Source organism: Oceanospirillum sp. (assembly GCF_048265165.1).
Taxonomy (GTDB): Bacteria; Pseudomonadota; Gammaproteobacteria; order Pseudomonadales; family Halomonadaceae; genus Oceanospirillum.
In genome coordinates, this window is record NZ_JBLXCD010000002.1 from 1 (window position 1) to 57,671 (window position 57,671).

Sequence of the window (57,671 nt, forward strand, 5' to 3'; positions counted from 1 at the left end):
TAACCGTTGCCTGAAGACTTGCTCCGTGACAACGAGGGCGAATTATACGCACAAAACGGAGCAGCACAACCCCTAAAATGAGAAAAAGACAAAATAAGTGAAAATAGTGTGAACTATAAGCAAAGATGACCCGCCATACAGTATTCGGACCGAGACTCTGAAAACAAAAGAAAAGCCCGGCACCTTACGAATGACGGGCTTTCAGACATACATGCACTCAAATCAGTCAAGATCCCGGTCGCTGTAACCGATCAGATAAAGGATCGCATCCAGACCAAGATTAGATAATGAGTGCTTAGCGCTTTCTTTTACAATGGGCTTCGCACGGAATGCGATACCCAGCCCGGCTGTTCCCAGCATAGGCAGGTCATTGGCACCATCCCCCACCGCAATTGTTTGCTCCAGACGCACACCTTCATCCGCGGCGATCTGTTTTAACAGCTCTTTCTTACGCTCTCCATCCACGACGACACCGGTGACATTGCCCGTCACCTTTCCATCCCTGATCTCCAGGGCATTGGCATGAACGTAATCAATACCCAGCTTCTTCTGCAGATATTCACCAAAGTAGGTGAAGCCGCCGGACAAAATTGCAGTGGTGTAACCCAGTGCATTGAGGGTAGAGATCAGTTTCTCTGCCCCTTCAGTAATTTTAAGGTTTTCGGCGATCCCCTGAAGAACACTCTCATCAAGACCTTTCAGTAGTGCAACCCGACGCTTAAAGCTCTCAGTAAAATCGATTTCACCCCGCATTGCACTTTCGGTAATTGCAGAAACCTGCTCACCAACGCCTGCAGCTTTGGCCAGTTCATCAATGACCTCTGCCTCAATCAGCGTTGAGTCCATATCAAAAACCACCAGACGGCGGTTGCGACGGAAAACGTTATCTTCCTGGAAAGAGATATCCACAGCCAGTTCATTAGCCAGGCTCAGAAACTGTTCGCGGATCTTTGCCGGATCGTCAGGATCACCCCGAACAGAGAACTCAACACAGGCACGACTTTGCTCTGAAAGCTGTCGCAGCGGAATACGCCCGGACAAGCGATTAATCCGATCAATATTCAGTTCATTATCAGCCACCACACCGGTAACCCGGGCAATATGCTCCGCCGTTATCTGTCGCGCCAGCAGGGTGACAATAAAGCGGTTTTTACCCTGCCCATCAACCCAGTGGCCATAACTATCTTCCGCCACAGGTGTAAAACGGATATTCACCCCTAACTCATGGGCTTTAAATAAAACATCCCGCAGGACAGGTGAGGATTCAGCTTCCTCAGGTATATGCACCAGCACACCCAGCGATAAGGTGTCATGGATAACAGCCTGACCGATATCCAGAATATTGACACCATAGCCTGCTAGGATATTGGTAATAGAAGAGGTTAACCCCGGCTTATCGACGCCAGAGATATTGATAAGAATGATTTCTTTCATGAAGCTGCCCGTGGGAGTCCTGAAGCTTAAAATGTAGAGCTAAGTATATCAGAGGCTTGTTAAGCGAGATATTTAACCGACAAAAAAGGGCGGCCGAAGCCACCCTTTTAATTTAAATACTGACAATCTATTCAGAGTGCTTATAAAGATGCACATCTCGCTGAGGAAAAGGAATAGAAATTCCCTTCTCATCAAAAGTCAGCTTAATTTTCTCTGTCAGATCAAATTTTGTCGGCCAGTAATCTGCAGAATCAACCCAGACCCGCACCGTAAAGTTTACTGAACTATCAGCCAATTCACTGACCGCAACCATAGGTTCAGGGTCTTTCATACCACGGGGTTCTACCGCAATAATCTCATTCAGTGTTTCTTTTACCAGACGAATATCATCATCATAGCCAACACCCACCAGCAGATCGAGACGACGGGTCGGCTGGGCTGAGTAGTTCGTCAGATTGCCATTAACCAGGGAGGCATTAGGCACCACGATCAGCTTATTATCCGGCGTTATCAACCGGGTATTGAGCATCGCAATACGATCAACGCTACCGGATACACCGGCACCCTCAACGAAATCGCCTTTCTTAAACGGGCGTTGGGATACCAGCAGAATACCTGCGGCCAAATTCTCCATAGAACCTTTAAGAGCAAGACCAACCGCCAAACCGGCAGCACCCAGAGCAGCAATCAACGACGTTGTATCGACACCCAGTTCACTGAGTACCGAAATAAACAGAATAATCAGCAATACGGCATGAGCAATCTGGCCGATAAAACTGGCCGCTGCCTCGTCCATATTCTTTCTTTTCAGCAGAGAAACCAACAGATTCCTGACTCTTTTAGTGACCCACAGGCCGATAACCAGCAGAAGTAAAGCAGGCCAGATCATACCAGCCCACTGTAGCGCAATGTCGGTCCAATCGTTTAGCTGAGCATTTGTTAAATCCATCAGATGATCCTTCTGTTATTTAAGACTAGATTGATGAGCAGCTTCAATAATGCCCGTGGTGGAATACCCGTCCTCAAAGTTAAGCACTTTAACCTCACCGCCTGAAGCAAGGACAGTATCGGCACCCACGATCTCTTCCAGTTGATAATCCCCACCCTTAACCAACACATCAGGGTGAAGCGCATTAATAATGCGCGCCGGAGTATCTTCTCCGAAAGCGACCACCCAATCCACAGAAGCCAGACCGCCCAGTACATGCATGCGGTGCTCAAGGCCATTGATGGGACGGGAAGGCCCTTTCAGGCGGGATACTGATGCATCCGAATTAACAGCTACTATCAGCTTATCACCCAGTTTGCGGGCAGCATTAAGGTAACTGACGTGTCCCGGGTGCAAAATATCAAAACAGCCATTGGTAAAGACAACCTTCTCGCCCCTGTGGCGCGCGGTTGTCAGGGCTTGTATCAGCGTCGTTTCATCAAGTACTTTCTGCTGATCCAGACCAGAATGATTCATCAGCTCAGTATTCAACTCCGCCAAAGACACGGTATCCGTACCTAATTTAGAAACCGCAATACCAGCGGCAATATTCGCTATCTCAACCGACTGTTCCAGACTGAGACCTCCGGCTATACCGGCAGCCAGAGTTGCAATAACCGTATCCCCGGCCCCGGTCACATCAAAAACCGCTTTTGCATTAGCCGCGAAATACACCGGATCTTTATTTACCTGAAAGAGTGTCATCCCTCTTTCACTACGGGTCAGCAGCAAAGCCTCCAGCTCAAGATCACGTAACATCGCTACCGCTTTTTGAACAACCGCTTCTTCACTAACGCAGCGACCCACAACAGCCTCAAACTCCGACATATTGGGTGTCAATAGTGTTGCACCACGATAGCGACTAAAATCTACGCCTTTAGGATCGACTAAAACAGGAATATTTTTTTGACTAAATGACGCAATTAAAGAGCGGACATCAGACAAAGACCCCTTCGCATAATCCGACAGCACCACAACCGAAGCGCCAGCCGCCTTCGCCATAACCTGTCCACTAAGGGCCTCCGCATCAGAAACGCTGAAAAGCTCCTCTTGATCCAGGCGCAGCAGTTGTTGATGGCGGCTCATAATACGCAGTTTTGTAATCGTTGGCTTATCAGAAGACCGGACAAAACTGGCATCAACGCCCCTCTCTCCAAGCAGAGCCGACAGCTCATCACTCTCCGGGTCGCGGCCCACGATACCGGCAACTTCCGCAGGAACTCTCAGCGCCGAAAGGTTCAGCCCCACATTAGCCGCACCGCCAGCCCGACTATCATTGGACTGTACCTTCACAATGGGAACCGGTGCCTCAGGAGAGATACGTTCCGTCGAGCCATACCAGTACTTATCAAGCATTACATCGCCCACAACAAGCACTTTATTCTGATGAGGTTCAAAAAGGTTCATAACAGGATCGACTCGTATCGCAACGTTAAAACAGGTTCGGTAACAGCATGAATCACAAGCTTAATAACCCCGGATTTCATGATAAATATTGGTCAGGATATTCAGGAAAAGGTTTTTAATCTTGAATAGTAGTTTGGTCAGTTTAGACCATGCAGGCGCCTTCCCGGTATGTCGATTACCGATCTCAGAGTTTTCATCTGTCGGATCAACAGGAGCAACAGGGCGGGGAGACAAACCAAACAGAGGCACCCGATGCAGGTTCTGGTGCCGGAGAAAGACATCAACCGGATAAACAAACTCATCACTGCTCTTTAAAAATGCCTTCGCGGCCCGGGGTGAAACAGCATAACAGGTAGTGCGTTGCGGAATTTTCAGAAACTTCACCAGCTCAAAGCCGTCTCGCTCAAAAACCGTCTTCTGCAACCTGGGCCCATTATCTTCCAGGCGGATAAAAGGGTAGCGCGGCATCAGAGACTCAACCTGAGCCAGAACATCGTGTATGCAGTCGCGAAGTATAAAGTCATCCTCAAGCACGATGATAGGCTCATCCAGCTCAACACACTTCTCCCAGGCAAGGTAATGACTGGCGTAACAGCCCCCCTCTCCCGGCTTTGAAGGGCGACCATGGCGTACCAGAAACTTATTGGGTTTGAATTTCTTCAGCAGCGGATGACTACCTTCCTTGCCGTCCACACCATCAATAAACTCAAAAGCAAGATCATGCTCAGCCATCAGCTTGCTAACAGCATCCCTACGATCTGTGGAACGCAACATACTTAATACAAAAATTTTCACCGTACTAGTTCCATTCCAAGAATTGCTTGATATGACCACCCACCATGGCCGGTTCGGTTTCTGCCAGGGTTTTACCTTCCAGAATATGACGGTACAACGTAAGGTAACGCTCCGTCATGACCTCCGCATTAAAATGATCTCTTGCATAAACATGGCAGGCCTCCCGGGAAAAGCGTTCCGTATTCTGCAGTAAAGCGGCCATATCATCAGAGTTGGTAACCAAAGCTCCAAACTCCGGCTTGATTAACTCAGGTAAAGAACCATGGGGACTGCCAAATACAGGACAGCCAAAATACAGGCTTTCAATAATGGCCAGACCAAAGGGCTCATCCCAGCGCACGGGAAAAACCAAACCTTTTGAACGATTCAGCACCACCGCTTTTTCACGATCATTTACCATGCCATGGAAATGAATACACGGACTCAGAGTAAACCGGAACCCCATACGGAAGTTCAGCCGTCGCCCCCCCAGCACCTCAAGTGTCTCCGATCTGGTCTTCAGTACCGAGCGGATTGCGCCTTTAACATTCTTGATACGCCAGGCAGCATTGCCAAGAAAGTGAAAAGTATCTCTTGGGTGATCCAGCTCCGGGGCCGGATACTCAGACCAGTCCAGACCATTATGGACAAAGCTCTCAGAGCCATGTCTTTCGGCATGGCGGCGGGAGACAAATACCGTATTCTTTGGCAACGGGTAACGATTAAAATTGCCATGCTGCGTATATAAAAAAGGTTTGCTGGGCTTAACCTCCAGCTCACCGTTCAGGTGCACAATATCCACATCATCCGGCACCTGATCGTCAATCGGCAAAGATCGATCCAGTGGGATCACATGTGCAAAATCGCAGTGCGAACCTTCCGGAGCCAGAAACACAACTTCATTTCCTTTTTTAACCAGTGTCTTGCCCAACCCCCAGACGACACGATTGATACCACCGTACTCCTTTGGAGGCAGTTCACTGGTCACATGTATTAAGATTTTCATCACGATGCCTGAGTCTGTTGAGAAAGTTTGAAATATTTTTGCAACACCATCAGAAAGATCAGTCGCTCCATTTCCTGCTCCCGGAAACGTTTAACATAGGCGTTAGCATTCGCCACAATCGCCTTAGCTTTCTCCGGGTGCGCAAGAAAATACTTAAGCTTCTCCTCCAGGTCCGAATAGTCCGGCATAACACAGATATAGTGAAAATCCGGTATCAGACGCCCTTCCATAAACCAGGTTTCATAATGCGGCTCCGGCATCACCGCCACGGAATTGGTCGCCATCACCCATTTCAAGTTGGATGCAACATCATAACCTTCGAGACTGACAATAAATTTGTATCGCATCTGCTCCTGAGGGGAGAGAAAAGGCTTGTAGCTAGCACTTCCCTTGCTCTCTTCTTCAACAGAACCGACATCACACATCGGATGATCAGAGAATTTATCCAGGAATAATTTTCTGTGGGGCTGTGGTGCATTGCCTCGCCAGACCGCTAAATCCTGCTTTTCTTCATATGAGTAAGGGTCATCAAAAAAACGGAAATGCCGGTGACTGTTAATCTTCAGCAGTACCGAGTTTTGATTGTCATCACCGATCGGCCTGCTCTTAACAAAGCACGGCTTATCAGGCACATGGGTAATATCACCAAAAAGGTAGCTAAAGCCTAAATGCCGATCAAAATTAGCCAAATGCCGCTTCATATCGTAGTAGTAAGCACTACCCTTACCGCGCTTAAACGTGCCAATCTCAGCGTCAAAATCGGAATGAAAAGGAGCATCTATTTTTATATAGTAATTCACCCGGTCCATCACATACTGCTTCTCCTTTTCAGAGAGACGGGCAAACTCCTGTTCAAGGTTGACAGGGAATTTTGACCGGAACCAGGACTCCCAGATCGCGCTCAGGAAAAAAAACACCTTAGGTCTTTTCATATGACTCTCTATTAATCCTTACCGAAAATATCACGACTAAATACCCGCGAACTGACATCTTCAAGTTCATCAGAGATACGATTAGCCAAAATAACAGAAGACCTTTTTTTAAAGCGGTTCAGGTTATTATCAACGTCTACACCCATAAAATGACCATCGCTGATAGTAGGCTCATAAATCACCAACTCACAACCCGCATCAATAAGGTGTTTGATAACATCAATAATAGCGGACGCTCTGAAATTGTCTGAGCCAGACTTCATAACCAGGCGATAGATGCCAACAACACCGTCAGAGCGTTCAATCAGAAGATTACTGATAAATCTCTTCCGCGTTTCATTGGCATCAACAATTGCCTTAATAAGGTTACTGGGTACCGAATCATAGTTCGCCAGCAATTGTTTAGTATCTTTAGGCAGGCAGTAGCCGCCATACCCAAATGAAGGATTATTGTAATGAGCACCGATTCTGGGATCTAAACCAACACCCTGGATGATCTGCCGGGAGTCCAACTGGTTTACCGCTGCATAGGTGTCCAGCTCATTAAAATAGGCAACGCGCATGGCAAGATAAGTATTCGAAAATAACTTGATAGCTTCAGCTTCTGTGGAGCCTGTATATAAAGTTTCCACATCCGGTTTATCAGAACAAGTACGTAATATGTCGGCAAACTGGTGAGCCCGCTCCGTATCGGCACCAACAATAATCCGTGACGGATACAAATTATCATACAGAGCCCGACCCTCGCGCAGAAACTCAGGAGAAAAGTAGAGATGCGGGTACGCCAGATTGCTTCTGAGTTCCTCCGTAAAACCAACCGGGACTGTTGACTTGATAATAATCGTTGCCTGACCTGCCTCAGAGTTTCCCGACATCAGTGTCGCAATCTGGCGACAGACAGACTCCACAGTAGAGGTATCAAAGTAGTTTGTTTCAGGATCATAATCTGTTGGCGTGGCAACAATCACAAAATGTGCACCTTCAATCGCTGAAGACAGATCTGTCGTTGCAGAGAAACTCAGATGCTTATTGCGGAGAAAATCTGCAACCTCTGCATCATCAATCGGGGACACGCCTCTATTCAGCCCTGACACCTTGTCTTTATCTATGTCAACGGCAACAACATCGCAGCGCTGAGCCAAAAGCAATGCATTTGAAAGTCCGACATAGCCTGTTCCAACAACTGCTACTTTCATTAACAATCTCTTTTAAATAAAAAGGTAATAAAGGTAATAACGCGTTAAATATCTTTTTTGAAAAAAAGACGGTAAAAAACCATTACAGACCCGATAAAAATAATGGAATAACCGTACAACTCAATACTTTCCTGAATCGCTGATTTAAACAGGTACAAATACCGGTCCTGCATAATCGGCTCCCAGATTTTTGACGAACCGAAAATACGGCTGAAAAACAGCACTAACAGAACACCAAAAGCGGTGAACACCCCACCGGGAATTTCGAGAAAAGTGTAAAGACTCTGCCGGGTTTTCTGCCAGCCTTTTACCCCGATATAAATACCTGTCAGAGCAACAACAATCGCCGGATATTTCCAGAAACCATGCACGATGGCATCCAGAAACATATCCAGTTCACGGATAAATAACACACCATAAAAAGCGGTCACCAGAGCAAAGAAAGGCTCTTTACCGCGGGACTTGATGTACAACACCAGATAGCAGAGCAGACTGATGAATAAGAAGATTTCCTGCAAAATCTCAGTCACAGATGTTTCATCAACACTTTGATTGAGCACAACGGCATCAATATAGAGCACCCCAGGTGCCACCAACATAAAGAGGCCCAGAAATAGATAAAACCCTAACCGCCTTAGCAGAGCAGCTCCGGTTACCGTTGCGGGTGTATCTTTCAGCATGTCATTGTCTTCCTTTAATATGAAATCACGGCCAGCTCTCTAACCGGCACCTCTTTACCAAAGATCTGCACCCAACTCCATTCCTGTTTCCCACCACTGCAAAGATAACATCAGGTGCAGGGGAATATCAGGTGCAGGCCGATTTTACGCTTTCCCGGCTGAAATTCAGAGAGGTTGCCAGCAATAAAATAAAAGCCCCGGAGTGAAAATCACCCAAGGGCTTTTGCCGAACCGCTATTATCAGGGTTTCAGAAAGATTCTTCAAAGCTCAGTTGCAAGCCCAAGCGGCGAGGAATACTGTCACCGTCAACTTCAGCCGTATCCAAACCGTAGGTCAGGTCAAAATTAGCAACGCCCCGGAACAACCCCATACCAAAGTTAACGGCTGACAACTCTTCACCGCTAAGGTTTTTCTCATAACCCAAACGCACTGTCGGCACGACAGCACTGGAGGGAAAATAAACGCCGGAGACATGCAGCATCTGCACCTCATCACCCACCAGATCGTCAACCTTATTCAGGTCAGCGCTGGCAGCCAGCATCAATGAGCGCTCTTTCAGAAAAACAGCACCATCCACTGTACCTTGGGTTTCCAGGGTTACGCCACCATCCAGAGAGATCTCACTGCTGAACGCCTGAGCATCAGCACTGTCCTGCAGGGAACCATATTTCAGCTCCGGGCTATTGATGTTTTTCACCGCAAAGCCCAACTGATAGTTTTCAGCCAACCAAACAGCCCCCAGATCAACACCCAGGGCAGAGCTGTCCCTGGAGTTATCATCTAATCCATCGGAGATCAGGTCACCCACATCCTCATCGTCATCACGATCCACAGCTGCCACTTCCTGACTCAGAGATGCAGAATACAGATTTGCTTTTGCCCCAAGAATTAACTGTCCGGAAAGATCCCCGATAGCGTTCAGGTCGGACACAGGCTGGCTATAACCCAAACCAAGCTGGAACAAAGCACCACCCCGCACAAAAACAGCGGAGTCTGTCTTCAGATCATAGTCGCTCAGATCCCCGGTGCCCACCTTCTGCAAAGGTGCATCGAGAAAGCTCACCGCCGATATCGCAGACACAGACGCATCCACACTGATCACACCCGGCAGATCACCCACCTGAAAAACAGCAGGCAATCCGGGAACAGCGGCAGAAAAAGCCGTTTTAATACGACCGCTGTCACCAAAATTCTTCAGCACAGAGCTGAAGTCATCCAGAATCACATCCGCCGCCGCATCTGCCTCAGCAATAGACGTGTACCGCCCTGCCATCAGATCATCATCAAAATCATCAAGGGCATCCATAAAGCGGTCAACCTCATCCTGAAAGTTGTCCGCCTCACCAAACTCAAGACTACCACCGATCTGCGACAGATAACCCAGCCGTACCGACTCCTCTTCTGTATCCAGCACCAGATACCCAGCCGCCGGATTATAGAGAACACTATTCACCGTTGTCGGAGAAGCAACCTGCCCTAAAGTCGTTGATGCACCATAGTTTCCCACAACAACGGCGGAAAAAGCCGGGCCGGAAAGCGCCAGAGTTACCGCCGCCGTTAAGATATTTTTTTTCATGAAAGTGTCCTTGTGCTGGAGAAGCCAGTAAGCGTGAGCTACAGAGTGTTACCTTTAAAATAGTACAGATTAAGCATCTTGTGATAAACGGAACCAACGTATAAAAAACACCTTTCCGAGTAAAAGTCGACGCTCAGGCTACAACGCTATAAAAACCGCTCAAAGAACCTGTTCAAGCAGTTGATTCGCTTCCGCAATCAAGTTATTCAGGTGTTGTTCACCTTTAAAACTTTCAGCATAAACCTTACAAAGCGGCTCAGTACCACTTGGCCGGGCCGCAAACCAGCCATTCTCGGTAACCACTTTAATACCACCGATGGCCGCCTGATTACCGGGAGCATTCACCATCACACTCTGAATCGCCTCACCGGCAAGCTGAGTCGACCGAACACTTTGTGCATTAAGATGCTTGAAACCTGCCTTCTGCTCCGGAGTTAAAGGCGTATCAACCCGGCGGTAAACCGGATTGCCATGGCGCTCCGTCAGCCCCTGATAATACTCAGAGGGAGACTTTCCGGTCACCGCCATGATTTCTGCCGCCAGTAAGCACAAGGCGATACCATCTTTATCTGTTGACCAGGGTTCACCGCTTTGGGTTAACAGGGTTGCGCCAGCACTCTCTTCACCACCAAAGGCCAGCCAACCCTGCTGCAAACCGTCGACAAACCATTTAAGACCAACCGGGGTTTCATACAACACCCGGTTATGGCTTGCCACCACACGGTCAATCATTGAAGAGGAAACCAGTGTCTTGCCGATCTTCAGAGACAGGGACCACTGAGGGCGATGGGTCAGCAGATAATCGATACAGACCGCCAGAAAGTGATTCGGGCTCATCAGTCCCTGCTGATCAACAATACCGTGGCGATCCGCATCCGGGTCATTACCAAAGGCCAGGTCAAAGCGCTCTTTAATAGCCAGCAGATTTTCCATGGCAAACGGACTGGAGCAATCCATACGGATTTTGCCATCATGATCCGGTGGCATAAACGCAAAACTGCCATCAAGCGTATCGTTGACCACCTCTATGGGAATCCCGGTTTTTTCCGTCAACGCCTGCCAGATGGGTAAACCTGCGCCACCTAAAGGATCAACCCCCAGTTTAAGACCCGCCTCCCGGATCGCCGCCAGATCAACGACCTGTTCAAGGTCTGCCAGATATTGGCCGGTATAATCAAAAGACTCAGCCGACTCAAGCGCAGCCCCCAGAGAAACACGCTTCACACCCTCAAGACCCACAGCCAGATAGTGATTGGCCCGAGCCTGAATCCAGTCCGTGGCATCAGTACCTGCCGGGCCACCGTGGGCCGGGTTATACTTTATCCCCCCGTCTTCTGGCGGGTTATGGGATGGCGTAATCACCAAACCATCGCTCAATTGATCAGGGGCGTTCCGGTTATGCACAAGAATCGCATGACTAACAACCGGAGTCGCGGTTACACCTAACGCACCCGCATCAATACGCACATCCAACCCGTTCGCCACCAGTACACTTAATGCAGAGTTCCACGCCACTTCCGAAAGCGCATGGGTATCACGCCCCAGATGCAAAGGCCCCGTATACCCCTGCAACGTCCGGTAATCTGAAACCGCCTGAGCGATAGCCAGTACGTGATATTCATTAAATGAGGTTTTAAGCGATGATCCCCGGTGCCCGGAAGTACCAAAGCAAACCTGCTGCTGAGGGTTACCGGCGTCCGGTATCCGCTCAAAATAATCCTGTAACAATGCCGTCAACATATCGGAACCCTATAATGTAATGTATCTCGCAGCCCGCCACTTATTACAGCGCCAGCCCCCGACCAATCGCGGAATAAACCAGGCCCGCCTGAGCCGCTAACCGGGGAGAATAAATATTGCGGCCATCCAGCAGCAGAGGCGTATTCATCCTCGATGCAATTCTGGCAAGATCCTGATTCCAGAACAGCTTCCACTCCGTAATCAGCATAACGGCATCGGTTTCTTCAGCCGCCTGCTCCGGGCTGTCACAGTAGATCACCTGATCAGCTCTGCTGGCCTGCCCTGTCAAATCAGTCTGACGCTCAAGCCAGGCCTTCAGCGACCCCATCGCCATAGGATCATAAACCCTGACGGTTACCCCATGACTAAGCAAAGCCTGTAGCAACACTAAAGAAGGGCTCCCGGCAATACTGCTGGTGTTCGGTTTAAAAGCACAGCCCCAAAACGCCACCGACCGTCCCTTAATATCGGCATTGAAATAACGCCAGAACTTCTGAAACAGCAGGTCTTTCTGCTGCTCATTAATCTGCTGCACACTACTCAGCAAGCCCTGATCAATCCCCTGGCTATGCTCTGTCGCCTGTAGTTCCTGACCGAGAAAGTTCAGAGTATCGGTAAACGCCTCACCTCCGAAGCCACAGCCCGGATAAAGATACTGATGGCCAATACGGGGATCGGCCCCCAGCCCCAGGCGAACGGACTCAATATCAACTCCCTGGCGGGCCGCCAGATCCGCCAGTTCATTCATAAAGCTGATCCGGGTTGCCAACATGCCATTGATACCAATTTTAGTCAGCTCCGCTTCCTTAGCCGTCATCACCATCGCCGCATCTTTACTGCGGTTAAACGGCGACATCAGCTCACGAACCAAGCCAATACCCGCAGCTCCCTCACAGGCACCAATCAACAAGCGGCCAGAACGGGTAAAACTCTCCAGAGCGCGGCCTGCCTCAATAAAAGAGGGCCAGTACAAGCACTCCACCCGCTTATCGCCGACGGCCTCAACCAGCAAGTCCTGCAACGTATCCGTAGTGCCCACCGCCACAGGCTGCACCAACGCATAAACAGAGTGACTGCCCGCAGGCACCTGCCCGGCAAAATCCTGCAGCACAGGAAAGCGCTGCTCAGAGGTCAGGTTTGTTCGCGCATCAATCAGCAGATGATAAACCCGATCAAACACATTATCCGGCCCCGGAATCAGTAACAGCCGCTCCTGCCGATGCTGCTCCAGCAACATATGCAGCAGATCCAGCTCCGCAATTTCACCGGACTCATCCGGCAGCCTTTTCGCCGACATCACCACCTGACAACCCGTGGAAGATAGCGCACCAGCCATCGTCCAGGCCGCCAGACTATCCCCTAAAATTCGTATGTTCATTCACTACCCTGCAACTACTGTATTAAGCTTTAAACCGACGGGGAATGTTATATCAGAAGCGCACCTGAATCAGGTCGAGTGGTTTACCCTGTCTTTTTCATCCGGTAACTGCATATAGTCGCCGTACTTATGGCTCAAATATTCTTCTACCTTGTTAGGAACAGGAATATCCATCCCCTCAAAGCGGATCTGCCTTAACGGGAATAGCTGATCCTCCGTCAGAACATCATTGAGCATCGCATAGCCCCAGGTTCCCGTACCTCGGCCGGAAAGCGCTCTGGATGCGGCATCAAGCTCAGCAAACAGTGTATCCGACGATTTAAACCGATTCATAAGTTTATATAAGGAGAACTTTATAGTATCAAAATAGCTACCATGCTTTTTGAAGACAGATTTTTTAAAATTTCTTCTTATTTTATTCAGCTTTTTTTTCTTTAACTTCCAGTTTTCAAGTTCATCCCAAGGGAAAACATCAATAAAAATATAGCGGCCAATATCATATTTTAATAAATCAATATCAAAAAAAGGCACATCTTTATTTAACACTTTACTAAAATAGATCGGGTAATTTTTCTCACTAGCATGATTCATTATTGAAAAACTATCAGGAAGCCTATGTTCCAGCTGCAGAAACTTCTCATAATCCTCGCGCAGCATCGCAATATCGATATCATCATCCCAAGGAATAAAGCCCGAGTGCCTGACTGCACCCAAGGCCGTACCACCCACAGCAAAATAAGAGATACCTTCTTCCTTAAAAATTCTATCCAGCTCTTTCAGCATCGCTAATTGATACAGCTGTATCTCACGAATATTACTCAACATCTGTCATCATCCAATTCTGAAAAGATTGATACTTAAAAACAAAGCCTAAATAACCTGAAAGAATAACATTCCACAAGAGCAATGATTCGTCAAAATACAAAACAGACATAAACAAACCATTAACAACATAAAAAACCATAAATAATATATAAAAAATCAAAAAATCCAGAGGCATCTGCCTTGCCAGAAATAACCGGAAAACTTCTCGGGTCAGCCAAAAAATCAAAGCAACGAATAACAAAACACCAGGCAAGCCATAAGCCAGGAACAGCTCAAGCAGATCATTGTGCACCGTGACAAAGTGCCTATCGCCAAAGAAGTTTCCAGCTTTTTCATGCAGGTAATGATTGCCGCCTTCGCCCCATCCGACCCAGAAGCGATCCAGTCCCATATTCCAGGCATCCACCCAAAAATGAATTCTTAAACCGAAGCTGTTTTTTGGTATCGCGGCCAAATCCCCATTGATCAGAGACTGAATAACACCCGATTCATCCAGGATTTTCCGGGCGATGGAATCAAAGTAACCCAGCCTGAAAAGCACAACCGACAGCACAACCAAAAGAGAGACAGACAGAGTAAAAAGCCAAAAAATCCGGACAAAAGATCCACCGCGTTGGTAGGCAAAAAAAAGTAACGTGGAAAGACCCAGGACAACCAGAACAGCCAGCGCCAGATAGATCGCCCGGGTTTGAGAGGCCCAGACAGCAAACAAAAGCACCAGCATAAGAAAGCCCCAAAGCAAAAACCGCCAACTTAACAGCCTGGAGCCTATTATCCGCCGGGAAAAAACAAGTGCCCCGATCAGGGCGACCGCATAGATCATCCCCATCGTAATCGGATGACGGCCAAAGCCTGTGCGCTGCCCCATAAGGGCATCTTTAACATCGTCTAACCCGTTTCCCGCCAGCCAGGGCATCAGAAGCGCAGATAAGCCAAGCGCACCCCACAGTAAAAAGGTTTTGGGCACACTGCCTGCCAGAATCAGTGCGATGGGAATAAAAAGAAACTTATTTGCCAGACTCTCCACTCTGGGAGAGCTATCAGCGATCTCAGGTTGCTGAATCAGCATAAAGGCCCAACTGCTCATGGCAATCAGGATGGCAAACGCCAGAAAATAAAATGGAGGTTTTTTTATTGAGAAATGTCGGTCTTTTAAGACCAGAAATATCAGGAAAAGAACGGAAATTCCGAAAACCAACTCGGCAACAGCCTCAAAGGCAAGGGCAAAAAAAGCATAAAACACGGTAGCTAACAGCAGTAGATCTGTACGCTTAAACCTAAAATAAAAGTCCATGAATTATCCTGGGATTCAATGATTCTTCAGGTTAACTTTTATATCTGTGGTAGACACTTCAGGTGTTCGTTCCAGATAAACCACATCACATTGACTCTTAAGAAAATCAAATTTTCCTTTCCAGTCATCGCCTATCACAAAAGCATCTATTTTATAGAGTGAAATATCTGTATTTTTCTGCTCCCAGCTTTCCTCAGGAATCACCAGGTCAACATAGCGTATCGCTTCCAACAAGATTTTTCTTTTCTCGTAGTCAAAATAGCACTTCTTCTTTTTTGACAACTCATTGAACTCATCCGTACTGAGGGCAACAATAAGGTAGTCCCCTTCCTGACGAGCCCGGCGCAAAAGATTAATATGACCATAATGTAAAAGATCAAAGGTTCCATACGTTATCACACGCCGCATGCTGACTCCAAAACACCCCATAAACGGGTTAAAAATTAATATCCGGTACGCTACCGGCATCGTTATAACGACTGCCCATCACAAAAACGACTCATACCCATTGGGGTTTTGAGACTGCCAACGCCAAGTGTCCTCCATCATCTGATCCAAACCTAACGTAGCTCTCCAACCCAGAACTTTTTCTGCTTTAGAGGCATCAGCCCAGAATTCAGGCAGATCACCGGGTCTGCGTGGCGCTATCCGGTAAGGCAAAGAACCGGCAATCGCCCCCTCAAATGCTTGCAGCATATCCAAAACAGAATACGCCTGTCCTGTACCCAAATTAAAAACATCAATGCCTGACTGCTGCAGCCAGTCAATCGCTTTGAGATGGCCATCCGCCAGATCCACCACATGCAGGTAATCACGACGACAGGTTCCATCCGGTGTCGGATAATCATTACCAAAAACAGATAAGTACTCACGCTTACCGGCGGCAACCTGAGCCATATAAGGCATAAGATTGTTCGGAATTCCCCTGGGGTCTTCCCCGATCAGGCCACTGGGATGCGCTCCCACAGGATTAAAGTAACGTAGCACAGCAATTGCCCACTCAGGGTCCGAACGGCAGAGATCCTCTAGCATCTGCTCAACCATCGCCTTACTGGTGCCATAGGGCTGCGTCGTCTTTCCGCGTCCCAGTGCTTCATGATATGGCACCGGTGCCTCTTCACCATAAACCGTGGCCGATGAGCTGAAAACAAGACGTTTTATATTCGCCTGTTGCATCGCCCGGCACAAACTCAGTGTACCGGAGACATTGGTCTCGTAATAATCCAGAGGTTTAACAACGCTCTCACCAACCGCTTTCAATCCGGCGAAATGGATCACACCAGTAATACAATGTTCAGTCAATAACCGGAAAACCAGAGACGTATCCTTTACATCACCCTGAACAAAGGTCAGTGAACGACCACTTAAAGCAGATACCCGATCCAGGGCCGTCTCAGAACCATTACAAAGATTATCCAGCACCACAACATCAAAGCCAGCCTGCAACAGCGCCAGGCAGGTATGAGAACCTATATAGCCCGCACCACCGGTCACCAGTATTTTTTCACTCATGATTATTTATTCCGTCTCGAGGTGATCGTGTCAGGGCGGGATTTCAGAAAAACCTTGTCAGATCAGAAGATCCCATCAGTCTGGTTTGTCCTGATAGCCTTCCTGCCTGAAGCCCGCAATCTTATCGGCCAACAAACGAGTGGAACTATCCAAAGCCACGCCATCATCACTGGCGGTCTGATTTAACAGGGGCTGCAGCTGAAGCGCAACCTGTTTGCCCAATTCCACGCCCCACTGGTCAAAAGGATTCACCCCCCAGATCCCCGCCTGAGTGAAAACCTTATGCTCATAGCACGCGATCAGCGCACCCAGCGAAAACGCATCCAGACGCTCCAGAAGCAGGGTTGAGGAGGGTTGATTGCCCGGATAAAAACGGAATGGGTTATCGGTCGGGTCAACTGCATCGTTGCCCAGCGCCAGCACCCTGGACTGAGCCAAACAGTTAGCGATATTCAGCTCATGCTGAGCCACCAGCGCTTCCCGGTGTTTCCGGTTTTTAGCCATGCCGCTTCGGGACACATCGTCTGCCCCAGCGGTATCGTAGCGATTCGCCGCCAGAATAAAATCCGATGCAACCGGTTGTGTCCCCTGATGCAGCAGCTGATAAAACGCATGTTGAGCATTAGCACCCACCTCGCCCCACAGTACAGGGCAGGTCGCATAGTCAATCGGTACACCATCCTGAGTCACCGACTTGCCATTACTCTCCATCTCCAGCTGTTCCAGATAAGGGGGAAAATACTTAAGACGACCATCATAGGGCAAAATCGCATGGGCACGAATATCCTGCACATTCACATTCCAGATACCCAAAAGCGCCATCATCACCGGCACATTCTCTAATGGCGGAGCCGTTCGGAAATGCTCATCCATTTCATGGGCCCCTGCCAGCAACTCCCGGAAAACCGGCATTCCCAAATCCAGGGCTATCGCACAGCCCACCGTTGACCACAAGGAAAAGCGCCCGCCAACCCAGGGCCAGAAAAGCAGCTGATTATCCTCAGGAATACCCCACTGATCCATCTTATCCACCGAAGCGGAAATACCGATAAAATGGCAGCGCAGCATCAAAGACGGATCTGGACAAACACGCTCCAGCCAGGCCCGGGCCGTATCGGCATTAGACAGTGTGTCTATCGTGGTAAAGGACTTGGAAGCAACCAGAAACAGCGTGGTCTCAGGGTTCAGGTGGTCCAACAGATCAAACAGCTGACTACCATCAATTGTTGAGGCAAAGTGCACCCGAAGCGCCCTGGCCTCCGGCAGTGCGTACTCCTTCAATGCCTGAGTTACCATAAGGGGGCCCAGATCACTCCCACCGACACCTAGATTAACCACATCCGTTATTCGTTTGCCGGAGAAACCACGCCAAACCCCGTCATGGACCTTACCTACCAGATTCTCCATCCGGCGCAGCTGGTGACTGACTTCAGGAAAATCGCGATCCAATTGCTCAACTGGAAGTCGCAAGCGAGTGTGCAATGCAGCACGTCCCTCACTGCGATTCACCTCTTTCCCGGAAAAAAGCGCATCAATGGCCCGGGACAGTTTCAACTGCTCAAAGAGCTGATCCAGGCCCGAAAGCACATACGCATCAACCCGTTGCTTACTGAAGTCCAGTGTCATCGCCGGGGCAGCGATATGCATCTGCTCAGCTCTTTTCGGATTCTGCTGAAACAGATCCGTCAACGTCGGCATACCGGGTGCCAGCCCTGCCAAAAACTTAAAAGCAGGGTGGCCGGTGAGTAAGGGTGTTGTCATGGTATCCAAATAAAATTCAATGTCTTTTTTTACGCCGTAAATCGTAAACAGCAAATGTAGATCGGGCTTTAGCCCGTCGTAGATCCATCAAAAAAGCGCCAATCAGCATTTAACGCTACCTATGTGACGCCCTGTAGGTCGGGCTTTAGCCCGTCGCAGTGCCATCAAAAAACGCCAATCAGCATTTAACGCTAACCACATTGACGCCCTAAAGGGCGACCTACATTATCCGGCATGTAACGCCATTCACGTATGTTATTAGGCACTCTCAAATGTAGGTCGGGCTTTAGCCCGTCGCAGTGCCATCAAAAAACGCCAATCGGCATTTAACGCTAACCACATTGACGCCCTAAAGGGCGACCTACATTGTCCGGCGTGTAACGCCACTCACGTATGTTATTAGGCACTCTCAAATGTAGGTCGGGCTTTAGCCCGTCGCAGCACCATCAAAAAACGCCAACCCGGCATGTAACGCCATTCACGTATGTTATTGGGCACTCTCAAATGTAGGTCGGGCTTTAGCCCGTCGCAGCATCATCAAAAAACGCCAATCCGGCATTTAACGCTAACCACATTGACGCCCTAAAGGGCGTCCGGCATGTAACGCCATTCACGTATGTTATTAGGTACTCTCAAATATAGGTCGGGCTTTAGCCCGTCGCAGCACCATCAAAAAACGCCAACCCGGCATTTAACGCTAACCACATTGACGCCCTAAAGGGCGACCTACATCGTCCGGCGTGTAACGCCATTCACGTATGTTATTAGGTACTCTCAAATGTAGGTCGGGCTTTAGCTCGTCACAGCACCATCCAAAACGCCAATCGGCATTTAACGCTAACCACATTGACGCCCTAAAGGGCGACCTACATTGTCCGGCGTGTAACGCCATTCACGTATGTTATTAGGCACTCTCAAATGTAGGTAGGGCTTTAAGCCCGTCAAACGCCATCAAAAAACGCCAATCAGCATTTAACGCTGCCCACGTTGACGTCCTAAAGGGCGACCTACATGCCCAGCATCAACCCAATCAATACAGATCAGACTCAAGCAAACCGGCTTCCCGCCCCAGCACTGTATTCGCCTGCAGCCAGCCCGGAATATGCCCGCAATCAAAGGTTCGGCCCCTCATACGAAACGCATGAACTGCATCCCCCTGGCGGATCAAATCGGCAATAGCATCCGTCAGCTGAATCTCCCCCCCTGCACCGGGGCGGGTTTCTGCCAGATACTGCATAATCGCCCCCGGAAGAATATAACGGCCAATCACAGATAAGCGGCTGGGAGCCTGATCCCGCGTTGGTTTTTCAACCAGCCCTTTAATCGGCAGGCACTCACCCGCAGCCGGTTCAGCACCCGAGCAATCGACAATACCATACTGATCAACACGCTCCAGAGGCACCTGCTCAACCATAATCTGCGCCGCTTGTTGTGACTGAAATGCCGCAACCATCGCTTTAAGGTCGCAACCCAGATCACTGACCTGAGGCTTAACCAGAACATCCGGCAGAATCACCGCAAACGCCTCATCAGGTCGGATCAGGTGTGCTGCACAATGGATCGCATGTCCCAACCCCAGCGCCCTACCCTGACGAACACTGGTCATTTTAAGCTCTGGTGGCGCAATTTCCCGCAGAGCTTCCAGCAAGGCTGTTTTACCTTTGCGCTCAAGCTCCGCCTCAATTTCATAATGACTATCAAAGTGATCCTCTACCGCAGACTTACCACCCCGGGTCACCAGAATAATCTCATTCAACCCTGCCGCAAGAGCCTCTTCAACAACATGCTGAATCAGAGGGCGATCCACCACAGGCACCATCTCTTTGGGAATGGATTTACTTATTGGCAGCAAACGGGTTCCCAAACCGGCAACAGGAATAATGACTTTATTCAGCCCAGCAGACATATCAACCTCAGAAATCAGTAAAACAGAACACAGAAAGAACAGGTAGGGGAAGTCAACTCCCAGAGAGAATACTTGTCAAAAGCCAGCCCCTGATAAACACCGTACTGAATCACCTGATCTCTGCGGGGCATTATCAACCAATGGAAACGCCATGAAAAGACCAGCAAGCCTAACGAAACAAGTCTTATAAAAAAGAGAGGCCTCTTCAGCCTCTCTTTATGTCAGATTAATCTTCCATCACATCGGTTTTTAGCGCTCAAAGATAGCAACACCTTTACCATCAATACCCAGTGTTTCAATCATCAGCATCGCCGCTTCAGCCTCTGTCCCAGCAAAGCGCCCACTAATAAAGCCTCCTGACAGAGCAGGCGGAGTAGAAACTGTCGTCAGACTGATCTCATTAAAACCATTAATGTCAGGTAAAGGTAAAGAGTTAGCCTCCAGAGCGCCGTCAGAACCAAAGTCCAAATAAATACTCATATAACTGGTCGTAAAATCCAGCTCAAGATTGCTTGACGAGCCCAGAGTCATAACAGGGCTTCCCATGGAATCGTAGATATCACCACCAGCTGCCAACTGAAAGTTCACAGAAGAGCTGCCTGTCACGGTTTGCAGCTCCGTAATATCGCTGAGAATCGGTGCCTGCTGAGTAAACATAAAAGGCAATAAGCCAATATCTGCCTTTGTAATATGACTCAGGCTGGGATCTGACGAATCGATATCATAATCTGCTTCAGCCCAGACACCCCAAAGTACCTTACTACTATCCGGCAGCGTATAGCTATTAAGCGGGCTTTGCATACCTGAATTACTAAAGCGAAGCGCCATAGTCATACCACCTAACGTTAGCGATGTCTCAAAAGATTCCGGCGTCCCCCCCAGATCACAGGCTAGCACACACTCAGCAGTCATTATGTCATAGTTCAGACCATAACCTTCACTTAAACCAGCCAAGCCATAGTATGGCGATATTCCTGAAGGGGGTAGCCCGTTACCCGTTCCCATCAGAGCAACACCAGCCTCCCCGGAAAGACTTAAGGAAGGAATGTTTCCGTATAAAACGCCAAACATACCATCAACAGCGGAAACATTACCGGAGAAACCGCCAACAAAATACCCGTTAGCCGATACAGCAGAACCACTCACGGGGAAGTAATCACCGGAGAAGTTCATTCCTGATGCCAAAAAGTCCGTCACACTTACCCCGGTATTATTCACAAACTGTACCGACCCACTACCGCCATCAAACAAGACATAACCCCGCATCCGCATATCCATGGTATCCAGGCTGATCTCCATATCCGACAGCTGCATATCCCCCATCACCGGCTGTATGCCACTGGTATCTGCCGTCAGCACAAAGTCGTACAGACCGCCCACCGCACCGGAACTCATCAGGGATTCCAGCTCAACCGGATCATCCATCACAGAATCACTGGCGGCATAAACAAGATTATCCAGAGGCGTTCCCTGATTGCTCAGCGTAACCGGGTTAAGATAGAAAAATTCGCTCTGCGGCCAGACCCCCAGATAGGTTTTACTATTGGTATCCGGGTGTGTCTGCATCAGGTTTTGCTGCTTAGCCGTCGATGATCCCGGCATTTTCCTTTGCAGCCGTAACGTACCACTCAGGTTAGCACCCACCAGAACCGGCAGATCCTCACCGGACTCATCGGAAAAATACTCCCACTGGGTTGCAGCGCCGTCAAAACTCAGAACAGACCCCGCCGTACTTGCCAGCAGACGCCCCTGCGCCGACGGGCTGATAGGGTTTAACGCATCCGTCGATATCATATGCGCACAGGAGTCATAGCCCAGCAGAGTACACCGGGAATCAATCTGCTCCGCTAACGCTTTATCCGCGCAGGATGCATAGCCAGCACTCTGACAGATCGCTTCCGCAGCCAGATATGCCTCTTTTGCCTGACAGGAGGCGTAGCCCTCTGCCTGACACGCAGCCTCTGCCAGCAGAAATAACTCTTTTGCCTGACAAGAGGCATAGCCCTCTGCCTGACACGCAGCCTCTGCCAGCAGAAATAACTCTTTTTCCTGACAGGATTCATAACCCTCTGACTGACATGCCGCCTCCGTCAACAGATCGAACTCTTTGGCCGAACAGGATGTATAACCTTCTGCCCGACAGGCCGCCTCAGCCATCAGAAAAAACTCTTTCGCCGAACAGGAAGTAAAACCTTCATTACGACACTGCAACTCCGCCAGCTCCTTAGCTTCTTTATCAGCACAGGAGATAAAGCCCTCTTCACGGCAAGCAGCCTCAACAAGATCCTGTTCACCCTCTTCCCTCAGCAGCTGTTCCTTAATCTCAGGCTGCCGGATATCACCTTCTCTCAGCCCCAAACCAGGTCCGGCGTTCTCTGGCCGCCTCCGGGGCTCACCCTCCTCCGGATTACCAGGAGGAGGGTTTGGGTTCAGCTGTCCCGCCCCGGCATTAAAGATGGCAGAATCCGCCGGGAAAGCTTCCGGCAGGGTATCAGGGCTGTACATCGCCAAAGCCTGACCGGCACGAATCACACGGGTTCCCGTTGTTGTAGCCGCAGCCGCCCCCTGCTCAACCATCAGATAGGAGCCGGAGCGCGTACCCGCAGGCAGATCCGAGCCTCCTTCCGTAAAGTGCAGCAAGCGGATAATCGTCCCCCGAATACCGATGGTCGCCACCGGCGTTCTGAAGCTGACATTCTCCGGTTTGCGATGACCTATCGCACCGGTAATCGAGCGCAGCCCACCCCGGACAATATCGGTTTTCTGAAAGGAGGCCTCCGCATTATCTGTAAAAGTGTATTCTGAGATAGTGATCTCTGAATTGGGCTTAACCGCCAGGGTTCCGCCATCGGTAAAGCGGATCTGCACACTACTGGCCGAAGCCGTGACCAGACGATCCCCCTGGAAGACACTCGCTCCCCGCCTTGCAGGATTGCTCTTGCCTCCCTGCTCATGTACCACAGTGCCGTGCACAAACATCAGTTGCCCGGCTTTTTCCTCTTGCCCTGTGCTACCTTCTTGCCCGGCGTTTTCTGCAGCCCTGACCGACAAGGGCAAAACCAGCAACAGAACAAAAGCGGCCTGCAAAGCCCAGGTGCTAAACGAGGCAGAGTGCCACCTGCCTGCTGTCGAAACGAATCTGTTCATCACTCTCTGCCTCTCAGCGCCATAAATAAGCCACATTGATATTGGTAATAACCTGATCGAAATTAAAAAAATCAATGCTTGAGTTTTGCTTGCGGTATTCCGTACCCGTGGTCACGTACCAACCGGGCTTTGGAACCCAGGTCAAAGCTGCCGTACCGGAAAAAACATCATCCGCTCTTGAGGTATCCGACCACTGGTTATAAAAACCAAATCCCCGCGTCTCATAAACAAGCCGCTGGTATGACAGCCCCAGTTTCAGGTGCAGCCGGTCGCTCAACCGCCTATCCGCCTTAAACTGCAGACGCCCCCGCCAGGCATCACCACCGTCCCGTCCATCATCGGCAAATTCCCGCTCAATGGATGACGCCCCCTCCAGCAGCCAACTCTCCACCGGAGCCGACAATGCCGACTCGCCTTTTAGTGCCACATAGCTGTTATCTGAAGAATCGGTATACGCTGCTTTTTTCAACGACACCCCCGCGGAGAGATAGCTTTCCGTCCACACCGGCACCTCAACCCCCGTCCGCAACACCAACAGATCAAAAAGTGACGCCAATGGCCGCTCGGTAAAAACACGCCCCAGGCTGGCCTGGGTTATCAGAACATGTTCCGGCTGCCACTTATAGCGCCATACACCACTGGCCTGCAAAGCCGTTACCGAATACAGCTCAAGCTCAGATTCCGTATAAAGGCGGCTTTGAGCTCCCCCCACAAACTGAAGCGTATGCTGCTCATCAACGGGAAACTGACCAACATACTGAGCATTAAGGTCATAAAAAGTCCCGGATTCATCACTGATACGGGTTTGAAACAGCCCACCAAAAAGATCCAGCTGGTAATCAGAGGGCGCACCGTTCACATTCGAATCAAAGCCCAGCCCGGCACCCAGAAGAAACTGATGGGAAGCTTCTGTTTTTTTTCTGTTCTGCTCCGCAATCTGCTCACGGTATTTTCGGATCAGCTCCGCCGCTTTCGCCGGAGGCTGCAGCGTCTCCAGCAGCGCAAACTCTTTATCGGCCGCGCTGAACTGCCGCAACTGAACCATCGCAATAGCCCGCTCAAGACGGCCACCGGCATGATCAGGCTTTACCTGCAGCAGCCGATCCAGCACAAAAATCCCCACCGAAGGCTGCCCGGACCTAACCGCCGCCAACCCCATCAGATAATCAAACTCAGGCACCCCCGCATATTGCGCCTCAGCATCCCCTAAACGCGCAAAAGCTCCGGCGGCATCGCCTGCAGTCAACGCCTGCTCCGCCCCGCGCAGCAGATCAGCCAGAGAGGCCTCTTCGGCCTGCACATCAGCCGCAGTCATCATAAGAGCACAAATCAGCAAAAAAACCGGCAACGTATATAAACAACGCAACCCGGCAACGGCACGCCCAATCTCTCTTTTCTGGCCCATAAAAGACTCCGGCTCAATCACAGGGCAAATTCCCAAACACAGTCATAAATTACATTTTCTCACATAATGAGACGATTAAAGAGATTGCCCAACACCAGAAATAAGCTGAAAGAGCCATACAAAACATCAGAAAAAACCAGATAAGAGGGATAGTCTCAGAAAAATGCTACAAATATGCGTATAAAATAGTTAGAAAAGAACAAAATTCTCATGGTTTTGACTAAAGCCGATAGCATCACTCTGTGTCAATAAATACCACCTCCTGACCCGGCACTCAATACACACGCCTTTATATTGCGAAACAAGTCACAACCCTTTATAACCCTGCCCTGCAGCAAGAAACATAGATAAACAATTGATTACAAAAACTCACAATCAAAACAGAAATAAAGCACCTCTTTAAACACTGCCACACGCCTCAGGCAAGCTGCACAGACACCGGCAACCCCCGTTGAGCATACTCAGCTTCCAACACCTGTTTCAGCCCACTTCGGGCGGGTGTATCACCATGAATAAGGCTGATTTTTTCCGGTAAATGGCGCATTCCCAGTACAAAGCGCACCAGATCAGCCTGATCTGCATGGGCCGAATAACCCGACAGAGCCGCCACCTGCGCCCGCACATCATAGCGTTCGCCCTCCAGCTCCACCCAGCCACCCCTTGGGCCATACTTTAAGAGTGCCGCACCCGGTGTCCCCCCGGCCTGATAACCCACAAACAGAACCTGATGCCGCTTGTCACCCAGACAAGCCTTCAGATAATTGACGATGCGGCCACCGGCTGCCATTCCGCTGGCGGCAATTACCACCGCCGGACGCCGGTACTGACTTAAATAATCCACCGTCTGCAGGTGCTCACCATGATCATCCACCGTATACAGCGTCTCAAAATTAAGCGGATGTCTGCCGCTGCCCAGCCGACGCCTTGCCTCAGCATCCCAGAACGGCTTAAGCTTGCGGTAAACCTCAGTAAAACGGGCCGCCAGCGGGGAATCCACAATCACCTCCAGCTGTTTTAGCGGCGAATCGGCCCCCGCCTTGTGGATCAGATGCTCAATTTCGTACAGCAGCTCCTGGGTGCGACCAATACTGAACGCCGGAATCAGCAGACAACCCTCCCGTTCAATACAGCGCTGCAGATGTTGCAAAAGCGCCGCCGAACGCAACCGGCGATTTTCATGACACTTATCACCGTAGGTACTTTCAAGAAACAGCGTATCCGCCCGGTAGGGTGACCGGGGAGCCGGCAGTAGCGGCGACCAGGACGCACCCAGGTCACCGGAAAAGACCACGCGTTCAGCGTGATCGGGGCGCTGCAGATCACACTCCACATAAGCCGAACCCAATATATGCCCCGCCCGCTGCAATTTAACCCTGAGACTGACCCCGCCCTCATCGTAAATGCCGTGCCACTGCTTATAAGGCAAAGCAACCAACTGAGAGGTCAGTTGCTTTAAAACCCGCTCAATCAAACGCTTATCACGGGTAAAACCGATCTCCAGCGCATCCTCAATCACCAGTGGCAGCAGCATCGCCGAAGGCTCAGAACAGATAATCGGCCCCTTATAGCCTGCCGCCAGCAGGTAGGGTAAACGGCCCACATGGTCGATATGCACATGGCTAATTACCACCGCCTTAACCGATGTCAGATCAAACTCGATGGTCAGATCCTCCCGGTCCCGGGCCTCGTCTCCCTGAAATAAACCGCAATCCACCAGCACAGAACATGCCTCAGAAAGAAAAAGCTGGTGACAACTTCCGGTAACCCCCTCGGCACCACCATGATGCACAACCTTTGGATAAGACATCCTGTCCTCCTTATCAAGATCCTGTCATTAATATCTTCAATAGCAGTCCAATGCGATTAAAGCACTGCAACCTGTTTGCCACAGATTTATGGCATTTTTAAGACTTAGCAAAGCCTAGGAAAATCCAGCCGGGTCAGAAATTGTTCTGGGCACGCTGGCCTAAGTCAATAAAGCTTTGGTTGAATTAGCCGATAAACGGCTTGGATTTTGATTTGATTTCTCTAAGGAACATGGAATGAATAAACAGAAAAACCTTCTTATTGCCGGCATCGGTCTGGCTGTTCTAAGTGGTTGTGGCGGTAGCAGTACTGATGACGACGCATCCGCAACCCGCCTGAAAGGAACCGCAGCCACAGGTGCAGCCATTGCCAACCAGACAGTGACCGCCAAATGTGCCGATGGCACAGGTTTTCTGAACAGCGTTGTCACGGACGCCTACGGAGAGTGGAGCGGTGACATTGGCGAGAACGCACTACCCTGCGCCCTGAAGGTCAACAGCCCGTTGCTGGAGAGCAATCTGTACAGTTTTGCCAGCAGCTTCGGCATCGTTAATATCACCCCATTAACCAACCTGGTAGTTGCCCGTGCCGCATCCACATCACCGGATGACTGGTTCAACCGCGCCGACATCAACATCAGCCAGATCCAGCTTGATGCCGCCATGTCCAGCCTGACCAGCGCACTGAACAATTCAGACTTTAGCCTGCCTGAGGGCAACCCTATCACCACAGATTTTGATATTGGTGATGACTGGGACGAGGTACTGGACGACCTGCAGGCTGCCATCAGCAACAGCAGCGGCTTTCAGAGCTACTCAAGCTTGTTGGTGCACTTTCTGGAAGGCAACAACACACTCCCGATCTACGTGGACAGCGATGCTGAGCATGTGGGAGACGGCGGTATCGACTACGACTCTGATGACTACACACCGGGCTATAAACTGGACATAACGACCTATGTGGACAATGTAGCCCCCTACATCTCAACGGTAAACGACACCTACAAACCTAATTCGGAAAGCGTATTCTGCTCCGCGCAGCTTTATGATTTGGTTAAAAGTGAAAGCGTGAGCAGCTATGACTGGGAGATTACTGACTGCGCCTTTGCAGACGGTGCAGGTGAGACCCGAACAACGGCGACGATTAATATCAACGGTATAACTCAAACGACCAAATACCACACGACCTACCTGTATACCAAAAACTGATACTTAAAATGTAGATCGGGCTTTAGCCCGTCAACGATCTCACCGTAAACGCCAATTCGGCATTTAACGCTACCCATGCTGTCGCCCTAAAGGGCGACCTACATTAATGTAGGTCGGGCTTTAGCCCGTCAAAGATCCCGCCATAAACACCAATTCGGCATTTAACGCCGCCCATGCTGACGCCCTAAAGGGCGACCTACAAGAAAGGTGGAAAGGGCGACCTACGATAAAAAGTGAGAAGGGCGACCTGCATTAGCGTCATGCAAAATGTAGGTCGGGCTTTAGCCTGTCAACGATCCCGCCGTAAACGCCAATTCGGCATTTAACGCTACCCATGTTGTCGCCCTAAAGGACGACCTACAAGAAAAGATAGGAAGGGCGATCGTCAAGAGAGGTGAAAAGGACGACCTTCATTAGCGTCATGCAAAATGTAGGTCGGGCTTTAGCCCGTCAAAGATCTCGCCGTAAACGCCAACTCGGCATTTAACGCCGCCCATGCTGTCGCCCTAAAGGGCGACCTACATTAATCTCATACAAAATGTAGGTCGGGCTTTAGCCCGTCAAAGATCCCACCATAAACGCCAACTCGGCATTTAACGCCACCTACGTTGACGCCCTAAAGGACGACCTACGATAAAAAGTGAGAAGGGCGACCTACATTTTAGCTAACAAGGCCGCGACCGCAGTAGTGATCATCTAAAGTTATTTCTTTCAGAAATGTTATTTCTTCGTCTGATAGCTGGCTTACAAAGGTTTCATAGAGCTGGCAAGCCACTTGAGTTGAAGGTGCAAATTCTGGCAATAACTGTTCACGCACCTTGATAGCCTCGTCGACATAAGCCAATACACCCTGCTGTAGCTCTTCCCGTAGCGGCTGACAAGCGGTTTCCTGTAAAGACAAATCACGGAAAACACCGGCTATTTGCTGCTCAGTCTCGGTGTATTTTACAACCTGTGCAGAATCAGAACTTAAGAGTTTTTCTAACTCAAAGTTGTAGCGATACATAAAAGGAGCATCAACAGTAGGGCGAACCTGCTTGTAGTAGCAGCCTGTGACATCAACACCATGGCGCTGGGCTACAGCCTCCGAACGGTCATCGGTCAGCAGGTAATGGCCCTGAGTGGACCGGGTTAACAGCTCATTAAGGTATCCCTGAATGGTGGCACCATAACCCACATCAACGACCGTTTGCTTGCCATCAGCTTCCATTCCCTGACTGGCCAAATACTTCAGTAATGCGGCTTTTTCTACGGCTGCAGCAGCAAGGATATCAGCTTCCAGCAGCTTGAAGAGTTCGAGTAGGTGCTTAGTGTTTCCATCACGTACTTCGACCTGTTTATCTGCGTGCCAGTTCGTTTGCTCAGAAATGGTTTGCCACTGCTCGGCACTTAAACTAAGACCGAAGCGTTCTTTCAAAAAGCCCGCCAGGTTATTAGAGTAATAATTGTTCCGGGCAATTTTGAGAATATCATCCAGGTTCTTCAGCGACGGCACACTAACGGCGCGGCGCGAAACCACCAAATAATGACTACTGGCAGGCACTTCAAGGTCAGCCGTCCAGCGGTCAAATACCTGCTTAATTAGCTCCCCTTCCCGGGCAAGAAAATACAATCGCTCAATATTATTGTCCCGCGCCTGCTCTGTCAGCCAGTGCGCAAAGCCAGTTAACAAAGGCCCAACCAGGCTATAACCTATATTAAATGCTGTTGGTTTAATTAAGTTGTAGGGATTGAGCTGTGGGTAACTAACTGCAGCAAAGTTTTTTTGTAACACCAAACCCAAGGTTAGCTGGGCATTTAAATCACCCTGTTGCTCAAAATTTTCCAGCAGTCGACGCCAGCGTGGCAGTGAACGCGCAATATCGCTGGCACGTAAGGTGTGCAGCGCATTTGCGCCTAAATCCAGTGGAATCTGTAAATCGGAACGCTCGTTATCACCCACCATCATAAACTCCTGAGGCTGCAGAGCGTATTTATCGAACAGATACTTGTAGAGCTCGCCGGTGTCTTTACGCAGACCAATATCACTGGAAAGATACAGTGATTGCCAGCCTTCAATACCATGATCATGCAAAGTGGCTTTTATGTGCTCTATGGGGAGAAACATATCCGAGATAAGAACAACAGGTTTGCCGGTGGCGACAGCCTTATGAAACAGCTCTAAACCACCTTTGCGCGGTTTAACACTGGCGTATTCAACCTGCTCTTCCAACGCCTGCAACTGACTGACCTGTTCTAGTGGCAGGCCGGTCATCTGTTGAAAATGTTGATAAATAACGTGCAGATCAATATCCCGTCCGGCTTGTTGTCGGGCGCTTGCTTCAGCCTGTGCACGGTATTCCAGATAGATTTTTCCCAGATTTGGGTTATCCGGGGAATTGCCCGCCCGAAGCGCAACAATTTCTTTAACCGCTTCCGGGTCGAGCATAGGGCGACTGAGCAGGGTGTCAAAAATATCAAAGCCGATCAGCTTAACTTTTGCAGCATTAAGCTCATTATGGATTGTTTCTAAACTACGCTCCAGCACAGTATTAAAGCGCCAGGCTGACCAGCTGGGTGTTTGCTTGTCTTTAATAATTCCAATTGGGTAACCTTGACTTGAGCTGACCAGCCCCACCAGGCGTTCTAAACAGTGGGCAAAAGTACCGTCGGTTTGCCCAGCTTCTTCAGCAAAATCATTTAGGGTAATGCCGGCATCAAACAGCGGTTTTAGGGCCGCTGTACGAGCCCAGAACATAGTACCGGCAGGAAAGTCAAAATAGACATTAGGGAAATGGCTAATACCCAGACGTGCACACCAGTGAGCACCCAAAGCCTTATTAGCAAGCCAATGGTTTGCAAAATAAGGGATCAGGTAAAAATTCTGCGGGTAAACCAGACCACGGGCATGATCGCCCTGCAGCAAAGTAAAAATTCTGCGAATCTGCTCCGGGCTACCCAACAGGCTACTGCATAGGTATTGGCGCCAACCCTCGGTAGCACCTTTGTTGTACAAAGACTTTTTGCTGTGTAAATGAGCAACGTAATCATATCGGGCAAGCTGATCACCAAACGCACAAAACATAGGAGCGATATCACGTCCGCGATTAGCGACAACTTCTATTTTAAGTTGTTTAAGCAGCGGGAGATTACTGAATTTTTCCTGACAGATGGCCTGACCTTGTTCATCAGTTACAGAAATATATAAATCATAGTTAAACGGCATGTTTTTTAAATAGCCAACAAACTCATCAGACAAATCTGTGTAATACATGTGCAGATGAATGGCTATGCGCCCCAGTGATTTTTTTGCTGGAGGTAAGTCTTCAATTAAAATCAGGTCGCCACACTGATCTACAGCAGGCGTTATAATCTTGCTGTTTTTCCACATATGAAAGTGTGGCGTGCCATAAAAAACCCAGGGAAACACCCGATAAATAAAGTTCACCAATGGATTTCTTATTTTTAATGGTAGTTTCCAGTAAACACGCTTAGCCAACGATAAAAAAAGCTCGCGCAACCGTAATACTTTATTTTTAGCTGACCGAATAAGGATGTGCATAACGTGGGTTAGTTTCCGTAAAATTTTAATTAGAGTTAGTATGATAATTTATAAATTATTACACTTTATTAAAAACAGCAGAAAAAATTAATCCTAGATTACCCAGGAAAGTCTGACGGTAAAAACCGCAACGTTTTATTAAAATCAAACGCGAAATCAATTTTTTCTGTCGTGCTTCAATAAGGTTATTTATTATCTGCCGGTTTTCAGGTGTGAGTCTGTGATCAAGGACACGCAGAGCAGCAATATGCTGATCATTCCAGGTTTTAAAGTGACCTTGCCAGAGCATCAATATACGTTTAAAACGAGCAGCAAAAGAAGAGTTCATACCAATTAAGTTATGCTGATGCTGGCGATAACGTATAGAAGGATGGCTATCATAATGCACCAAACCTCCACAGCCAGTAATTAAAATATAAGCCCACCAGTCATGGATAGTAATCGGTAAATTTTCACCCGCTTCAACTAATAGTGCACGCGCTGCATTATTAAACACCATCGTATTACCGCTACCAATATTTTGCATCAATGCATTAGCAAAACCGGGCTTTTTGTTAAATAAAGGAGACAGACCTATTTCATTATTTTCAGTATTAACTAAGCGAGAGCGGGAGCAATACAAAGCAGGTACATCAGCAGGTACTGATTGAAGAAAACCGAGCGCACGTTCCAGCTTGTCTGCATCCCAGATATCGTCCTGATCAGAGTAAGCATAGTAATCCGCGACGATGTCAGTATTACAGGTTAAAGAAAGAAAGTTGGCAGCAAAACCCCTGGCTGGGCCGGAAAGGATTTCCAGCGCCTGATCGGGCCACTTTTGCTGACGTTCTTTCAGAATTTGTAAGGTGGTGTCCGTTGAACCATCGTCTGATGCATAGACCTGCCAACTGGAGTGGGTTTGCGCCGAAAAAGAGTCAAGCTGTGCGTTAAGAAAGTGCTGACCATTATAGGTACACAGTAAAATAGCTACTTTAGGGCAGGAAGCACTCTGGTCTTTTTTGGCGATGTTCTCAGACATTTTTTAAAAAACCTGCATAGCAAAATTTAAGTCAACACATAAACCAGGCAGCTAACAGACAGGAGCCGTCCTTACAAAAAATAAGCCGTAGACACCAAAAAGGAATGCGGACAAGAGTAGCCAAACCAGCACATCCGGATTGTAGCAAAACGGCCTGAGATTAAAAAGTGATGCGCGTATGCACAACTTAGGTTGTGGCTCCTTACAGCCTCAACCGGCCATTGCGAATAAGCTAAACTTTTTCTGCTTTGCTCAGCAAAATCTGAGACAATATCGGCTTGGTACGCTGAGCAGATCCAGCCTTCCCGTTTATCCCAAGGCCATAGAAAGTTATCCCAAGGCCACAGAAAGCCGGAACCCAGCATAAAACGGAGCCATAAGGCTCGCCAAGGAATAAAAGGTTTTCTGCACCGGATAAACACATTAAAATAATCAATAACTACAGCACGTTAGCATGGATAGGAGTTGATGGTGTCAACCGATGCAAAGCTTGTTTCAATTTTAATCAGAACCTTTAACCGCCCTGTCACTCTTGCCAAAGCGGTAGATTCAGCATTACAGCAAACCCATCGCCCGTTAGAAGTTGTTATTGTTAATGATGGTGGTGAAGCCCCCAGCCCTGAATTAGAAAGCCTGGCGAACGAACATCAGGTTCAGCTTAATGTGGTTAATTTAGAGGTTAATCAAGGACGCTCTAACGCTGCTAATGTGGCTTTAAAAGAGGCCCAGGGTGAAGCACTATTATTTTTAGATGATGATGACTGGATAGATCCGGATCATATATCTAAATTGCTTCCGGTATTACAGGAAAATCCTGAACTTATTGCCGTTTATTCAGATACCGCCTGTGTATTTTCAGCAGCTAAACCAGAGATACTGAAAGTTTTTGATTATGAATTTGACCCACAACGACTGGTTTATGAAAGCTATTTACCTATTCATTCAGTCCTGTTTAAAAACAATGAATTAAGCCAGACCTGCCAGTTTGATACCCGATTAGATATGTATGAAGATTGGAATTTTTGGGTGCAACTGGTTGCTAAAGGAAAAATGCAGCGTGTACCGGGAGTAACGGCCTGGTATAGCGCCCAGTTAAGCGGCATGGGTATCGGTCTGGAACCACAGGATTACAGTGCAGAACTGGCTAAGTTTTTTAGATTAACAGTACCTTTTTATACTGATAAACAAATTAATGCATTGCTATTTATGTGCTGGAATTTTTTTGGTCTTGAACAATCTAAAAAACACAACGAAGGGTTATTATCAGAGCTGCAATTAGAGTTGGCCAACAGCCGTCAGCGTGAACAGCAGCAACAGCAGGAACTGGCTAATAACCATCAGCGCGAACAAGAGCACGCCATCATAAAAGAAGAGTTAGACTCTTTAAGAAAAAGCCTGGCTGATATTACACTGCTTCTACAAGAAAAAAAGGGCATGGCCGCCTTGTATGAAAAAATAAAGCGTAAAACCTTTACATTTTTTAGTTTATTGGCGGACGGTAATTTACAAGGCATCAAAGTACATTTATTTAAAAACATAAAGAATATTCTTAAGAGAATAAAAATAATAAAATAGGACTATTTATTAGGCACGCTCAAATGTAGGTCGGGCTTTAGCCCGTCGCGGATCCATCAAAAAACGCCAATCCGGCATTTTACGCAGCCTATGCTGACGCCCTGAAGGGCGACCTACATCGTTCGGTGTGTCACGCTATTCCCGCATTTTATGATGCACGCTCAAATGTAGGTCGGGCTTTAGCCCGTCGCTTATCCATCAAAAAACGCCGAGCCGGTATTGAACGCTGCCCTATGCTGACGCCCTGAAGGGCGACCTACATCGTTCGGTGTGTCACGCTATTCCCGCATTTTATGATGCACGCTCAAATGTAGGTCGGGCTTTAGCCCGTCGCGGATCTATCAAAAAACGCCAATCCGGCATTTTACGCTGCCTATGCTGACGCCCTGAAGGGCGACCTACATCGTCCGGTGTGTCACGCTATTCCTGCATTTTATGATGCACGCTCAAATGTAGGTCGGGCTTTAGCCCGTCGCGGATCTATCAAAAAACGCCGAGCCCGGTATTGAACGCTGCCTATGCTGACGCCCTAAAGGGCGACCTACTGTGAGGGTGGGGATTGACGCCCTAAAGGGCGACCTACATTAACGTCATACAGGTGTAGGTTTTATAAAAAATCCGAGTTCCAGTAAGGGTAGTTTTTTACTGATGAGGCAAGCATTTTTCTTAACGGGTTTGCAACGATATAGCGGGCGATCTCCTTTCGGTTGTCTTCATGCCGTAACGCCACGTCATAAAATGACGATTGCCATACTTTGCCACTTTTGCCTTTATACCTGTTCAAAGCGTAAGCACTGTTTCCTTTTAGCTTACCCACCACTGAAGACAAATCTGTATCCGAACCTTCCAAACGTAACAAGCCATGAAAATGATCAGGCATCAGGACCCAGGTAAACCAGCGGCAATTACAAACCCGTTCATTCAACGCAATTTGCTGACAAAAAACCCTGGCCGAATCAAAATCATCAAATAGAAGCTTTCGTTTAAACGTCGTAAAAGTAATGAAATACTCGCCACCACACTGTGAAAACCGACCTTTTCTTAAATCACTCCATGACATAACTTATCCGTCCGTTTTTTATCCATCCAAGAATAATTATATATAGCCGCCCTGAAAGGCGACGTACAGTACAAATAGTGTAGGTCGGGCTTTAGCCCGTCGCGGATCTATCAAAAAACGCCGAGCCCGGTATTGAACGCTGCCTATGCTGACGCCCTAAAGGGCGACCTACGTTCTATTACCCCAACCCATGTAGGTCGGGCTTTAGCCCGTCGCGGATCTATCAAAAAACGCCGAGCCCGGTATTGAACGCTGCCCTATGCTGACGCCCTAAAGGGCGACCTACATCGTCCGGTGTGTCACGCTATTCCTGCATTTTATGATGCACGCTCAAATATAGGTCGGGCTTTAGCCCGTCAGAGTTGTCGTGGATGACGCCCTGAAGGGCGACCTACTGTGAGGATGGGGATTGACGCCCTGAAGGGCGACCTACATCGTCCGGTGTGTTTCGCCATTTATGCACTTTATTAGACACGCTCAAATGTAGGTCGGGCTTTAGCCCGTCGCGGATCCACCAATAAACACCAATCCGGGATTTAACACTGCCTATGCTGACGCCCTGAAGGGCGACCTACTGTGAGGATGGGGATTGACGCCCTGAAGGGCGACCTACAAAGGCAAGAAGGCCGCGTAGGGGGGATTGTCGCTTTGGTGGGCGACGTACATTAATGCTATTCCTGGATCAATAAACGCAAAAAACCCCATATTCCGAAGAATATGGGGTTTCTGTTTCAGCGGTTTTTAACCTTCAAAGAAGATTAAAACCCTTGCCGAATCACCTCTATGACAAAAGCCAAAGAGATGATTTGACTCACTTAATCCGAAGATTAAGCGAAGTCTGCTACTTGTACAGTACCAGCAAGAGTTGCACCGAAGTCCAGTGTACCAACGATTGCAACGTTAGTCAGAGCGCCATCGGTCGCAGTTGTAGAAGCAGTAACAACCATGTACTCACCAGCGTTAGCAGTACCAAAACTTGCGTCGTTTTCGATCAGGAAAACGTGCTCAGAAACTGCAGTTGCGTCACCAGTAACGGTAGCTGTAGCAAGCTCTACTTTCAACTGAGCAGCAGTAACGTTGGAGAAACCAGTTTCGGTGTTATCAATACCGGAAGCAGTACTCAGTTCCAAATCAGAGAAGTTCAGAATGGTTACTTCATCATCAGCAACAGCGGCAGCAGCACCACGTTTGTCAGAGATAGTGATAGTTTCAGAAACGTTAGTAGTTACAGTGTTAGTAAAGTAGCTGCTGAAGTCCAGCAGGTCATTACCGTCAGCAACACCTGGTGCACCAGCATCAGTGAAGTTAACGATGGTGGTTTTACCAAAGCTACCAGACAGTACAACAGTATCGTTGCTGTTTGCGCCAGTGCCCAGAACGATTACGTCTGTACCAGAACCTGCATTGATAACGTTGTCAGACTCAGCAGTACTAGCAGCACCAACAACAGTAACAGTACCATCGGTAGTTACGAAAGCGTCAGTAGCAGCAGTGTCGTCGTAGTACTCATTAGCACCACCATTACCAATTTCTGCAGCCAGAGTAACCGCAGAATATGGATCAGTAGTATCCGCAGTCAGAGTAACTACTTTAGCTTCTTCTGTAGCAGTTGTCTGCAGCTGACCAGTAGTTGGAGCAGTCGAACTATCAGATGGCGCAGTAAAGGTAACAGTTAAGTCTGCTTCTGCACGAACACCGTCGATCAGAGACTCAACAACCAGTACGTTACCTGGGAACTCTGTAGCAACCAGCAGCTTGCTCAAAGTTGCATCGTTATTGATAGCATCTTTGATTGCTTGGTTGATCTGCTGAGTGTTAGTAGTCAGGGTGTTTTTGTCGTAAGCGATTTCTACGAACTTAGACTCAAAACCTAAGAAGCTGATTTGTACAGTTTCTTTGTAAGTGTCGAATACCTGAGGACCAGTCGCTGCTGCTGCACCTGTGCCGTAATCTGTTTCGCTAAGGATATCGTTCAGATCGCTAGATGAAGCGTTCATGATGAACATACCGTTAACGTCTGTACCATAGCCCAGATCAGTCAGTTTCTCGATCGGTGCCTGTGCTGTTTCCAGTGCAGTTTGTGCAGTAGTCAGAGCTGTTCTTGCTGCAGTGATATCAGCAGTCGCAGTCGCAGCGTCTAATGCAACCTGTGCATCTGCAACAGCCAGTTCAAGTGTTGCAATATTAGCAGCCAGATCAACACGACCAGAGTTGTCAGCATAGATGGTATCTGCACCAGCACCTGTAGTGATGCTTACATTACCTGCACCTTCAGTCCAGATGGTGTTGTTGCCACCGGTTGCATCAATGCTGATGTTGTCGTTTTCCTGTTGGTTGGTTAACCAAGCAGAACCGAAGCTGTTGCCATTGTCCAGTTGCAGGTGAACAAAGTCATTACCTGTGCCAGCGTCGATATCAACTACTGTGTCAGCGTAAGCCACTACTTCTGAATCAATTTTCAGTTGCAGTACGTCTGCACCAGAAGTCAGATCGTAGTCGATCAGTGCATCAGAGTCGTCTGTGGTGTACAGGCCGGTGTCTTTCAGGTCAAAACGGTTGATTACTGCATCAGTGATGTAGCTGTTTACCGCAACGCTGCCAGCTGCAGAAGCTGCCAGTTGCTGTACGTCTACCAGACCAGCGTTGTCGAAGTCTTCATCAACCAGTGCTACCAGGTGGTTCACATCGTTTTTCTGAGTACCTACACGGAAGTAGCTGTCAGAACCGGTTTGCAGTTCAACACGCTCCAGGTGGTTGGTAGTCGCTTTAGATTGCAGAGTAGTAAACCAAACACCGTTATTAGCGGTTACTTTGATCTCTTCAACGCCTTTATCAGACGCAGACTGGCCCGCCAGGTTTACAGTAGCACCCTGTGAACCATAACCAACGTTGTCAGCTACCAGGTTAGTAGTGATCAGTTTGGTGATGGTTGTGCCCGCTTCGTCAGACATCTGTGCGAACAGGGTGAAACCACTGCCGTCGATGATGCCGTCACGGTTGCTGTAACCTACTGGGTCAAGAGTTGCACCAGCGTTGTCTTTCAGAACGATTTGAGTAACGTTTACGTCGTAAGTTTCAGTAACGTCGCCATCTGCATCACGTTCCTGAGCCTGAGTTACATCACCCAGAGAAACTTCAAAAGTAGCCAGTTTAGCGTACAGAGCTGCATCTGCACCGTCTGGCAGGTTTACACCGTTAGCCAGTTCAGTTACACGAGCTTCAATAGCTGACAGCAATTCTGCATAAGTTTCTGCATTATCGATGGAGTCAGACTGAACCATAACCAGTTCGCCATCGATATTGAAACCGAAACCGTTGGTTGGCAGGTCTTTCAGAGGAGTGGTGCTGTCTGCATCTTCACGCAGGTTACGCAGTTCCAGTACGATTTGTGAACCGGAAGTTTCTGCACCCTGACGCTCGATGACTGGAGACAGGAACATACCATTAAAGGTATCGTTCTCGTCGATCTGGTCTTTCAGTACGAAGGTGTAATCTGCAGAGATTTTGCCAGCGCCTGAATCGATTTCTGCTTTACCAACGTTGTAGATGCTTTGAGCGTCAGTAGACGTGCCATCTTGCTGGTTGGTGTCTGTGTCTGTGAAAGTAACAGTCAGACTGTCAGCTGTTGCTTCAGCCAGAGCTGCTTTCAGTGCAGTCAGATCCAGAGAAGTAGTAGAAGACGCTACAGCTGCATCTACTTTAGCAATTGAACCACCTTGAGCAACTAACTGTGCGTTAGCAAAGTCAACAGTCGCTTCAGCACGGCTAACACCACTTTCCAGTGCGCTGAACAGATCTGAAGCGCTAGCTGCACCCAGGTTTTCAGCAACTTGCAGTGCGTATTCAGCGTTGGTACCAGCATTCAGCAGGCCTTCAGACTGGATAAATGCAGCCACTTCGTCCTGAGTGTTAAATGCTTTCAGTTGTGCTTCGTAACCACCAGGTGCTGCACCAAGAGTTGCAACCGTTACTAGTGATACTTGTGCTTTTGTTAAAGCCATTTGTAAAGCTCCTTGATCAAGGATTAGTTTAGTTTGGTTTTTCTTCTGATAAACATCATGCCTATCAGAATGAAATTTATCGCTCTTATGAGCCTGACCCCAAGTCCGACCCCGCTTACGCTGATTACTGTTAAAAACATATAACAATCATCAATACTGCAACCGGGCCTGCAGGGCTTAAAAAACAAAGCAGATAACCATTAAGCTATCTGTCTTAGCTTATTAACTTAGCTTTTAAACAAAGGTAACAGCTCTTTCAGGTCGCGCTTGTGATGCGGATCACACGAGCGATCTTTTTTTATCCGAGCACTCCTGCTCATCAAAAAAACAGGATCGATAATAGTCATTTAGGTCAATAGTAACAACCCCTTATGCGGCAAAAACCGCGGCAGGTCACACTTATTCACGTTGGTTACATACTGTTTAAGTTGGTGCGCTTTTTACTGACAATCCGCTAACAATGGCGCGTGTTTCTGATGCGCCGGCATCCTGGATTCCATAAGAAGCCGCTGGGGTCTGCAGCGGTATTGGCTGACATACGCTTTAAAAGCGCCAATCGATACCCAGGTTAATGCGGGTGGCGTTGTAGTCGAACAGTTCAATATTGCTCTGTTGAATACTGCGTTGCAGACTTAGCTCGGCATCCAGGCGGGAGGTGATCTTTTGACGTACCTGGCCGCTGAACTGGGTGTTGCTGACTTCCCGGGGGTTGTTGCTGTCTAAAACAGGACTGTAACCCTGCTGATCCCATGTATTGCTGTGACGGGTGGTCAGGCTCCATAACCGGGCACCCTCTATATACTGCAGAGAGACAAGCAGGTCAGCCAGCCAACGATCCCGGCCTTCACGCTGACTCAGGGCTTTGTTAAAGGCTATACCGGCCTGGGTATAAAGCTGTAAACGCGGCGTCAGCAAACATTGAATACTGGGCTGAACCCGATACTCCATGGCGTCTTGCCGATGGTCCTGCGGGTAGTGTTGGCGGCTAAACTGTAGCTCCAGATCAGTATGGCATTGGGAGGCCAGGGGCTGTCGGGTTTCCAACTGCAACTCCAGTGACTGATATAAACTACTGCGGTTATACCAAAACTGTTTCGCGGCGATCCCCCAGGCAAGATGCTGATTGGTCTGACTGGTGGCTTTCATTTGTGGCGCAGTGGTTACGCTTTTATATAGCAGATCGAGCTGTTGATGATCATGCCGCAGGTTGCTGGCGCTCATCTGGTCGTCAATACCGGTGCGAGTATAGAAACCTGCCTGCCAGTATCGAATACCGGTTTTATGCAGACGCATATGCTTGATACTGGCGTCAAGATTAACAACCTGCCCACTAATCGGCTGGCTGCTTCTGTCCAGGGCGAGCGTGGTGTTCAGACCATCGGTCAGGGTCAGGTCGCTCAGGTCCGGGGCGGTGTTGAGGTTGCTGTCGTAGCCCCAGGCGGCAGATAACTGAAAATCTGTCCGCTGCAGGCGTTCCGACCAAAGTTTCTGACGCTGCTCTAACTGGCTGCGCACTTGTGTAGGCAGGTCATCCCGCTGCAATAGCTGCTGATTCAGATCATAAGCGGTAAGTGGCTGGCCCATTGCATTCAGCGCCTGGGCGTAATCCATTAATGCCTGCCCATGCACAGGGTTCAGCATCAGGGTGCGTTCCAGGGTGTCCTGTGCATCAGCCAGATGCCCGGTGTAGAGTTCTGCCGCGCCCATAAAAGCCAAAAAACCGGCATGGTGATAACATGCCATCTTATACGGCTGCACCAGCTGATAACGTACGGCCCATTGTGAAGGCACGGTATCTGTGTCTGCCTTAGCACTGGCGTTTATCGCTTGCCGGACAAGGTCCTGGCACTGCCCTGCCTCCAGTTTTAATGGCTGAGCATCAGGCGACAACATCAGGGGAGCTTGGGCATAGCTTTTATTCATGCCTGCCAAACCCAGGATCAGAGCCAGACTAAGAGAAAGCGTGCTGAGCTGGATACTCCGAAATGAAGTACGGATGCCGATAAATGATGACCCTGAAAGAAAAGATAACCGTGAAACTGTCGTTTGGGGCCTAAACAGGCTGACGCCTTGATCCTTAAAGCATGGTTGTATCATTGTACGTTCTTAAATTAAGTAGGGCTGTTATTTTTGTCATTCTTCTGATATCCACAAGACTGCCGTGTCTACGCTATAACGCTATAACTCTGATCGTTAACAATACTAATAAACAGCTTAAATAAACAATATGGCTACTTCTTTTGCTTTATCTGAAGGTGGGCGATTATGCCCCATACAAACAAGGCTAACCAGTATCAAAATGTTTTTTGCGACAAACTTCGCATTTACTTTGAGCTTGTGACCTGACGATACGCCTGAAGAGAGGTGACGCCGCTGTCCTGCAGCTGGTGAAGTTCATCCGTGTCATCGGAGTCATTCAGATCGCTGCTGGGAACCTGCTTTAACAGCTCCTGCTGGCTTGGTGCATACAAAACCTGGGGTCTGCGCGCACTTTCCAGCAGGTAGGAGCCGATTGCCTGACAGCTCTGTTTTGGCAAATAACGTGCTAGCGCCTGGCTGCACAGTGTGGGGTAGGCCAGATCCTGGGTCATGCTTTGCAGACTCAGCGCCTGGGTAACCGCTTCACCCAGAATCATTTGTGTGCGGTTACGGGCAGAGCCCAGCCGACCATGGGTAACACTGCCGACGGCGATGCCGATACCTAAACCCAGAGGGGCGGTATCGCTTAGAGCCGTTTTTTCCAACAGTGGCTGCACCGCCTGATGTATTGCTGACGCGGCAAGCCAGGCGTTTTCTGCATGCTGCTGATTACTTTGTTCACTTCCGGCCTGATTTGCGCCGGGGTCGGTATCATCATCTATGGACCAAACCGCCAGCAGGGCGTCAGCTCTTAACTCATAAAGCGTACCCTGATGCTTGCTGATTTCCTGACTTGCCAGGGTAAAAAAGCCATGTAGCAGGTGCACTGTCGCTTCCGGGGAGCTTTTCTGCTGATAAGCAGAAAAGTTCCTTAAATCTGCGCTTAAAATAATGCAGCGTGATTTTTTAGCGTGCAGTTGCCCGGTGGGCAAATGAAATGCGATTTCACTGGCGATATTCTCTGGCAGATAGCTGCTTAGATTATCATAAAGTCTTTGTTTCTCATGGCGGTTGCGCAGGTATTCCAATGCGGTCAATGACAGGGCTGCGATCAGGCTATATAAGGCCAGTGGCAACCATCCAAGCCAAAGCTGATGCTGCATTCCCCAAAAGTGCACGCCGATGGCGGCCAGGGGCAGTAACAAGGGCGCACTCAGTAACGCAGCACGGGACAGACGATTCTGATGCACGTTTACACGGCTGGACAGCAACAACAGCAGCAACAATGTCAGACCGATAGAAAACACCTGATAAACGATCTGGACTTTTGGTGTGTACGGCACCTGCTGATCCAGTAGGCTGGCAATCATTCTCGCCTGTATCTCAACACCGGGTGTTAACCCGCTATGGGGACTGGGCACAAGGTCACCCAAACCAAAGGCGGTTGCGCCAACAACAACCCAGCGGTTTTTTAGTCGGTTGGGGTCTATGCGCCCGGCGATAACATCTGCTGCGGATATCTGAGTAAAGCTACCCGGTGCTTTGCTGTAATCAACCCGCATTAATCCTTCGTTATTTACAGGGATTTGCAGCAGCGGATAATCCCGGGAGGTAATTAGCCAGGGAGCCTGAGTTGCTCCTGAATCGGCGCTCCATTCCAGGTCTTTAATATTCAGGTTGTGCAGCAAAGTGGCCAGAGCCAATGACGGGTACACTTGCCCTTTATAGCAAACTAATGGTGCCTGAAAGCGCACGGCTCCGTCCGGGTCAATTTCAGGGCTGATATGTCCGGCTCTGATGCGCGGTGCATTAACATCAGAACCCGCCCCTGCAATCAGACCTGAGGTATTAGCTAAGTAACCGTGGGCAACGGGCATGGCTGGGTGACAGGCCTGATTGAGCGCACCGGTGAGCACACCGGTTCGGTATGATTTCTGTTGCGCATCTAGCTGGGGTATCTGACCTACGAGGGCATTATTGGTTAGCAGGGCCTGATTCAGCAGAGGGTCACCTTGCCGGGCTTCCGGGAAAACCAGATCATAAACCTGGCTGGTCACGCCGTATTCTTTTAACCTGTCCGACAGCTCTGCAAAGGTCGCCCTTGACCAGGGCCAGGCACCTAGTTCCTGCAGGCTTTCATCATCGATGGCGACAATAACAATTCGCTCTTCTGGCGTAGTGTCAGGCTTCATCTGCCACGCCAGACTGCCCGTGCGCTCTTCAATCAGCGTAGCAGGCTCTTCAAACAGCCACTGCAAACCAAAAGCCACCACACTGGCCAACAAAATCACAGCCAAACGCGAGCCCAGCGGCGTTACGCTAAGGCTGTAAGGCAGGGATTCAGGCATCTGCTTTTGTTCTGTGGTGCTTGGTTTGTGTTTCATTATAAAACCTAGTGGCGGTCTTGTTATCGCGTCGTTATCACAGGACAGTTATCGAATATTGAACATAGTGTAATAAGTTACGACTTCTTCTGACGTGATAGCGATCACATCAAAACACGCCTTTGCAAAAACCCGCCTATTAAGTACTATTTTTTTGTTTAAAAAGGACTGCATTCGGGACGATTTGATCAGCCAGGTTCCGGCTTAACGGAAGTCGGTATCGGCTCCAAGCATCCAGCAGTGGTTTTTAATCTGTATTGCCAGTGGTGCGTCAAGGCTGTCTGCCGGTAACGCCATGTACCCTTGCCCTGTCACTTCAGATTCGCCGGGGTGGTGCAGACTTTGCGCGTGCCGCTGCAACTCATCTATCGCTCGCCTTGTACCCCATGCAGTGGTGTGCTCTGCACCCTGCTTGTGGCTATGGTTAATAATGGCTGCAATAAGTTTCTGAGCACTGTCGGGGTGATCGCCGGTAAGGGCCAGATCCATAATTTCAACCTGTAGTACACGATCGCCCTGATACCTGTGCTGGAGCACCGCGACGCCACGCAGACGGCCCCAGCGATATAGCTTCAGTATCCGGTAATCTTTTTGGGGGTGCTGTCGGAAACGCTGCTGCCAGTAGTCGCCTGTTTTTTCCAGCCAAAACACATTATCTGCATCTGTCATAAAGGGTTTTAATGCATTAACCCACTGCCAGTTTTTTTGCCGACGGCATGATTTTGTAGTCACTTGCCAGCCCAGCCCCATGGGGTTCGGCGGGCTGAGGTGTTCCCAGTAAGCCAGGTCGTCACCTTCCTGATACAGGCCAAGCCGTATGCCCAGCTTTAAGGCTCGGGCGGTGGGAAAACCATAGGCCATCTGATAAGCCCGCTGCGCCCCTAATTGTTCGTGTAAAAACAAGCGACTAACGGAGGCAAAAACACTGTGCTGCTTAGTGGCAAAACGATAAGCCTGAGCCACCATTACATCCGCCTGCTGGGCAACATTTAAGGTGCGGCCATGCCAACGCCCCTGGCGCGATAATGCACCGTAGTAAGCGATAACATTCTGGTTCTGGTCAACGGCGACGGTTCCGGCCTGGGGCTCGCGACCGTACTTTGTTAGCCACCAGTTTTCTTCCGGGGTTTGCTGAAAAACCTCAATAAATAAGCTGCGCAGCGCTGCGGCATCTTGCTTACAGGCGTAACGCACTTGATATTTTTTGGCTGAGGTTGCAGATGCGTTTGAGGCGCTGCTTTTTTCAGGCCCGGACTCCGTCACGTTCCCGGCAAGCTGAAGGTGATAATAAGCTTCGGCGTATTGACCTTCTGCCGCCAGATCTCCGCTTAACAGACTTCGGTAGGCCGCCAATGCTTCTGTTGCCCGTAAATAGTTGCCACAGGACAGTGCAGTTTTATGCTGCTGTAAGGCGGCGATTTTCTTATGCCAAACTGTGCTGATATTCAGAATATGAGTGGCCGGTAGCGGAGTCCACACCTCGTAAAACAGCACCCCCTGGGACAAAGGCAGTTCTTTATAATCGGACTCGGTGCAAACCGTTCCGTTACCGGCAAGGCCGTTATAGACGGCGTCTTTATAAACAGACAAAGCTCTGCGACCCGTGGCGGCATGATCAGGGTGCATATCCTGTAACCACGGAGCGATGATTAAGCTGGGCTGATAACTGACGATACTGGCTTGTATTTTTTCCTTTAAATCCGCTTCCTGATTCAGGCCACCGTCAGCAAGCTGCCAGCACTCCCATGTTAAGCCATCACCTAGCTGCTTAACGGCTTGCCCCAACTCCTGTTGCCGACGCTGGGCAGCCCCTTCCGGTAAACCACCGGCACCGGAACCATCACTGACAAGAATCAGGTGCGTGGGTATATTATGCTCTGCAAGCAGTGCCAATAAACCACCGCAGCCAATGCTCTCATCATCGGGATGCGGTATAAGTACCAGGGCTTTTCTGATCCTCTGTATTTCCAGCGGTTTAGGCGGTGCCTGTGCTGCTGTCTGTAACAGCGCCTGTACCTGAGATTCTGTGCTCGCTTCCATTGCGCCTTCAATAAGCCGGTTAACTGCTGAGCTGCTGTTCATAATAATTCGCTATCTGTTCCCAGGTCAGCCAGCTCTTGCTGGCTTGCCGTGCTTTGTTTCGCCAATAGTTGTAGGTATCGGGGTTGCTCAGCAGGTCTGCCATAGCATCTGCCAGGCGGGCAGAGCCCTGCTCTGCTAAGTCGGTGCTGCTGTCTGCTGTCTGCCCCATAGGAATCAGGCAGGCACCCAGTCCAAGAACTTCACCACTTCCCCCCTGACTGGGGGCTATAACGGGTACGCCTGCGGCGATAGCTTCCCGGTTAGCCTGGCCGTACGATTCTGCAGCACAGGTGCTGACGTAAAGGTCAGCCGCAGCCAATGTCCAGCTGATGTCGGCTTCAAAGCGGATAACAGGCTTGTGACTCAAATTTAATTGTTCGGCTAAGTCCTGCAGATTCTGGGGATCACCACCTCCGGCGATAATAACCTGCACCGGGATACCGTATTTGTGTTCAAGCAGGGCGCAAGCTTTGATCAACACAGGGAAATTTTTCACTGGGGCTAGTCGACCTACCGCAACAACCGTGAATAACTGATCGGAGGCTGGTTTGCCAAAGTGTTTCAGTGCGGCAGCTTTGTCGGGGCGTTCAATTTCAGGTCGCCCGTATCCCATTACAGTAATTTTGTGCTGCTCTTTTTCTAAATGCAGGTCCCTGACCAGTGCAGCCTTTGCAATATGAGAGGGTATAAATACATGGTCAGCCCCCATTAAAACCCGGCGCTCGGCTTTTAACAGACGCTTGTACATTTTATCAGGAATATCCAGGCCATCCTGAGCCACTGCCCAGGTAAAGCTGCCTAGGCCATGTTCTGTGACAATCAGCTTAAAAGGCCGCTTTAAGCATTTTTTTCGTAATAAACCCAGCTTTATCCCCCATACCAACCAAGGGTCATGAGCCCAAACATGGGTGACATGAGTGGCGATAGCTCGGGTCGCGGCCGCAATTCCCTGCACGATACGCTCGGCTATGGCCGGGGCCAGGTTAGCGAATACAGGGGTTAACCACCGGCTGATTTTAGGGTGCCATCGCTGATGGGCATGATGGCAGCTCTCTTTGGAAAAATAATCAATATGATGCCCCCTGCTTGCTAATACCTGCAGCAGCGGCTGCAGGGTTTTACCTAAACCGTAGGCTTTATCCTGTTGGTTTTCTCTGGTAACAATCAGGAGCCTCATAGGCGTACCGTTCAATGGACTCATTTTTGCGATGCTTTGTCAGCGTTTTCTACGGCTGTTTCAGCTTCTGCAGCGGTGGAGTCTACAAGGGAAGCCCCTGCGTGCCATTCTCGCTCTATATGGAATACGCCCTGCTCCAGACTAAAGTCCGGTGATTGCATTTTAAAACGGGCGGCGGGTATCTGTTGATCGTAAAACAGGATGCCCTGTTCGCATAACAGATAAACCTCAACCCAGTATTCACCTTTTAATAAGGGGAGTTGGGGGAAGTCTAAACGCGCACAGCCTTTGCCATCATCGCTTTGCTGCTGTTTGAATTCGTCAATCTGAGAACTGGCACTGGCGATCAGACGTCCGTCTGCGGCGTGCAGGGTGGTCGCAAGAGAGGGTGCGGGATGCCCAGCGGGGCCTTGCCAGCTGACATAGAGACTTAAACAGCTTTGCCCTGTGATTCCGACGGGAATTTTGGTTTGAGTTGCCGGTTTGCCATCCAGACTGACGCTCACCTGTTTAAACTGCGGCCGCCCTGGGTCCTGCGGTTGATCGGGCACAGGCAGCGAGGTATCTCCCTGCTCGATTCCATATAAAAACCCTTCGTAGCTGTGTATCACATCGGAGGGTTTCCCCTGAGCAATAACCTCACCCTGATGCAGCCAAAGTGCCCGGTTGCAGATCGCCTCCACCTGATAAAGGTTATGCGAGCAGAACAGAATGGTTTTGCCGGATTCTTTCAGCTGCATAATACGGTCAAAAGACTTTTTGGCGAAGGCACCATCACCAACACTCAGGGCTTCGTCGATCACCAGTACGTCGGGGTCTACGCAGACGGCAACGGCAAAAGCAAGCCGGACAAACATACCACTGGAGTATGTCTTGACCGGTTGATCGATGGCATCACCTATCTCAGAGAAGCGGTGTATCTCTTCAAACTTTGCTTCGAGTTCACTACGGCTTAAACCCAAAATAGCGCCGTTGAGAAAAACGTTCTCACGCCCGGTAAATTCGGGGTTAAAGCCGGAGCCGAGCTCCAGCAAAGCGGCAATCCGTCCTTTGATCGACACGCTGCCACTACTGGGTTGCAGGGTGCCGCAAATAAGCTGCAGCAAGGTTGATTTACCGGCACCGTTACGCCCAATCAGACCAACAATATCTCCTTGCCCTACCGTTAAATCCATAGACTTAAGGGCGACAAAAGGCTTGGATTTGTTTTTTACAAAGGGCAGTGATTCTATCAGTCGATCTGAAGGTTTACGGAACAGACGATAGGTTTTGCTAACGTCTTTTAATGCGATAACAGGTTTAGAGGACATCGGCAAACCCCCGACGTAGTTTGGCAAACAGAAACGCGCCCATTATGGCTGTAGCTACGGAAAACAGGCTAAAAATAACCAGCGATGATATTTCAGGCCAGGGGCTGCCGAGGAAAACCGTCCGGGACAGCTCTATAATGAGTGTCAGAGGGTTCAGGTGAATCCATTGCTGCGCCCAGTCCGGCAGCATAGACACGGGATAAAAAATGGGTGAAAGAAACATCAGCGGGGCAGTAATCATGGCCACAATATGCTGGGTGTCGGTAAAGTAGACCCCCAGAGCACCAAAGGCCAGAGCCATACCTAAAAGCATCGGAATAAAAATAAGCAACAACAGGGGCAGATAAATAATATTACCCGGAATACCGCCAGCCAAAAGACTGGCCCCCAACAGAAGAACTCCCAGGCTGATCAGAGCCTGAAAACCAGAGGATAAAACAACGATCCATGGCAGCAACTGAAGAGGAAAGACCACTTTTTTCACCAGATTGGGCTGATTTAAGATCGCACCGGGAGCCCGGGTCATTACATCACTGAAAAAGGTAAAGAATATTAAACCGGCAAACAAATTTAAGGCAAAGTGTACGCCACTGTTTGTGCTTTCCGCTACAACACCCGGCCACCGAGCCTGAAATACAAACTGAAAAACAAAAGTGTAGACAGCCAGCATCATAAGAGGCGTGATAATTGACCAGCCAATACCAAGCCATGATCCCTTATAGCGCTGCACGACATCCCGTTGCGTCATTTGAAACAACAGACCAAAATATTCTTTTGGCCAAAAATATGTTAGCACTATCTGAACCCCTTTGTTCTCAACTTGGTCGTGTTTGATAAGTGTTTATTTCGGTCAATTTTTTGGACGAAATGACCATCCGTATCCCTGATATTTACAGGCGTTCTTAAATTCTCGAACTCTTAAACGAACTCCCGGTTCTCACCATGGGTCCCTGGGCAGGTTATTAATCCCCCACATAAGCAAATAAGCAAGCTACGAACCCTTAAGCCTCACCATGAGCAAGATAATACAGCTTTTCCGGTTGCTTTATAATCAGACTGCTGGTGCCATTTCTTTGCACGATATCCTCAGCCTGCAGAGACTGAAACACCCTGGTGACCGTTTCCCGACTGGTATTAAGCATAATTGCCATCTCCTGATGAGTGGGTGGGTTGGCAATATTGATCTCCTGGGCAAGATCAGGCGTTTTACCATGGCCATCAGCCGCAGGGGAGCTATCCATTAAATCAAGCCCACTTAGCTGGGCCAGCTGACGGTAGATTCTCAGGGGAATACTGGTTAACGATAGTACGGAGCGCTGCTGAGTGAGCTCAATGACGCGACGGGCAAGGCGCTGACTTAAGGCTTTAATCAGGGGGTGAATCTCATACATAACACTTTCAATCGCACTATAGGGCAGCAGCACTACCTGGGATTTTGCCAGGGCCACCACAAACTCGGGGTTAGGGTGATGCCCAAACAATCCAACCTCGCCACAGAAATCCCCCGGTCTTACAAAGTAAAGACCAACTTCTCTGCCATCCACGGTAAAATCAACCCCTTGCAAGCTCCCTTCGAAGAGAAAGCATAGGTTCGATTCAGCCTCGCCCGGATCGATCACAATCTCACGACGTGAGAACTTACGCAGGACAGCATGAGCTGCCAGCGATTCTAATGCCGGGTCGGTTAATTCGTGAAGAAGGTCAAATCGCCTTAAAACTTCGATTGAGACGGCCATTAATCCCTCAAAAAAACCGGTACAAAAAAGCAAAATCAACTAAAAACAAGCAAGCTACAGTCGTCAATCTCATATCATTATGTTTCGGCTGGCGCTGTTAGGTCGCTTTTGTTCCAGCATCCAGCCTTTTATCTTTTTTTAAACCTTGATATATCGAACCACAGGCCCGATATCGCGTTGGGTGGCGCATCTACTGATTAGTTCACGATTAAAGCATAAAATTTAAGCATGGCGTGTGATTGTCATCACGTATACTACCCCGGCACCTTGCTATGATGCTGAAGTAGCAGAGGTGAAAGCACGGGCCATTAAAGTCAATGCAGTGACTGAATAGAATCAATGCGGTGACTGAACTCGCCATACCTCAGCAGTTTATTGTTAACTTGTTGATAGTATTGTCTTTATTTATGCTTGCTTACAAGTACATTTTGCGTTCTCGTAATGCATCAGTAAAAGGTGGAATTATGCAGCAGTCGTCAGTCAACGAGCACTTGGTATCAGGCAAATTTTGCTCAACACTGGGTGTGTCGTTTCGTACCTTACTTAACAAGACATACTGCCTGTCTTTTCTTGTTGTGTGGGTCGTTGCTTCTGCGACCTCGTCGCTCACGTATGCGGCAGAGAATAACGTCGGCAAGATAACCTTAGCGATAGGCCAGGCGGTTATTGAGCGCAGTGACGGCAGAAAACAGGATGCCAGCACCGGCATGAATCTTTATTCCGGTGATACTCTTACCACATTTTCCAGTGGCTACCTGCACCTGCAGTTTATTGATAATGCCCTTTTGAGTATGCGCCCCGGCAGTCGGCTTTCTATTGAAATGTACGACTACGACCCAAAATCACCCGAACTGAACGCGGTACGTTTTAATTTGGAAGAGGGTCTTGCCCGCTCGGTATCTGGCAGCGCGGCCAAACAAAACAATCAGAAGTTTCGTTTAAATACGCCCATTGCAGCCATTGGTGTTCGCGGTACTGATTTTACTGTATTGGCCGATGCGGACAGGGTTCGCACCTTTGTTAGTGAAGGCGCTATCGTTGTTTCTCCTTTTTCCAGCGAGTGCCACTCACTGGCCCTTGGCCCTTGTGCCAAAGATGGTATTGAGCTTAAAGGTAACAGCAATCAATTGGTCGAGTTCAGTTCTTTCTCTGTTCGCCCGCAACTGCTTCAACTCGCTCTTGAGACAACGCCAACGTCTAACTTGCTGTTAAATGATGAGCTGCTAGCGAAGCTTACACCCGCTTCTGAAAACCTTCTTCTAACAAACACTCAGACCCGTGTTGCCGCTCAGTCTTCAGAAGGGCAGGACAAAAGCAATGGTGCGAACGCTTCAGAGGACACTTCGGATGATCCGGCGGTAAACAATACAGCGAAATCAACAGAAAATACGCAAAAAAATGCCGAAAACATCGCGGACGTTACACCGTCTGACGAACAGTCACGGTCTGAAGGCGCTCTTGTGGCAGACAATACGGACTCTTCTGGTAATACGATAGTTCTTGAGGATGCAACCACTGTCTTGTCTGCTGATAACGGCACTAACATAACGTCTGATTCAGATCAGTCGTCAACAGTCGCTATTTTGGCTGATGCTAACGACCAGCACTCTGATCAGTTTGACGGCGCTGAAGTGGTTGATGTCAATGAGTTGATGCCGAAAGATATTCCAAAACAGCAGGAGATGCTGTGGTCCTACACGCCTTCCGATAAGTTTAACGCACCGGATTTTATCTATTCGGATCAACTGGTATCTGCCGGAATTAGCAGCAAGACTCTGGATAAAAGTCTGATTGTGGCGACCGACGGCTTCTCCCTCTATCGCCCGAATGAACTATTTGAAACCGTCAATCCCAATATAGGCAAGGTAAGCTTTGCTCTACAGGATGCAGCAGCATTTTATTATGCCGGTGGAAATCAGTTTGACCTTAATATTGACAGCAGTATGCTGCAGATCGACTTTGGTAAGGGTAAGTTCTCTACCGCCCTCCAGCTAAGCCATGAGGAAACAGGGCAGATTAGCTTCAGTACGTCAGGTGATGTATTAAGTAACGGCCTGTTTAGTAGTCAACAGGCTGACCAGATGCTGGAAGGCGCATCCAGCCTAGATGCAAATGCTGCTGGTTATTACTTTCAAAAGAATATTCCCCATTTAGAGAGCACCATTGACGGTATAACAGTCTGGCAGGCTCCAAAAAAATAAGCGACGGAACAGAGTCTCAATCGTATTCACTTTAATCAATTTCCATAGAGGATTCTATGTCAAGCTACGCTCCACTTTCCCACAGCACTCATAAGTCAGCCGGTTGGGATCTAATCTCCAGCTATGAATTCGCTGCAGGCGATGCATTAGCACCTGTTAGTGTGGCTGAAATATCTCAGCTGATACCCCGCTATACAACAGCATTTTATCGGGCGAATCCTAACGACCCATTGCAGTTCGTAGCGATTCAGGGACTGTATCCTGGTCAGAATCTTTTTGTGACGTCTCAGGGACAATGGTTGGGCGGCTATGTACCTGCGGTATATCGCGGCTACCCATTCCGCATGCTTCCTATCCAGGAAAGCGACAAGCTGGCACTCTGTGTTGACGAGGAAAGCCCGAACTTTAAAGCTCAATTGGGTGAACATAGCCAACCTCTTTTCAATGCTGAAGGTGAGCTGTCCGAACTAGCTTCCCGTGTTAAAGATTTTTTAATCGCCCAGCATCAGCAACGTACAAAAACAGAAGCTCTTCTTAGCCTGCTGGATGAATATGGTGTGATACAGCCCTGGCATATCAAAATTGATGGTTTGCCGGAGTCTATCGCCCCGCACTCAGGTCTATACCATATCAATGAAAAGAAACTTAAGAGCCTGGCACCAGAACAAGTACAGGTTCTCAACCTGCGCGGAGCCTTAGCTTTGGCTTATGCTCAGCTGCTATCCGAACACCGGATGCAGGAACTCTCCAGACTGTTCGATATTCATGCTCGCCACGCTAAAGCGAATGCAGATGCCAGCAATATTGACTTAGAAAAAGTATTTGGCAGCGCTGAAGATGACCTTTTCCGTTTCTAAATCAATAAATAACACCTAAAACCCAGTGTAGCTCCTATATATTTATCCTTTATATAGGGGCTATTCTGGGCCTGTGTTTTTGTTTGTATTGTTTTTCGTGCGTATGTTCCTTTTGCAGAGCTTAAGAGAGAGCCTTTTCTTTATCCTGTGCGACTTAAGAAAGGGCTTTTAATGGTGTATGAGAAGGGCATAAAAGCCCTAAATCATGAGCCTCTTGTGTTTTTTAGCTCTGCCCCCATTTTGAATATACTCCGGGTCTTGTTGCTTATGCTGGCATGCTTATCAAAGTCGCCGACAAGCACAATTTCTGTCGTAAACACCATGAAAGAGAGTTTTAGATGAGTGTCGATATAGCCAGTGATTTAAAAGACGCACTGCGAGCCAGCAAGAAAGGCTTTATTGCGGCAGGCTTTTTTAGTTTTTTTATCAATATCTTAATGCTGACCGCTCCTCTATATATGCTGCAAGTATATGATAGGGTTGTTGCTGCCCGTAGCTTTGATACGTTGGTTTATCTAACCGTAATCATGGTGGGCATGTTTACCATTATGGGGTTGCTGGAGTGGATTCGCTCCAGAATATTGGTCAGGGTTGGTAATCAGTTAGATAATGCATTAAGCCCTCGTATTTATACTGCGATGTTTGAGCAGGGCATACGTCAACCGGAAAAACGCAATGCGCAACCTTTGGCTGACTTAACGGCTGTTCGCCAGTTTATGACCGGGAACGGGCTGTTTGCATTTTTTGACGCCCCCTGGATGCCTATTTATATCGGTCTGTTGTTTATTTTCCATTCCGCTTTTGGCTGGTTTGCAATCTGTGCCGGTATTATTTTGCTGATTGTTGCGATCATCAACGAAAAGGTGACACGCAAACCAATCACTGAAGCCGGTAGTGAGAACATTCAGGCCCAGAACCTTGCTAATAACAATATCAATAACACAGAAGTCCTCCATGCAATGGGGATGCTGCCCAATATTCTGAAACGCTGGTCGTCAAAGCACCAGGAAGTACTATCAAAGCAGACCATAGCCAGTGATAAAGCCGGTGTCTTTGCGAACCTCAGTAAGATACTGCGCATGATGTTCCAGTCTTTGATTTTGGGATTGGGTGCTTTCTTTGTCATTCAGAATGAGATGAGTGCCGGTATGATGATTGCTGGCTCTATCTTAATGGGCCGGGCCCTGGCTCCACTTGATTTATTGATTGGTACTTGGGCAGGTTTTAATGGCGCCCGAACAGCTTATAGCCGCCTCAATAAGCTACTAATTGATATCCCCAGCAATCAGAGAAAAATGTCCTTACCAAACCCTGAGGGCGCACTCATGATCGAAAATGTTCATGCGATTCCTCCTGGTGCAAAAGCAGCAGCGCTTAAAGGGGTTAATTTTTCTATTCAACCAGGCATGCATGTCGGTATTGTAGGCCCAAGTGCAGCAGGTAAGTCTACCCTCTCCCGTATTATCCTGGGATTATGGCCGGTAGCTAATGGCGTGGTACGTCTGGATGGTGCGGATATCAATCACTATAACCGTGACGAATTAGGCCCCAATCTTGGCTATTTGCCACAAGACATTGAGCTGTTTGATGGCTCCATCAGTGAAAATATCGCCCGCTTCGGACCGGTCGATGCCATCAAAGTTGTTGTTGCCGCAAAAAAAGCAGGCGTTCATGAGATGATTCTTGAGCTTCCAAATGGCTATGACACGCGCATTGGTGGTAATGCCGGAGCCTTATCAGGTGGTCAGCGTCAGCGTATCGGTTTAGCTCGGGCCCTATATGGCACCCCTAAGTTACTTGTTCTTGATGAGCCCAATTCCAACTTAGACGACCAAGGTGAAATGGCTTTGGTTAATACCATGCAGACACTCAAACGTGAGGGTGTCACAGTTATTGTTGTCAGCCACCGGCCTTCTATTCTCAGAAATATCGATCAGCTTCTGGTGCTTAAAGACGGAATGATGCAGATGTTTGGTAACAGAGATGATGTGATGCAGGCTTTGGCTCAACAAAAACAGCAGGCAGCATCGTAAATTTCTAATTTTATCTGAGAGTAATCATGAAGAAATCAGTGGTTGAGCCTCCTAAATCAAAAGAGGCAACTGAAGCTAAAGGGGCAACTCCCCAGCCTCAGGAACAGAAAAATACCGGCAATACGCCATTAAAAACCGATAATACAAAAAAACCAAAAACAGATGACACCGAGAAATCCGGTCAGGCACTGGCTAAAGTCGCTACAGGTAAAGCGATGAAAGGCCAGGATCAGAAGTCGGTGAAAACCCAGGCACAGTCTGAATCGGAACTGCTTCAGGTTCCGGTCAATGACAGAACCTATATCATTCTGGGCTTTGCCATTTTACTGCTGAGCCTGGGTACCTTCACTATCTGGGCGGCTTTTGCCCCTCTGAGCAGTGCCGTTATCGCTCAGGGTGAAGTTGTGGTGGACTCCTACAGAAAGTCTATCCAGCATCTTGAAGGCGGCTTGGTTGAGAATATTTTTGTCCGTAACGGTGATCTGGTTCAAGCTGGCGACCCTCTAGTACAGCTTGACCAGACCTCATGGCTGGGTGAGTCAGAAAGTAACCGAAAACGAATGTTCAGCACCCTGGTACAGCTGGAACGTTTACGCAGTGAACAGATGCTTGCCGGTGAAATGGTATACAGCCAGGAGGTACTAGAAGCGACTGAAAGCGATAAAGATCTGGCTGCGGTCCTTGAGCAGAACCGACAACTGCATAAGGCCAGGGTTGCTGCTCATCGCCAGGAGCAACAGGCACTCAAGTCTCGCGCAGCCCAGGCCAGAGAGCAGATTGACGGCCTGAAAGAGCAGCAGTCTATTGTGAATGAGCAGATTGCACTTCTGGAAAAAGAGTACGAGGCCTATACCACGCTGTTAAATGAGCGTTTGGGTGATGGTCAGCGTGCACGGGAGTTGAATCGCCAGATTCTGACCTCTAAAAATGAGGCGGCCCGTCTGCAATCGGAAATTGCGAGAACGGAGCTGGTTGCAGCGGAATACAGTGTTCAACTGAGTAACAATCGCCAAAATTACCTTAAAGATATTGGCGAGCGGATTCAGGCGGCTCAAGCTGACTATTTCGATACCCAGGAGCGCTACCGCATCTCCCAGGATCGCCTGAAGCGAGCCACGATCCGCGCTCCGGAATCCGGCTATATTGTGGGCTTGCAGGTGCACACCATTGGCAGTGTCGCCCGTCCGGGTGCAACGCTGATGGATCTGGTACCGGGTCAGGATAAGTTTGTTGTGGAAACAAAAGTAGCAACCAACGATATCAACAGTATCCACCAGGGCCAGAAAGCCGATGTTCGTTTCTCTGCTTTCAACCAGCGCACCACTAAGGTCATTGAAGGTGAGGTGATCAATATCTCCGCTGACCGCCTGATCAATGAAAATACAGGCGAACCCTATTATCTGACCCGTATTAAAGTAACGGAGAAGGGTAAACAGGATATGAGTGACGAGATGAACTTGATCCCCGGTATGCCTGCGGAAGTGATGATTCGCCGGGAAGATCGTACTCTGTTCAGTTATCTGCTGAAACCGATTGCGGATAGTTTTGCCCGTAGTTTCCGCGAGAAATAGGACTCAACCGAAATGCCCGGAAACCTTTTATGGCTTCTGTCATTGCAGGCATATCAGGCCCGTTGTTAAGACTTATTGTTAAGGGCTTTTTAAGGATCTGTGTATCGTATTTCTGCCTGAGCCTGCTTTTTAGCAGGCCAAATACAGCCAGAGTTACTGCGCCTTCAGGCGCAGTTTGTTTATTGTTGGAGTGTTTTCACCATGTTTTTTTCCGTGTCTGATGATATCCGAACCACTTTTAATCCGGTCCGGTCTGCTTTTATGCCCGTCCGGTACGCAACGGGGGCTCTCCGGTATACAGTCTGCACAATAGCAGGGGCCTTACTCGGTGTGACAGCTCAGGCCCATGCTGAACAGCTTTCATTTCAGGAGGCTGTTGAAGCGGCCCTCAGTCATGACTCTCAATACAGTGCGGCAAAGGCAACGTTTCAGTCTGAAAAAGAAGAAGTAGCCCTGTCCAGAAGTCGGCTTTTGCCAAGCATTGATCTTTCTGCACGCTATAGTCATGAAGATTCAACCAATATCTATACGGATGAAGCCAGTGACTATTACAACCCGGATCAGCCACGCTCCTCCGGTGTTCTTGATGATACCTATTGGAGAATTTCCCTCAGTCAGCCGTTACTGGATATCAGTGCCTATCGCAACCTGAAGGCCAGTCATGCGTCTGTTGAAGCTGCACGCTACAGACTGGCAGAGGCGGAGCAAAGCCTGGTTTACCGTACCGCTGAGCGCTATCTGGCCGTTTTGTATAATGCTCAGCTGGTTTATCTGAATAAGAATATTCATGAAGCCCTGTCACTGAAATACCAGCAGTCTCAGCGTCGGGCCAGTCTGGGGGTTGGTGATGAGCTTGAACTCCTGGAACTGGAATCCCGCCGCGACTTGGCTCAAACGGATTACCTGAAGGCCAAAAGTGATCTGGAAGATGAGAGAACAAAACTCAGGATCATCACCGGCAGAAACTTTACCCCTTCTGAGGCCTGGGCTGCCAAGGCTCACGCGATAAACCCGCCTCTTATGACCCTGTCCGAGGAGGAGGTTATCGCTTCGGCCCGTAACAATCAGCT

Annotated in this window: 38 protein-coding genes (1 of these 38 running past the window's edge); 7 read left to right on the top strand and 31 right to left on the bottom strand. The window is 48.9% G+C overall.

Translation table 11 applies throughout. From position 1 onward, the window contains the following. Window positions 1-222: 222 nt before the first annotated feature. The 20 genes from serB to ACN0R8_RS03730 all read right to left on the bottom strand — a co-directional run bounded on the left by serB (window position 223) and on the right by ACN0R8_RS03730 (window position 26,769). Window positions 223-1,434, bottom strand: coding sequence for a phosphoserine phosphatase SerB (serB, locus tag ACN0R8_RS03635; protein WP_417595192.1), 1,212 nt, complete (start codon window positions 1,432-1,434; stop codon window positions 223-225). Between the two features lie 127 nt (window positions 1,435-1,561). Further along, window positions 1,562-2,383 (bottom strand): mechanosensitive ion channel family protein, encoded by an 822-nt coding sequence (locus ACN0R8_RS03640; RefSeq protein ID WP_417595194.1) that lies wholly within the window; start codon window positions 2,381-2,383, stop codon window positions 1,562-1,564. Window positions 2,384-2,398: 15 nt separating this feature from the next. Then, a complete protein-coding gene (gene hldE / locus ACN0R8_RS03645; protein ID WP_417595196.1) occupies window positions 2,399-3,829 on the bottom strand; it encodes a bifunctional D-glycero-beta-D-manno-heptose-7-phosphate kinase/D-glycero-beta-D-manno-heptose 1-phosphate adenylyltransferase HldE in 1,431 nt (476 codons plus the stop codon). Between the two features lie 60 nt (window positions 3,830-3,889). After that, window positions 3,890-4,624: a glycosyltransferase family 25 protein gene (locus ACN0R8_RS03650; RefSeq protein ID WP_417595198.1), complete on the bottom strand. Its 735-nt coding sequence runs from the start codon at window positions 4,622-4,624 to the stop codon at window positions 3,890-3,892. A gap of 4 nt (window positions 4,625-4,628) precedes the next feature. Further along, window positions 4,629-5,609, bottom strand: coding sequence for a glycosyltransferase (locus ACN0R8_RS03655; RefSeq protein WP_417595200.1), 981 nt, complete (start codon window positions 5,607-5,609; stop codon window positions 4,629-4,631). Beyond that, window positions 5,609-6,541 (bottom strand): glycosyl transferase family 90, encoded by a 933-nt coding sequence (locus tag ACN0R8_RS03660; RefSeq protein ID WP_417595202.1) that lies wholly within the window; start codon window positions 6,539-6,541, stop codon window positions 5,609-5,611. Before ACN0R8_RS03660 ends, ACN0R8_RS03655 begins: the two co-directional genes overlap by 1 nt. 11 nt (window positions 6,542-6,552) lie before the next feature. Next, window positions 6,553-7,737, bottom strand: coding sequence for a nucleotide sugar dehydrogenase (locus tag ACN0R8_RS03665; RefSeq protein WP_417595204.1), 1,185 nt, complete (start codon window positions 7,735-7,737; stop codon window positions 6,553-6,555). A gap of 44 nt (window positions 7,738-7,781) precedes the next feature. Next, window positions 7,782-8,417 carry a hypothetical protein gene (locus ACN0R8_RS03670; RefSeq protein ID WP_417595206.1) on the bottom strand — a complete coding sequence of 212 codons (636 nt, stop codon included), beginning with the start codon at window positions 8,415-8,417 and terminating at the stop codon, window positions 7,782-7,784. Window positions 8,418-8,665: 248 nt separating this feature from the next. Beyond that, complete coding sequence (traF, locus tag ACN0R8_RS03675) at window positions 8,666-9,994, bottom strand: conjugal transfer protein TraF (protein ID WP_417595208.1); 1,329 nt, start codon at window positions 9,992-9,994, stop codon at window positions 8,666-8,668. Window positions 9,995-10,153: 159 nt separating this feature from the next. Continuing rightward, window positions 10,154-11,731 (bottom strand): phosphoglucomutase, encoded by a 1,578-nt coding sequence (locus ACN0R8_RS03680; protein ID WP_417596362.1) that lies wholly within the window; start codon window positions 11,729-11,731, stop codon window positions 10,154-10,156. A gap of 46 nt (window positions 11,732-11,777) precedes the next feature. Continuing rightward, the gene (locus ACN0R8_RS03685; protein ID WP_417595210.1) at window positions 11,778-13,112 is read right to left on the bottom strand and encodes a UDP binding domain-containing protein; all 1,335 of its coding nucleotides are present in this window, start codon (window positions 13,110-13,112) and stop codon (window positions 11,778-11,780) included. Between the two features lie 69 nt (window positions 13,113-13,181). After that, window positions 13,182-13,895, bottom strand: a complete 714-nt coding sequence (locus ACN0R8_RS03690; protein WP_417595212.1) for a LicD family protein — start codon at window positions 13,893-13,895, stop codon at window positions 13,182-13,184. A gap of 31 nt (window positions 13,896-13,926) precedes the next feature. Next, a complete protein-coding gene (locus tag ACN0R8_RS03695; RefSeq protein WP_417595214.1) occupies window positions 13,927-15,231 on the bottom strand; it encodes an O-antigen ligase family protein in 1,305 nt (434 codons plus the stop codon). Window positions 15,232-15,246: 15 nt separating this feature from the next. Beyond that, a complete protein-coding gene (gene tagD / locus ACN0R8_RS03700) occupies window positions 15,247-15,639 on the bottom strand; it encodes a glycerol-3-phosphate cytidylyltransferase (RefSeq protein WP_417595216.1) in 393 nt (130 codons plus the stop codon). Between the two features lie 78 nt (window positions 15,640-15,717). Further along, window positions 15,718-16,743, bottom strand: coding sequence for a UDP-glucose 4-epimerase GalE (gene galE, locus ACN0R8_RS03705; protein ID WP_417595218.1), 1,026 nt, complete (start codon window positions 16,741-16,743; stop codon window positions 15,718-15,720). A gap of 75 nt (window positions 16,744-16,818) precedes the next feature. After that, a complete protein-coding gene (gene pgi / locus ACN0R8_RS03710; RefSeq protein ID WP_417595220.1) occupies window positions 16,819-18,504 on the bottom strand; it encodes a glucose-6-phosphate isomerase in 1,686 nt (561 codons plus the stop codon). Between the two features lie 1,030 nt (window positions 18,505-19,534). Beyond that, on the bottom strand, window positions 19,535-20,410 hold the full coding sequence (locus tag ACN0R8_RS03715) for a UTP--glucose-1-phosphate uridylyltransferase (protein WP_417595222.1): 876 nt from the start codon (window positions 20,408-20,410) through the stop codon (window positions 19,535-19,537). Window positions 20,411-20,659: 249 nt separating this feature from the next. Then, window positions 20,660-23,557, bottom strand: a complete 2,898-nt coding sequence (locus ACN0R8_RS03720) for a FecR domain-containing protein (protein ID WP_417595224.1) — start codon at window positions 23,555-23,557, stop codon at window positions 20,660-20,662. A gap of 13 nt (window positions 23,558-23,570) precedes the next feature. Next, entirely contained in the window at window positions 23,571-24,962 is a 1,392-nt protein-coding gene (locus tag ACN0R8_RS03725; RefSeq protein WP_417595226.1) for a hypothetical protein, read from the bottom strand. 418 nt (window positions 24,963-25,380) lie between these two features. Beyond that, a complete protein-coding gene (locus ACN0R8_RS03730; RefSeq protein ID WP_417595228.1) occupies window positions 25,381-26,769 on the bottom strand; it encodes an MBL fold metallo-hydrolase RNA specificity domain-containing protein in 1,389 nt (462 codons plus the stop codon). Between the two features lie 235 nt (window positions 26,770-27,004). Between ACN0R8_RS03730 and ACN0R8_RS03735 the strand changes: the two genes are divergently transcribed. Continuing rightward, window positions 27,005-27,976 carry a hypothetical protein gene (locus ACN0R8_RS03735; protein ID WP_417595230.1) on the top strand — a complete coding sequence of 324 codons (972 nt, stop codon included), beginning with the start codon at window positions 27,005-27,007 and terminating at the stop codon, window positions 27,974-27,976. 661 nt (window positions 27,977-28,637) lie between these two features. Here ACN0R8_RS03735 and ACN0R8_RS03740 read toward each other — a convergent pair. After that, complete coding sequence (locus ACN0R8_RS03740; RefSeq protein ID WP_417595232.1) at window positions 28,638-31,403, bottom strand: rhamnan synthesis F family protein; 2,766 nt, start codon at window positions 31,401-31,403, stop codon at window positions 28,638-28,640. A gap of 172 nt (window positions 31,404-31,575) precedes the next feature. After that, window positions 31,576-32,535 carry a glycosyltransferase family 2 protein gene (locus tag ACN0R8_RS03745; RefSeq protein ID WP_417595234.1) on the bottom strand — a complete coding sequence of 320 codons (960 nt, stop codon included), beginning with the start codon at window positions 32,533-32,535 and terminating at the stop codon, window positions 31,576-31,578. 471 nt (window positions 32,536-33,006) lie between these two features. Here ACN0R8_RS03745 and ACN0R8_RS03750 point away from each other — a divergent pair, with 471 nt between their 5' ends. After that, window positions 33,007-34,110: a glycosyltransferase family 2 protein gene (locus tag ACN0R8_RS03750; protein ID WP_417595236.1), complete on the top strand. Its 1,104-nt coding sequence runs from the start codon at window positions 33,007-33,009 to the stop codon at window positions 34,108-34,110. Window positions 34,111-34,717: 607 nt separating this feature from the next. Here ACN0R8_RS03750 and ACN0R8_RS03755 read toward each other — a convergent pair. The 9 genes from ACN0R8_RS03755 to ACN0R8_RS03795 all read right to left on the bottom strand — a co-directional run bounded on the left by ACN0R8_RS03755 (window position 34,718) and on the right by ACN0R8_RS03795 (window position 49,939). Then, entirely contained in the window at window positions 34,718-35,170 is a 453-nt protein-coding gene (locus tag ACN0R8_RS03755; protein ID WP_417595238.1) for an REP-associated tyrosine transposase, read from the bottom strand. Window positions 35,171-35,997: 827 nt separating this feature from the next. Next, window positions 35,998-39,171: a hypothetical protein gene (locus ACN0R8_RS03760; protein WP_417595240.1), complete on the bottom strand. Its 3,174-nt coding sequence runs from the start codon at window positions 39,169-39,171 to the stop codon at window positions 35,998-36,000. Between the two features lie 543 nt (window positions 39,172-39,714). Continuing rightward, complete coding sequence (locus ACN0R8_RS03765) at window positions 39,715-41,094, bottom strand: hypothetical protein (protein WP_417595242.1); 1,380 nt, start codon at window positions 41,092-41,094, stop codon at window positions 39,715-39,717. Between the two features lie 401 nt (window positions 41,095-41,495). Beyond that, window positions 41,496-43,634 (bottom strand): CHASE2 domain-containing protein, encoded by a 2,139-nt coding sequence (locus ACN0R8_RS03770; RefSeq protein ID WP_417595244.1) that lies wholly within the window; start codon window positions 43,632-43,634, stop codon window positions 41,496-41,498. A gap of 204 nt (window positions 43,635-43,838) precedes the next feature. Next, on the bottom strand, window positions 43,839-45,716 hold the full coding sequence (locus ACN0R8_RS03775; RefSeq protein WP_417595246.1) for a PIG-L deacetylase family protein: 1,878 nt from the start codon (window positions 45,714-45,716) through the stop codon (window positions 43,839-43,841). Next, the gene (locus ACN0R8_RS03780) at window positions 45,694-46,917 is read right to left on the bottom strand and encodes a glycosyltransferase family 4 protein (RefSeq protein WP_417595248.1); all 1,224 of its coding nucleotides are present in this window, start codon (window positions 46,915-46,917) and stop codon (window positions 45,694-45,696) included. The genes ACN0R8_RS03775 and ACN0R8_RS03780 overlap by 23 nt, the downstream gene beginning before the upstream one ends. Continuing rightward, on the bottom strand, window positions 46,914-48,203 hold the full coding sequence (locus ACN0R8_RS03785; RefSeq protein ID WP_417595250.1) for an ABC transporter ATP-binding protein: 1,290 nt from the start codon (window positions 48,201-48,203) through the stop codon (window positions 46,914-46,916). Before ACN0R8_RS03785 ends, ACN0R8_RS03780 begins: the two co-directional genes overlap by 4 nt. Further along, window positions 48,193-48,999 (bottom strand): ABC transporter permease, encoded by an 807-nt coding sequence (locus ACN0R8_RS03790; RefSeq protein ID WP_417595252.1) that lies wholly within the window; start codon window positions 48,997-48,999, stop codon window positions 48,193-48,195. Before ACN0R8_RS03790 ends, ACN0R8_RS03785 begins: the two co-directional genes overlap by 11 nt. A 205-nt stretch (window positions 49,000-49,204) precedes the next feature. Then, window positions 49,205-49,939 (bottom strand): Crp/Fnr family transcriptional regulator, encoded by a 735-nt coding sequence (locus tag ACN0R8_RS03795; RefSeq protein ID WP_417595254.1) that lies wholly within the window; start codon window positions 49,937-49,939, stop codon window positions 49,205-49,207. 464 nt (window positions 49,940-50,403) lie between these two features. Between ACN0R8_RS03795 and ACN0R8_RS03800 the strand changes: the two genes are divergently transcribed. The 5 genes from ACN0R8_RS03800 to ACN0R8_RS03820 all read left to right on the top strand — a co-directional run. After that, window positions 50,404-52,140: a FecR family protein gene (locus ACN0R8_RS03800; RefSeq protein ID WP_417595256.1), complete on the top strand. Its 1,737-nt coding sequence runs from the start codon at window positions 50,404-50,406 to the stop codon at window positions 52,138-52,140. 56 nt (window positions 52,141-52,196) lie between these two features. After that, window positions 52,197-52,997 (top strand): SapC family protein, encoded by an 801-nt coding sequence (locus ACN0R8_RS03805; RefSeq protein WP_417595258.1) that lies wholly within the window; start codon window positions 52,197-52,199, stop codon window positions 52,995-52,997. Window positions 52,998-53,335: 338 nt separating this feature from the next. Beyond that, the gene (locus ACN0R8_RS03810) at window positions 53,336-55,030 is read left to right on the top strand and encodes a type I secretion system permease/ATPase (protein WP_417595260.1); all 1,695 of its coding nucleotides are present in this window, start codon (window positions 53,336-53,338) and stop codon (window positions 55,028-55,030) included. Between the two features lie 26 nt (window positions 55,031-55,056). Beyond that, complete coding sequence (locus ACN0R8_RS03815; protein WP_417595262.1) at window positions 55,057-56,601, top strand: HlyD family type I secretion periplasmic adaptor subunit; 1,545 nt, start codon at window positions 55,057-55,059, stop codon at window positions 56,599-56,601. Window positions 56,602-56,931: 330 nt separating this feature from the next. After that, window positions 56,932-57,671: the 5' portion of a TolC family protein gene (locus ACN0R8_RS03820; RefSeq protein WP_417595263.1), read on the top strand. The gene runs 574 nt beyond the window's last position; the window shows 740 of its 1,314 coding nt (coding positions 1-740); the start codon lies at window positions 56,932-56,934; its stop codon lies beyond the right edge, outside the window.

What these genes read in the sequence shown, in the direction of transcription:
- ACN0R8_RS03805 (WP_417595258.1), top strand. Translation starts at nt 52,197, where the DNA reads ATGTCAAGCTACGCTCCACTTTCCCACAGCACTCATAAGTCAGCCGGT.
- ACN0R8_RS03730 (WP_417595228.1), bottom strand. Translation starts at nt 26,769, where the DNA reads ATGTCTTATCCAAAGGTTGTGCATCATGGTGGTGCCGAGGGGGTTACC.
- ACN0R8_RS03780 (WP_417595248.1), bottom strand. Translation starts at nt 46,917, where the DNA reads ATGAGTCCATTGAACGGTACGCCTATGAGGCTCCTGATTGTTACCAGA.
- ACN0R8_RS03695 (WP_417595214.1), bottom strand. Translation starts at nt 15,231, where the DNA reads ATGGACTTTTATTTTAGGTTTAAGCGTACAGATCTACTGCTGTTAGCT.
- ACN0R8_RS03795 (WP_417595254.1), bottom strand. Translation starts at nt 49,939, where the DNA reads ATGGCCGTCTCAATCGAAGTTTTAAGGCGATTTGACCTTCTTCACGAA.
- ACN0R8_RS03685 (WP_417595210.1), bottom strand. Translation starts at nt 13,112, where the DNA reads ATGAACATACGAATTTTAGGGGATAGTCTGGCGGCCTGGACGATGGCT.
- ACN0R8_RS03725 (WP_417595226.1), bottom strand. Translation starts at nt 24,962, where the DNA reads ATGGGCCAGAAAAGAGAGATTGGGCGTGCCGTTGCCGGGTTGCGTTGT.
- tagD (WP_417595216.1), bottom strand. Translation starts at nt 15,639, where the DNA reads ATGCGGCGTGTGATAACGTATGGAACCTTTGATCTTTTACATTATGGT.
- ACN0R8_RS03660 (WP_417595202.1), bottom strand. Translation starts at nt 6,541, where the DNA reads ATGAAAAGACCTAAGGTGTTTTTTTTCCTGAGCGCGATCTGGGAGTCC.
- ACN0R8_RS03770 (WP_417595244.1), bottom strand. Translation starts at nt 43,634, where the DNA reads ATGAAACACAAACCAAGCACCACAGAACAAAAGCAGATGCCTGAATCC.
- ACN0R8_RS03755 (WP_417595238.1), bottom strand. Translation starts at nt 35,170, where the DNA reads ATGTCATGGAGTGATTTAAGAAAAGGTCGGTTTTCACAGTGTGGTGGC.
- ACN0R8_RS03715 (WP_417595222.1), bottom strand. Translation starts at nt 20,410, where the DNA reads ATGTCTGCTGGGCTGAATAAAGTCATTATTCCTGTTGCCGGTTTGGGA.
- serB (WP_417595192.1), bottom strand. Translation starts at nt 1,434, where the DNA reads ATGAAAGAAATCATTCTTATCAATATCTCTGGCGTCGATAAGCCGGGG.
- hldE (WP_417595196.1), bottom strand. Translation starts at nt 3,829, where the DNA reads ATGAACCTTTTTGAACCTCATCAGAATAAAGTGCTTGTTGTGGGCGAT.
- ACN0R8_RS03720 (WP_417595224.1), bottom strand. Translation starts at nt 23,557, where the DNA reads ATGAACAGATTCGTTTCGACAGCAGGCAGGTGGCACTCTGCCTCGTTT.
- ACN0R8_RS03800 (WP_417595256.1), top strand. Translation starts at nt 50,404, where the DNA reads ATGCAGCAGTCGTCAGTCAACGAGCACTTGGTATCAGGCAAATTTTGC.
- ACN0R8_RS03745 (WP_417595234.1), bottom strand. Translation starts at nt 32,535, where the DNA reads ATGTCTGAGAACATCGCCAAAAAAGACCAGAGTGCTTCCTGCCCTAAA.
- traF (WP_417595208.1), bottom strand. Translation starts at nt 9,994, where the DNA reads ATGAAAAAAAATATCTTAACGGCGGCGGTAACTCTGGCGCTTTCCGGC.
- ACN0R8_RS03665 (WP_417595204.1), bottom strand. Translation starts at nt 7,737, where the DNA reads ATGAAAGTAGCAGTTGTTGGAACAGGCTATGTCGGACTTTCAAATGCA.
- ACN0R8_RS03735 (WP_417595230.1), top strand. Translation starts at nt 27,005, where the DNA reads ATGAATAAACAGAAAAACCTTCTTATTGCCGGCATCGGTCTGGCTGTT.
- ACN0R8_RS03810 (WP_417595260.1), top strand. Translation starts at nt 53,336, where the DNA reads ATGAGTGTCGATATAGCCAGTGATTTAAAAGACGCACTGCGAGCCAGC.
- ACN0R8_RS03765 (WP_417595242.1), bottom strand. Translation starts at nt 41,094, where the DNA reads ATGAATAAAAGCTATGCCCAAGCTCCCCTGATGTTGTCGCCTGATGCT.
- pgi (WP_417595220.1), bottom strand. Translation starts at nt 18,504, where the DNA reads ATGACAACACCCTTACTCACCGGCCACCCTGCTTTTAAGTTTTTGGCA.
- ACN0R8_RS03655 (WP_417595200.1), bottom strand. Translation starts at nt 5,609, where the DNA reads ATGAAAATCTTAATACATGTGACCAGTGAACTGCCTCCAAAGGAGTAC.
- ACN0R8_RS03785 (WP_417595250.1), bottom strand. Translation starts at nt 48,203, where the DNA reads ATGTCCTCTAAACCTGTTATCGCATTAAAAGACGTTAGCAAAACCTAT.
- ACN0R8_RS03815 (WP_417595262.1), top strand. Translation starts at nt 55,057, where the DNA reads ATGAAGAAATCAGTGGTTGAGCCTCCTAAATCAAAAGAGGCAACTGAA.
- galE (WP_417595218.1), bottom strand. Translation starts at nt 16,743, where the DNA reads ATGAGTGAAAAAATACTGGTGACCGGTGGTGCGGGCTATATAGGTTCT.
- ACN0R8_RS03760 (WP_417595240.1), bottom strand. Translation starts at nt 39,171, where the DNA reads ATGGCTTTAACAAAAGCACAAGTATCACTAGTAACGGTTGCAACTCTT.
- ACN0R8_RS03690 (WP_417595212.1), bottom strand. Translation starts at nt 13,895, where the DNA reads ATGCTGAAAGAGCTGGATAGAATTTTTAAGGAAGAAGGTATCTCTTAT.
- ACN0R8_RS03775 (WP_417595246.1), bottom strand. Translation starts at nt 45,716, where the DNA reads ATGAACAGCAGCTCAGCAGTTAACCGGCTTATTGAAGGCGCAATGGAA.
- ACN0R8_RS03640 (WP_417595194.1), bottom strand. Translation starts at nt 2,383, where the DNA reads ATGGATTTAACAAATGCTCAGCTAAACGATTGGACCGACATTGCGCTA.
- ACN0R8_RS03670 (WP_417595206.1), bottom strand. Translation starts at nt 8,417, where the DNA reads ATGCTGAAAGATACACCCGCAACGGTAACCGGAGCTGCTCTGCTAAGG.